This window comes from Nitrospirota bacterium (genome assembly GCA_030645475.1).
Classification (GTDB): Bacteria; Nitrospirota; Nitrospiria; order Nitrospirales; family Nitrospiraceae; genus Palsa-1315.
On sequence record JAUSMA010000069.1, the window covers coordinates 228,987 to 284,631 of the forward strand.

Annotated in this window: 61 protein-coding genes, 1 tRNA gene and 1 pseudogene (2 of these 63 only partly in view); 49 read left to right on the forward strand and 14 right to left on the reverse strand. The window is 56.5% G+C overall.

The window, feature by feature from the left end:
- The 20 genes from Q7U76_16150 to Q7U76_16245 all read left to right on the forward strand — a co-directional run.
- Positions 1-1,836, forward strand: the 3' portion of a protein-coding gene (locus Q7U76_16150; GenBank protein ID MDO8357909.1) for a GTP-binding protein. 9 nt of this gene lie to the left of the window's left edge; the window shows 1,836 of its 1,845 coding nt (coding positions 10-1,845); its start codon lies off the left edge, out of view; it ends in the stop codon at positions 1,834-1,836.
- A 526-nt stretch (positions 1,837-2,362) separates the two neighbouring features.
- On the forward strand, positions 2,363-4,102 hold the full coding sequence (locus Q7U76_16155) for an AIPR family protein (protein MDO8357910.1): 1,740 nt from the start codon (positions 2,363-2,365) through the stop codon (positions 4,100-4,102).
- A 256-nt stretch (positions 4,103-4,358) separates the two neighbouring features.
- Positions 4,359-5,279, forward strand: a complete 921-nt coding sequence (locus Q7U76_16160; GenBank protein ID MDO8357911.1) for an Mrp/NBP35 family ATP-binding protein — start codon at positions 4,359-4,361, stop codon at positions 5,277-5,279.
- Between the two features lie 227 nt (positions 5,280-5,506).
- Entirely contained in the window at positions 5,507-6,265 is a 759-nt protein-coding gene (locus Q7U76_16165; protein MDO8357912.1) for a PCP reductase family protein, read from the forward strand.
- An 11-nt stretch (positions 6,266-6,276) separates the two neighbouring features.
- Positions 6,277-7,098, forward strand: a complete 822-nt coding sequence (locus Q7U76_16170) for a hypothetical protein (GenBank protein ID MDO8357913.1) — start codon at positions 6,277-6,279, stop codon at positions 7,096-7,098.
- A gap of 132 nt (positions 7,099-7,230) precedes the next feature.
- A complete protein-coding gene (locus Q7U76_16175) occupies positions 7,231-7,983 on the forward strand; it encodes a YebC/PmpR family DNA-binding transcriptional regulator (protein ID MDO8357914.1) in 753 nt (250 codons plus the stop codon).
- A 115-nt stretch (positions 7,984-8,098) separates the two neighbouring features.
- A complete protein-coding gene (gene ruvA, locus Q7U76_16180) occupies positions 8,099-8,707 on the forward strand; it encodes a Holliday junction branch migration protein RuvA (protein ID MDO8357915.1) in 609 nt (202 codons plus the stop codon).
- 5 nt (positions 8,708-8,712) lie between these two features.
- Positions 8,713-9,198, forward strand: coding sequence for a hypothetical protein (locus tag Q7U76_16185; protein ID MDO8357916.1), 486 nt, complete (start codon positions 8,713-8,715; stop codon positions 9,196-9,198).
- 28 nt (positions 9,199-9,226) lie between these two features.
- A complete protein-coding gene (gene ruvB, locus Q7U76_16190) occupies positions 9,227-10,234 on the forward strand; it encodes a Holliday junction branch migration DNA helicase RuvB (GenBank protein ID MDO8357917.1) in 1,008 nt (335 codons plus the stop codon).
- 191 nt (positions 10,235-10,425) lie between these two features.
- On the forward strand, positions 10,426-11,502 hold the full coding sequence (pheA, locus tag Q7U76_16195; protein ID MDO8357918.1) for a prephenate dehydratase: 1,077 nt from the start codon (positions 10,426-10,428) through the stop codon (positions 11,500-11,502).
- Positions 11,503-11,506: 4 nt separating this feature from the next.
- Positions 11,507-12,589 carry a histidinol-phosphate transaminase gene (gene hisC, locus Q7U76_16200; GenBank protein MDO8357919.1) on the forward strand — a complete coding sequence of 361 codons (1,083 nt, stop codon included), beginning with the start codon at positions 11,507-11,509 and terminating at the stop codon, positions 12,587-12,589.
- Between the two features lie 18 nt (positions 12,590-12,607).
- Positions 12,608-13,621 (forward strand): 3-deoxy-7-phosphoheptulonate synthase, encoded by a 1,014-nt coding sequence (gene aroF / locus Q7U76_16205; protein ID MDO8357920.1) that lies wholly within the window; start codon positions 12,608-12,610, stop codon positions 13,619-13,621.
- A 60-nt stretch (positions 13,622-13,681) separates the two neighbouring features.
- Positions 13,682-14,575 (forward strand): prephenate dehydrogenase/arogenate dehydrogenase family protein, encoded by an 894-nt coding sequence (locus Q7U76_16210; protein ID MDO8357921.1) that lies wholly within the window; start codon positions 13,682-13,684, stop codon positions 14,573-14,575.
- 7 nt (positions 14,576-14,582) lie between these two features.
- Entirely contained in the window at positions 14,583-15,905 is a 1,323-nt protein-coding gene (gene aroA, locus Q7U76_16215; protein ID MDO8357922.1) for a 3-phosphoshikimate 1-carboxyvinyltransferase, read from the forward strand.
- Positions 15,905-16,624, forward strand: coding sequence for a (d)CMP kinase (gene cmk / locus Q7U76_16220; GenBank protein ID MDO8357923.1), 720 nt, complete (start codon positions 15,905-15,907; stop codon positions 16,622-16,624). The genes aroA and cmk overlap by 1 nt, the downstream gene beginning before the upstream one ends.
- Positions 16,621-17,277: a lysophospholipid acyltransferase family protein gene (locus Q7U76_16225; GenBank protein ID MDO8357924.1), complete on the forward strand. Its 657-nt coding sequence runs from the start codon at positions 16,621-16,623 to the stop codon at positions 17,275-17,277. The genes cmk and Q7U76_16225 overlap by 4 nt, the downstream gene beginning before the upstream one ends.
- Before the next feature lie 57 nt (positions 17,278-17,334).
- Complete coding sequence (locus Q7U76_16230; protein ID MDO8357925.1) at positions 17,335-19,050, forward strand: 30S ribosomal protein S1; 1,716 nt, start codon at positions 17,335-17,337, stop codon at positions 19,048-19,050.
- Between the two features lie 73 nt (positions 19,051-19,123).
- Positions 19,124-20,020: a signal peptide peptidase SppA gene (sppA, locus tag Q7U76_16235; protein MDO8357926.1), complete on the forward strand. Its 897-nt coding sequence runs from the start codon at positions 19,124-19,126 to the stop codon at positions 20,018-20,020.
- Between the two features lie 53 nt (positions 20,021-20,073).
- Positions 20,074-20,355, forward strand: coding sequence for an HU family DNA-binding protein (locus Q7U76_16240; protein MDO8357927.1), 282 nt, complete (start codon positions 20,074-20,076; stop codon positions 20,353-20,355).
- 13 nt (positions 20,356-20,368) lie between these two features.
- Positions 20,369-21,370: a hypothetical protein gene (locus Q7U76_16245; protein ID MDO8357928.1), complete on the forward strand. Its 1,002-nt coding sequence runs from the start codon at positions 20,369-20,371 to the stop codon at positions 21,368-21,370.
- Positions 21,371-21,671: 301 nt separating this feature from the next.
- Here Q7U76_16245 and Q7U76_16250 read toward each other — a convergent pair whose 3' ends face one another.
- Positions 21,672-21,992, reverse strand: a complete 321-nt coding sequence (locus Q7U76_16250) for a hypothetical protein (GenBank protein MDO8357929.1) — start codon at positions 21,990-21,992, stop codon at positions 21,672-21,674.
- A gap of 254 nt (positions 21,993-22,246) precedes the next feature.
- Here Q7U76_16250 and Q7U76_16255 point away from each other — a divergent pair, with 254 nt between their 5' ends.
- The 4 genes from Q7U76_16255 (at position 22,247) to Q7U76_16270 (ending at position 24,924) form a co-directional block, all read left to right on the forward strand.
- The gene (locus tag Q7U76_16255) at positions 22,247-23,437 is read left to right on the forward strand and encodes a VCBS repeat-containing protein (protein ID MDO8357930.1); all 1,191 of its coding nucleotides are present in this window, start codon (positions 22,247-22,249) and stop codon (positions 23,435-23,437) included.
- A 129-nt stretch (positions 23,438-23,566) separates the two neighbouring features.
- Entirely contained in the window at positions 23,567-23,767 is a 201-nt protein-coding gene (locus Q7U76_16260; protein ID MDO8357931.1) for a hypothetical protein, read from the forward strand.
- A gap of 54 nt (positions 23,768-23,821) precedes the next feature.
- Entirely contained in the window at positions 23,822-23,983 is a 162-nt protein-coding gene (locus tag Q7U76_16265; GenBank protein ID MDO8357932.1) for a hypothetical protein, read from the forward strand.
- A 17-nt stretch (positions 23,984-24,000) separates the two neighbouring features.
- Positions 24,001-24,924: a D-alanyl-D-alanine carboxypeptidase family protein gene (locus Q7U76_16270; GenBank protein ID MDO8357933.1), complete on the forward strand. Its 924-nt coding sequence runs from the start codon at positions 24,001-24,003 to the stop codon at positions 24,922-24,924.
- Between the two features lie 190 nt (positions 24,925-25,114).
- Here Q7U76_16270 and Q7U76_16275 read toward each other — a convergent pair whose 3' ends face one another.
- Positions 25,115-25,648: a hypothetical protein gene (locus Q7U76_16275; GenBank protein ID MDO8357934.1), complete on the reverse strand. Its 534-nt coding sequence runs from the start codon at positions 25,646-25,648 to the stop codon at positions 25,115-25,117.
- 140 nt (positions 25,649-25,788) lie between these two features.
- Between Q7U76_16275 and Q7U76_16280 the strand changes: the two genes are divergently transcribed.
- The gene (locus tag Q7U76_16280; protein ID MDO8357935.1) at positions 25,789-26,241 is read left to right on the forward strand and encodes a group 1 truncated hemoglobin; all 453 of its coding nucleotides are present in this window, start codon (positions 25,789-25,791) and stop codon (positions 26,239-26,241) included.
- A gap of 56 nt (positions 26,242-26,297) precedes the next feature.
- Here Q7U76_16280 and Q7U76_16285 read toward each other — a convergent pair whose 3' ends face one another.
- From Q7U76_16285 to Q7U76_16310, 6 genes are all read right to left on the reverse strand, one after another.
- A complete protein-coding gene (locus tag Q7U76_16285; GenBank protein MDO8357936.1) occupies positions 26,298-26,591 on the reverse strand; it encodes a hypothetical protein in 294 nt (97 codons plus the stop codon).
- 28 nt (positions 26,592-26,619) lie between these two features.
- Positions 26,620-26,994: a hypothetical protein gene (locus Q7U76_16290; protein ID MDO8357937.1), complete on the reverse strand. Its 375-nt coding sequence runs from the start codon at positions 26,992-26,994 to the stop codon at positions 26,620-26,622.
- A gap of 64 nt (positions 26,995-27,058) precedes the next feature.
- Positions 27,059-28,315 carry a Glu/Leu/Phe/Val dehydrogenase gene (locus Q7U76_16295; GenBank protein ID MDO8357938.1) on the reverse strand — a complete coding sequence of 419 codons (1,257 nt, stop codon included), beginning with the start codon at positions 28,313-28,315 and terminating at the stop codon, positions 27,059-27,061.
- Between the two features lie 15 nt (positions 28,316-28,330).
- A complete protein-coding gene (gene lipB, locus Q7U76_16300; GenBank protein MDO8357939.1) occupies positions 28,331-29,125 on the reverse strand; it encodes a lipoyl(octanoyl) transferase LipB in 795 nt (264 codons plus the stop codon).
- Positions 29,122-30,198 carry a trypsin-like peptidase domain-containing protein gene (locus Q7U76_16305; protein ID MDO8357940.1) on the reverse strand — a complete coding sequence of 359 codons (1,077 nt, stop codon included), beginning with the start codon at positions 30,196-30,198 and terminating at the stop codon, positions 29,122-29,124. Before Q7U76_16305 ends, lipB begins: the two co-directional genes overlap by 4 nt.
- A gap of 117 nt (positions 30,199-30,315) precedes the next feature.
- A complete protein-coding gene (locus tag Q7U76_16310; protein ID MDO8357941.1) occupies positions 30,316-31,572 on the reverse strand; it encodes a sigma-70 family RNA polymerase sigma factor in 1,257 nt (418 codons plus the stop codon).
- 548 nt (positions 31,573-32,120) lie between these two features.
- On the opposite strand from Q7U76_16310, the gene Q7U76_16315 reads away from it, so the two are divergent.
- From Q7U76_16315 to msrA, 9 genes are all read left to right on the forward strand, one after another.
- Positions 32,121-32,990 (forward strand): tRNA (adenine-N1)-methyltransferase, encoded by an 870-nt coding sequence (locus Q7U76_16315; GenBank protein ID MDO8357942.1) that lies wholly within the window; start codon positions 32,121-32,123, stop codon positions 32,988-32,990.
- Entirely contained in the window at positions 32,987-33,742 is a 756-nt protein-coding gene (locus Q7U76_16320) for an SDR family oxidoreductase (protein ID MDO8357943.1), read from the forward strand. Before Q7U76_16315 ends, Q7U76_16320 begins: the two co-directional genes overlap by 4 nt.
- 93 nt (positions 33,743-33,835) lie before the next feature.
- On the forward strand, positions 33,836-34,690 hold the full coding sequence (locus Q7U76_16325; GenBank protein ID MDO8357944.1) for a shikimate dehydrogenase: 855 nt from the start codon (positions 33,836-33,838) through the stop codon (positions 34,688-34,690).
- On the forward strand, positions 34,687-35,187 hold the full coding sequence (locus tag Q7U76_16330; GenBank protein ID MDO8357945.1) for a shikimate kinase: 501 nt from the start codon (positions 34,687-34,689) through the stop codon (positions 35,185-35,187). Before Q7U76_16325 ends, Q7U76_16330 begins: the two co-directional genes overlap by 4 nt.
- Positions 35,188-35,244: 57 nt before the next feature.
- Positions 35,245-35,321: transfer RNA gene (locus tag Q7U76_16335), tRNA-Arg, on the forward strand.
- Between the two features lie 360 nt (positions 35,322-35,681).
- Positions 35,682-35,828 (forward strand): hypothetical protein, encoded by a 147-nt coding sequence (locus tag Q7U76_16340; GenBank protein MDO8357946.1) that lies wholly within the window; start codon positions 35,682-35,684, stop codon positions 35,826-35,828.
- Positions 35,829-36,048: 220 nt separating this feature from the next.
- Positions 36,049-36,696: an OmpA family protein gene (locus Q7U76_16345; protein ID MDO8357947.1), complete on the forward strand. Its 648-nt coding sequence runs from the start codon at positions 36,049-36,051 to the stop codon at positions 36,694-36,696.
- A 158-nt stretch (positions 36,697-36,854) separates the two neighbouring features.
- Complete coding sequence (locus Q7U76_16350) at positions 36,855-37,175, forward strand: PilZ domain-containing protein (protein ID MDO8357948.1); 321 nt, start codon at positions 36,855-36,857, stop codon at positions 37,173-37,175.
- A 199-nt stretch (positions 37,176-37,374) separates the two neighbouring features.
- Positions 37,375-37,935 carry a peptide-methionine (S)-S-oxide reductase MsrA gene (msrA, locus tag Q7U76_16355; GenBank protein ID MDO8357949.1) on the forward strand — a complete coding sequence of 187 codons (561 nt, stop codon included), beginning with the start codon at positions 37,375-37,377 and terminating at the stop codon, positions 37,933-37,935.
- A 190-nt stretch (positions 37,936-38,125) separates the two neighbouring features.
- Here the strand turns inward: msrA and ttcA are convergent.
- A pseudogene (gene ttcA / locus Q7U76_16360) lies at positions 38,126-38,905 on the reverse strand (tRNA 2-thiocytidine(32) synthetase TtcA).
- A 101-nt stretch (positions 38,906-39,006) separates the two neighbouring features.
- Between ttcA and Q7U76_16365 the strand changes: the two are divergent.
- The 3 genes from Q7U76_16365 (at position 39,007) to Q7U76_16375 (ending at position 41,760) form a co-directional block, all read left to right on the forward strand.
- On the forward strand, positions 39,007-39,501 hold the full coding sequence (locus Q7U76_16365) for a hypothetical protein (GenBank protein MDO8357950.1): 495 nt from the start codon (positions 39,007-39,009) through the stop codon (positions 39,499-39,501).
- A gap of 277 nt (positions 39,502-39,778) precedes the next feature.
- Entirely contained in the window at positions 39,779-40,741 is a 963-nt protein-coding gene (locus tag Q7U76_16370) for a putative zinc-binding metallopeptidase (protein MDO8357951.1), read from the forward strand.
- Positions 40,738-41,760: an ATP-grasp domain-containing protein gene (locus tag Q7U76_16375; GenBank protein MDO8357952.1), complete on the forward strand. Its 1,023-nt coding sequence runs from the start codon at positions 40,738-40,740 to the stop codon at positions 41,758-41,760. The genes Q7U76_16370 and Q7U76_16375 overlap by 4 nt, the downstream gene beginning before the upstream one ends.
- A 97-nt stretch (positions 41,761-41,857) precedes the next feature.
- Here Q7U76_16375 and Q7U76_16380 read toward each other — a convergent pair whose 3' ends face one another.
- Complete coding sequence (locus tag Q7U76_16380; protein ID MDO8357953.1) at positions 41,858-42,427, reverse strand: hypothetical protein; 570 nt, start codon at positions 42,425-42,427, stop codon at positions 41,858-41,860.
- Positions 42,428-42,529: 102 nt separating this feature from the next.
- Between Q7U76_16380 and Q7U76_16385 the strand changes: the two genes are divergently transcribed.
- Positions 42,530-43,024: a hypothetical protein gene (locus Q7U76_16385; protein ID MDO8357954.1), complete on the forward strand. Its 495-nt coding sequence runs from the start codon at positions 42,530-42,532 to the stop codon at positions 43,022-43,024.
- Between the two features lie 21 nt (positions 43,025-43,045).
- On the opposite strand, the gene Q7U76_16390 is transcribed toward Q7U76_16385, so the two are convergent.
- A complete protein-coding gene (locus Q7U76_16390) occupies positions 43,046-43,651 on the reverse strand; it encodes a 2,3-bisphosphoglycerate-dependent phosphoglycerate mutase (GenBank protein MDO8357955.1) in 606 nt (201 codons plus the stop codon).
- 140 nt (positions 43,652-43,791) lie between these two features.
- On the opposite strand from Q7U76_16390, the gene Q7U76_16395 reads away from it, so the two are divergent.
- Positions 43,792-44,631 (forward strand): hypothetical protein, encoded by an 840-nt coding sequence (locus tag Q7U76_16395; GenBank protein ID MDO8357956.1) that lies wholly within the window; start codon positions 43,792-43,794, stop codon positions 44,629-44,631.
- Between the two features lie 31 nt (positions 44,632-44,662).
- Here Q7U76_16395 and Q7U76_16400 read toward each other — a convergent pair whose 3' ends face one another.
- Positions 44,663-45,325 (reverse strand): DUF2628 domain-containing protein, encoded by a 663-nt coding sequence (locus Q7U76_16400; GenBank protein ID MDO8357957.1) that lies wholly within the window; start codon positions 45,323-45,325, stop codon positions 44,663-44,665.
- A gap of 113 nt (positions 45,326-45,438) precedes the next feature.
- Between Q7U76_16400 and Q7U76_16405 the strand changes: the two genes are divergently transcribed.
- The 8 genes from Q7U76_16405 (at position 45,439) to dapB (ending at position 53,663) form a co-directional block, all read left to right on the forward strand.
- Positions 45,439-46,635 carry an acetylornithine transaminase gene (locus tag Q7U76_16405; protein ID MDO8357958.1) on the forward strand — a complete coding sequence of 399 codons (1,197 nt, stop codon included), beginning with the start codon at positions 45,439-45,441 and terminating at the stop codon, positions 46,633-46,635.
- Between the two features lie 31 nt (positions 46,636-46,666).
- Complete coding sequence (argF, locus tag Q7U76_16410) at positions 46,667-47,638, forward strand: ornithine carbamoyltransferase (protein MDO8357959.1); 972 nt, start codon at positions 46,667-46,669, stop codon at positions 47,636-47,638.
- Positions 47,635-48,846 (forward strand): argininosuccinate synthase, encoded by a 1,212-nt coding sequence (locus Q7U76_16415; protein ID MDO8357960.1) that lies wholly within the window; start codon positions 47,635-47,637, stop codon positions 48,844-48,846. Before argF ends, Q7U76_16415 begins: the two co-directional genes overlap by 4 nt.
- Complete coding sequence (argH, locus tag Q7U76_16420) at positions 48,846-50,258, forward strand: argininosuccinate lyase (protein ID MDO8357961.1); 1,413 nt, start codon at positions 48,846-48,848, stop codon at positions 50,256-50,258. The genes Q7U76_16415 and argH overlap by 1 nt, the downstream gene beginning before the upstream one ends.
- Positions 50,255-50,521 (forward strand): hypothetical protein, encoded by a 267-nt coding sequence (locus tag Q7U76_16425; protein MDO8357962.1) that lies wholly within the window; start codon positions 50,255-50,257, stop codon positions 50,519-50,521. Before argH ends, Q7U76_16425 begins: the two co-directional genes overlap by 4 nt.
- A 130-nt stretch (positions 50,522-50,651) precedes the next feature.
- Positions 50,652-51,914 carry a diaminopimelate decarboxylase gene (gene lysA / locus Q7U76_16430; protein MDO8357963.1) on the forward strand — a complete coding sequence of 421 codons (1,263 nt, stop codon included), beginning with the start codon at positions 50,652-50,654 and terminating at the stop codon, positions 51,912-51,914.
- Positions 51,915-51,955: 41 nt separating this feature from the next.
- Positions 51,956-52,828, forward strand: a complete 873-nt coding sequence (dapA, locus tag Q7U76_16435; protein ID MDO8357964.1) for a 4-hydroxy-tetrahydrodipicolinate synthase — start codon at positions 51,956-51,958, stop codon at positions 52,826-52,828.
- Between the two features lie 31 nt (positions 52,829-52,859).
- The gene (dapB, locus tag Q7U76_16440; GenBank protein MDO8357965.1) at positions 52,860-53,663 is read left to right on the forward strand and encodes a 4-hydroxy-tetrahydrodipicolinate reductase; all 804 of its coding nucleotides are present in this window, start codon (positions 52,860-52,862) and stop codon (positions 53,661-53,663) included.
- 163 nt (positions 53,664-53,826) lie between these two features.
- Here the strand turns inward: dapB and Q7U76_16445 are convergent, their stop codons facing one another.
- The gene (locus tag Q7U76_16445; GenBank protein MDO8357966.1) at positions 53,827-54,096 is read right to left on the reverse strand and encodes a hypothetical protein; all 270 of its coding nucleotides are present in this window, start codon (positions 54,094-54,096) and stop codon (positions 53,827-53,829) included.
- 300 nt (positions 54,097-54,396) lie between these two features.
- On the opposite strand from Q7U76_16445, the gene Q7U76_16450 reads away from it, so the two are divergent.
- On the forward strand, positions 54,397-54,648 hold the full coding sequence (locus Q7U76_16450; protein ID MDO8357967.1) for a YHS domain-containing protein: 252 nt from the start codon (positions 54,397-54,399) through the stop codon (positions 54,646-54,648).
- Here the strand turns inward: Q7U76_16450 and Q7U76_16455 are convergent.
- Entirely contained in the window at positions 54,645-54,956 is a 312-nt protein-coding gene (locus Q7U76_16455; protein ID MDO8357968.1) for a hypothetical protein, read from the reverse strand. The two genes, Q7U76_16450 and Q7U76_16455, sit on opposite strands and share 4 nt — an antisense overlap.
- Positions 54,957-55,154: 198 nt before the next feature.
- Here Q7U76_16455 and fsa point away from each other — a divergent pair, with 198 nt between their 5' ends.
- Positions 55,155-55,645 carry the 5' portion of a fructose-6-phosphate aldolase gene (fsa, locus tag Q7U76_16460; protein ID MDO8357969.1) on the forward strand. Its footprint extends 157 nt past the window's final position, so the window shows 491 of its 648 coding nt (coding positions 1-491); the start codon lies at positions 55,155-55,157; the stop codon falls past the right edge of the window.

Genomic DNA, 55,645 nt, shown 5'->3' on the forward strand with positions numbered 1-55,645 from the left:
ATAATTTCGAAATCATCGGACAATCTCAACATCGTCATCGTCGGGCATGTGGACCATGGCAAATCTACCTTGCTGGGGCGGCTCTATGCCGATACGGGATCGTTGCCGGACGGCAAGCTCGAAAAAGTTCAAGCCATCTGTCAGCAGCAGGGGAAGGAATTCGAGTACGCATTCCTGTTCGATGCCTTCCTGGAAGAGCAGGAGCAGGGGATCACGATCGATACGGCGCGGACGTTCTTCGGCTGGAAGGGCCGGCAATACATCATCATCGATGCGCCGGGGCATAAGGAGTTCCTCAAAAACATGATTTCCGGGGCGGCCCGTGCTGAAGGGGCGTTGTTGCTGATCGATGCCTTGGAGGGCGTGAAGGAGCAGTCCAAGAAGCATGGCTATCTCTTGTCGCTGTTGGGCGTTCGCCAATTTGCCGTCGTGGTGAACAAGATGGATCTGGTCGGCTATCGGCAGGATGTATTCGACGGGATCGAAAAGGAATACCGCGAGTTTCTCGGGCAATTCAAGGCGGTTCCGCAGCAGGTTATTCCGGTCAGTGCCAAGCTCGGCGATAATATCGCCAACCGGAGCGAGCAGATGCCCTGGTACAGCGGTCCGACCGTGCTGGATGCGCTCAGTGCGTTCAGAAAGGAGCCCGGACGTTCCGAGCAGCCGCTTCGCCTGCCGGTTCAGGACGTGTACAAGTTCGACGCCCGCCGCATCATCGCCGGACGTGTGACGGCAGGCCAATTGAAGGTCGGCGATTCACTGGTGTTCTCGCCCTCGAATAAGCGGGCGACGGTCAAATCGATTGAAGCGTTCAATGTGGATCCTCTGCCGGTTGAAGGCCATGCAGGCCAGTCCGTTGGTGTCACACTCGATGAGCAGATCTTTGTCGAGCGGGGAGAGGTGGCGTCGCATCAGGAGCAGCTTCCACTCGTGTCGACCGCCTTTCGAGCGAATGTGTTCTGGCTGGGCCGGAAGCCGTTGGAGCGAGGACGGCGGTATCAGCTCAGAGTGGCGACGAAGGAAGTGGATTGTGAAGTTGCCACCATTCACCGGATCATCGACACGATGGATCTGGCTCAACAGCAGGGTAGCAGTGTGGTGAATAAGAATCAGGTTGCAGAGATTACCATTCGAGCCAAAGCGCCGGTGGCGTTCGATCTCTCGGCTTCGTTCGAGGCGACTGGCCGGTTCGTTCTCGTGGATGAGTACGACATTGCCGGTGGCGGCATCGTGACAGAACTGGTCCATGACGATCAGGAGTTCCTCCGGGAAGAGGCTCGGCAGCGCGACTTTGCCTGGGTGAAGGGGGAGGTCGGGGTCGAGGATCGCGCGCAACAATATGGTCATCGCGCCGCGATTGTGTTGGTGACCGGGGGGCGGCATACGGGGAAGTCGTTCTTGGCCAGGACTATCGAGGCCCGGCTTGTGGCAGATGGCCGGCATGCCTACTTGCTCGACGGAGGCAATCTCCGACGCGGGCTTGACGCAGACCTCTCGGAAGGAGAACGAGGACAGGCGACCGAGATGGCTCGCCGTTATGGCGAAGTGGCGAGGTTGCTGGTGGATACCGGGTTGATCGTGGTCTCGACGACCAATCCCTTCGGGCTGGCCTATGTCGAAGCGGCACAGGCTATTCGAACGCTCGTCCACCCGGTCCCAGTCATCGCGATTCACATGAGCAAGGCGCCAGAAGAGGCTCCGCCAAATACGGATATCGTGTTGTCAGGCCCGACAGACTTTGATGCAGCTACTCGACGAATTCTTGAGGAGTTGAAACGGCGTGGAGTTCTGGCTCAGGCGATCGGGGCGAAGCCGACCTTTCAATATTCGATCTGACAGGATGCTGAAAAAGCCCGTCAGCTTCGTTCTTGTCTCATCGAAATCCTCAACATACCCGTGAGGGTACGCCTCCGGTTTCGATTCGCCTGCGGCCTCGCTGGACGAACTTTTTGAGCATCCTATGTCACCTTCTCTATCTGACTCGCAATCGGTTCTCTCTCTTACTTGACGAAGCCTATGAATCGGCTGAGAATGTGCCGCGCCATTCATGCGCCTCTGGGTCGGAGGCAGGTGTTGTGGGAGACGAAGAAGCGGTGGTGTGGTCCTGGGAATGCATTAGGACGCACAGGATGACAGCTAACGCGCGAGCGGGCACTCCTGGTCGTCCCGCGGAAAGCCATGTAGATTCAGAAGCTTGCGCAATTGCCTGTCCTCCGCATGGCCTGGGATTAGCAGGCAGTTTCTGCCGGTATTGCCGAAATGATTTGGACGTCGAATTATAGTTAGAGCGACGACAATCGATCGGGCACACCGAAAGCACACCAAACACGCCGTCAGCGCTTTAATAGGGAGACCATTGCCGATGATTGCTCAGATCCAGCGAGAAATTGCCGAGGACCCGTACTACCGAAACAACTTCGACAACGATGGGCAGCGCTTCATCGCCTGGTACCTCCGACGCGTGCTCCTGCGTGACGACGCGCAGACCCGCGATGACATCACGGACGGACCGAACGACAAGGAGATCGACGCCGTGATCGTGGATGAAGAGGAACAGCGCATCGTTGTGATTCAGGGCAAGTTCATCACGGCTGGCCAAGTGGATGGTGGGCCGATTCAGGAAGTCCTGACCGCATGGCTGAGGATCCAGAAGTTGGACTCGCTACAGAAGGACTGCAACGAGCGACTCAAGAAGAAGATCGAAGCGATCCGCACCGCGCTGGATGAGGACTACCGGGTGGAGTTTGAGTTACTGACCACGGGGACGCTCACGCAGGCCGCGCAGGCCGACCTCAAGGCATTCGCCGAGCAAGTATCGGAGTTCGAAGACTTCTCGGCGAGTCTGCACCTTATCGACACCGAGATGTTGACCGCGCGTCTTGCCGAGGCAGAAAACACAGTGCTTCCATCGCTGGAGCACACAGTCACGCTCGATCCCGCCAAGATTGTCCACACGCCATTTCCGAGCGCAAACACTATCATCGCCATGCTCCCGCTTACGGAATGCCTCAAGTTTCCCGGCATTACCGACGGGCGGCTGTTCGCAAAGAACGTGCGGCAATCACTCGGCAGCAACAACAAGGTCAATCGCGCATTGAAACGGACCATCCACGGCGAGCGCGTCCGCGACTTTATGTTCTACCACAACGGAATCACTGCGATCTGCGACTCCATGACTATGAGCGCCGACCGAACCAAACTAACGCTCAAGGGCGTGAGCGTGGTCAACGGCTGCCAATCGCTGAGCACGATCTACACATGTTCCGAGCGAGTCCGTGCTCCGGAAGCCAAAGACGCCCACATCCTTTTTCGGTTTTACGAGATCAAGGATCGCGCCTTTGGCGACCACATCAGCATCAATACCAACTCGCAAAGTGCCGTTAAGCAGCGTGATCTACGCAGTAATGATCGCGTGATGGTGGGCCTGAAGAAGGCGTTCGAGACACGATACCCGACCGGAGCATTTCTTACCAAACGTGGCGAAATGGCACCCGAGGACAAGGTCAAGACGCCCGAGCTCGTGATGGATGCCTCCTCATTCGGTAAATGCGTGATGGCGTGGCACTGTCAACGCCCGAATATCTCGCACAATGAGAACAAAGTTTTTGACGAATACTACAAGACGCTGTTCCGCACTGCCTATCCGCCAGAGAACATCGCCGCGTTGAACGGCTGGATTCAGGCTATCGAGAAGGCGTGGCCGAATCTAAATATGAACAACGAGTTGCGGGCGGGACGGTCTCACGTCAAGTACCACATCCTATTCGCGGTGTCGTCTCTCATCGCTGCCATCAATAAGCAGCCCCAGGCCGTCGTGGCACCGGGGGCCACGACGAAGGCGCTGGAACAGGCCAGTGATATTCTTTCAATGGCCGCTACCTGCGTCGAGAACGCCATGCAGAATGCGCTTATTCAGACTCAGACCGCCGGTAAAATATTTAGTCCGCAAAACTGGCTCAAGAGCAACTCCAGTTGGCAGGGGGAAACGCTCGTCGCAGGAACACAAGCGGGCATGTTGTCGGGTTTCCCCACGGGTCCAGGACTCATCGAGCGGATGAAAGCTCCACCGACGGCATTCAGCCCTCGATGGTCGGCGGAATAGGCGCAGTCGGTACGTTAGCAAGATCGTGCACGGCATTGAGACATCTTCAACCGGGCTCTGCCCACCCGCGCTCTACAAGCCATTCGAGACGGACCTTCGCAAGCGGGCTTCGCCCGCCTGCTCGGTCGCTCAATGAGACGTTAGCCTTGGAATGTGTGCCATCTGCGGGCTGGATGTATGGAGTTTGACTCTCCAGAAACCCCTATGGTACCGTTCCATCTCGCTGTATTTGCACAGTTAACAAGGGGTATTTCCCATGGCGGTCGAGAAAGATTTGAAAGCCATTCTTGGTAAACTGAAGTTCTCGGACGACGCCAAGGTCCTCGCGCAGCTTTCTGAAAATACTAAATTAGTCCATGCCCGCATGGCCGGCATCAAGCACAAGCTGGTGGTCATGAGCGGCAAAGGCGGCGTGGGCAAGAGCATGACGACCGTGAACCTGGCGTTGGCCTTTGCGCGACAGGGAGGGAAGGTCGGATTGCTCGACGTGGATCTGAATGGACCCTGTGTGCCTCGCATGCTGGGTATGCATGGTCAGTCATTGACCATGAGGCCAGAGGGAGCGATCCCCCCGGTTGGGCCGCTTGGCGTGAAAGTCGCGTCGATGGACTTCTTTCTGGACGATGCCTCGCCGGTTCGCTGGAAGGGGCCGATGGATGTCAGCCCGGTGTGGCTGGGTCTGATGGAAATGAACGTTATCCGTGAGTTTTTAGCCGATGTCGTGTGGGGCGAACTCGACTACCTCCTCGTTGATTTACCTCCAGGAGCCGCGGCGGACAAGCCACCCGTCATCGCTGGCTTCATTCCGGATTTGGCGGGAGCGATCGTCGTCACGACCCCGTCGGAAGTGGCGTCAGACGTGGTGCAAAAGTCTGTCACCTATGCGCGGGATATGGGGATCAAGGTCCTGGGCATGGTCGAGAACATGAGTGAGTATCGTTGTCCCTCTTGCGGGGAGGTCAACGAGTTATTCGAAGGCAACACCGAGGCCATGTGTGAAGCGCTGGATCTGCCGTTGCTCGGACGAATTCCTTTCGACCGGAAGCTCGCGCGCACCTTCGACAAGGGTGAGCCGTTGCTCGATGACACGTACCCGACAATTCAACGGTACCAAGAAATTGCCGGGCGCATTAGAACGTTGCTCGATTATAAGAAGGTGCTGGCCGATAAACTGTGATGTTACGCCCTAACAGAATGCTGAAAAAGTCCACCAGCACCGTTCTCGCATCGCTCAGAGACTCAACGTACCGAAGCGTACGCCTCGCCTCTTCGCTCGCTGCGGCCTTGCTGGATGGCCTTTTTGAGCATTCTGTGCGATATGCTCCTGTTGTCCTAGATGTGCGGGCCATTGAGTTTCCACTGTACCACAATAGTTTTTCCGCAGCCTGCTAAAGAGGAGACGCCATGAAATTCGTGTGCCTCAATTGTGAAACCTACATGAACTTTGAGAAGGTGGAGAAGCCCGGAGAGGGCACGCTCGGCGTGTTCTTCGGCTGCCCGTCTTGCAGTGCCAAGTTTTCTATGGTGACCAACCCCGGCGAAACCCAGATGGTCAGTTCTCTCGGAGTGCAGTTGGGTGGACGAACCGTGGCGGCCGAGCCCTTTGAGATGACGCGTGGCACGTTGAAGGACGAAGCCACCGCCGGATCCGGTCAAATGGCGGCCTATCTGAACGAGAAGATTCAGGGTGGCCAACCGGCTGCAGCAGCAGCGACAGCGGCGCCGGCCGGCAAGCCTGGAGAAAAGCCCAGTGGCGGTTGTCCCTTCTCCGCGATGGTGGCGGAAATGGGGCTGACGTCTGGCGGCAAGCCTGCTACCGGTGGCGCAGCGGCCTCGGAGTTTACCTGGTCGGCCGATGCAAAAGAGAAGCTCGACCGTCTTCCGTCATTTGTGAAGCCGATGGTACAGAGTAGCGTGGAGGCCTTTGCCCGCAAGCAGGGATATCAGACGATCACGTTGCAAGTGATGGACGATTCCAAGAGTGACTCGAGCAACGGGATGACCTGGACGCCTGAGGCTGAGAAGCGGCTTGAGAATATCCCGGACTTCATCCGTCCGATGGCTCGCAAAGAGGTCGAGCGGGTGGCGAAGGAGCGCGGGCTGGCGACCATTACGGCTCAAGTGATGGATGAGACGAAAGATAAGTTTATGAAGTTCATGTAAGGAATAGATTCGTGCGAGCGTGGGAACAGAGGCCCATCCAGTTTTCTGGATGGGCCTTTCCATTGCAGCGAGGGAGTCCGTTGTCTGTCGCGTTCCGATTGGCGAGCCTGTGGATGGGGATTGCCATCGCCGTGATGGTTGTAGCCCTGTCCATTGACGCCGGCTGGCTCTATGCTGAGGCTGCTGGCGGCGGACATGCTTCCGGTCATGATCACCATGGCATCATCGTCAGTGGGTGGGAGGGCTCGGCTCGGGGCATCGCCTATTCGGAGTTCAATCACCATCTCGCCGGGCTCATTGTTCTGCTGATGGGTTGTGCCGAGTTGAGCCAGTCCTTACGTCTGACGTCTCTGTTGTGGCTTAGACTGTTGTTGCCCATCGCCATGTTATCGGGCAGCCTCGTCCTCCTGGTTTGGAGCGATCATGAAGCCTGGCCAATCGGATCTCTTGGTTTTCTACAGACATTTTCCGGGGAAGATCCGGAAATCCTCCAACATAAAATCTATGGATTCTTGCTGTTCCTTGTAGGGGCCATTGAAGCCTTACGGCGGCTTGGCCGTATCTCCGATGGCCTATGGAGTTTGCCCCTGCCCCTATTTGCCATCACCGGTGGGCTTATGCTCTTTGGCCATTCGCACGGAGCCCATCCCTCCGCGTACAACATCGCAATGGATCATGCGCTGATGGGAACCCTTGCCGTGACAGCTGGTTCGTCCAAGCTGTTCTTCGAACGGTTTCGCTCCCCGTCGCATACAGTTGGTTCCAAATGGGAGTTGCTCTGGGCTGGTCTGATCGTCCTCATCGGGATACAGTTGCTGATGTATTCTGAGTAATTGGTTCCGTCGCGGGTGCCCCCTGGTCTAATTGACACCATTTCAGCCCTGTGCTACGTGTACCAGCTCTAATCGATCGACATCATGTTCTTGCGCGGTCGGCTCTCCTTGAGCCGGTTGCATGGAGTACATATGGGTGGACATAGCCATTGGGCAACGGTTAAGCGGCACAAGGGGGCCATGGATGTTAAACGCGGGAAGATTTTCACGAGAATCATCCGCGAAGTGACGATTGCCGCTCGGTCAGGCTCTGACCCGGACGGAAATCCGCGTCTCCGGCTGGCCATCTTAAAGGCCAAAGAAGCCAATATGCCTGGTGATACGCTGAAGAAAGCCATTCAGCGCGGCACGGGGGAATTGCCCGGCGTCATCTATGAAGAGTTTCATTTGGAAGCATATGGGCCAGGAGGGACCGGCGTATTGATGGAGATCACGAGTGACAATCGTAATCGTACCGTTGCCGAGCTACGGAACCTCCTCACGAAAAATCACGGCAACATGGCGGAGGCCGGCGCCGTTTCCTGGCAGTTTCACAAGAAGGGCTTGCTCACGATCGAGAAGGGCAAAGTCGACGAAGATACGTTGCTTTCCCTTGCGCTCGACGCGGGAGCGGAGGACGTCAAGGTGGGCGATTCAAGCTTTGAAGTGCTCACGGACCCGCACCACTTTGAGGCCGTGAAGAAAGCTGTCCTCGATGCCAAGATTGAGACCCTGCTGGCGGAAGTGACTTTTGTCCCGCAGAATACGATCAAGTTGGAGGAAAAGGCCGCCGAGCAAATGCTCAAGTTGATGGAGGTCTTGGACGAGCATGAGGATGTCCAGAAAGTGCATGCGAACTTTGACATTTCCGACGAGGTGATGGAGAAGGTGGCCGCCGCTGGATGAACAACAACGGTAACAATTCAGGTATCCAGGCTGAAGATGTTCAGGCTGAAGGTCGGAGTTCCGAACACTTCAGTCTTCAGCCTGAACACCTTCAGCCTATGTTGCCTCATAGAGTATGATCGCCTCACTGACGGGCCGATTGGCCTTCAAGGCGCCAACCTATCTGGTTCTCGACGTCCACGGCGTCGGCTACGAAGTATTCATCCCGCTCAGTACCTACTATGGATTGCCCAATCTCAGCGAAAGCACCTTTCTGAGCGTACATACCCATGTCCGTGAAGACGCGATTCAGCTCTTCGGCTTTTTGACATCGCAGGAAAAAGAAGCGTTCGTGCTCTTGACCAGTGTCTCCGGCGTCGGTCCTAAACTGGCGCTCAGTGTCTTGTCGGCTCTTCCGGTATCTGACCTCGTTGTGGCGATTCAGTCGGCAGATGTCGAGAAGCTGACAACGGTTCCAGGGATCGGGAACAAATCGGCCAGCCGTCTCGTGTTGGAACTCAAGGATAAGGTCGCAAAGCTTCATCCTGGGCTCGTCGCAGCATATGATTCACTCGGGCAGGGGCAGGATGTGACCTTCGATGACGCGTTGTCCGCGCTTGTGAATTTAGGGTATCGCCCGCAAGATGCCAAAGAGGCATTGAAACAGGTGAAGAAGTCCAACCCTGAGTCCATCGTGCTGAAAGACATGATTCGTGAATGTTTAAAAGAGCTGGCAAGGGGGTAAGGACGATGGCGAGATCGACCCAACGAAGAGCCTGGATTCACCTATCGATCGGACTTGTCGTGCTGCTATTGGGGTTGTGGGCCATGCCCGTGCAAGCCGAAGAAACGAGCGAACCGAAAAGCATCCGGAAGACCTGCGGCCAGTGCCCCGACGGTTATGCGACGACCGGCGTGACTGAGTCCAAGGAGATCTGCAAGGACGGCGATCCCACTCTCGTTCAATGTGTTCCGCTCGGGGCGAATCTCTTGTCCGTCTGCGGATCCTGTCCTGAGGGCTACCGCGAAATCGGCAGCTCGTCTCTGCCGGGCCGCTGTGGGAGGCAGGACGGGGGGCGGCTCGCGCAATGTCAATTGGAGAAGATGGAGCAGAACCTTCCCGATCCGACCCAGGGCGGTAAGACGTGCCCCCCAGACTGCGGGAGTACGGCAACGCCTGGGCAGGGGGCCTTGCCTCCTCCACCCAAGTACCTCCCAACGCCTGAAAAGAAATAAGCGCACAACGAGAGAGGCTCCCTCAACGATGGCCGAGCGAGTGGTCAGCACACAGATTACGGACGAAGAGCGCAGTACCGAGAATGTGCTGCGTCCGCAGACCTTGGATGAGTACATCGGCCAAGAGCGGATGAAAGAGTCCTTGCGGGTCTGTATCGAGGCGGCAAAGCAGCGGAACGAAGCGCTCGATCATACGATTTTCTACGGTCCACCTGGATTAGGGAAAACCACGATTGCGCATATCATTGCTCGTGAAATGGGGGCCTCCCTCCGGTCGACCTCCGGCCTTGTCTTGGCCCATGCGGGTGATTTGGCCGCAATTTTGACCAATCTCCAAGAGCACGATGTCCTGTTTATTGACGAGATTCACCGGCTTCCCGCCTCCGTCGAAGAGGCACTGTATCCGGCCATGGAGGATTATCAGCTCGATCTCGTGATCGGCCAAGGGCCTGCCGCCCGAACGGTAAAATTGGATCTCCCGCGTTTTACGTTAGTTGGCGCCACGACGAGGGCCGGTGCTCTGACGTCCCCGCTTCGGGACCGGTTTGGCCTCGTCCATCGCCTGGAGTTCTACTCTCCCGCGGAGTTGGAGACCATTGTGACCCGTTCAGCGGGGGTGCTCGGGATTCCGATCGATTCCAACGGCGCGCGGGAAATTGCCTGTCGGGCTCGCGGGACTCCTCGCATCGTCAACCGGCTCATCAAACGAGTGCGCGACTATGCTCAGGTCAAGGCGGAGGGGCGCATTACCCAGCCAGTAGCCCAGGATGCGCTCGCCTGGCTGGGCGTCGATACGGCGGGATTTGATGAGATGGATCGTCAGATTCTGCTCACCATTATCGATAAATTTGCCGGGGGACCGGTCGGAGTCGAATCTCTGGCGGCGGCGGTCCAGGAGGATAAGGGTACCCTCGAGGATGTCCATGAGCCCTATTTGATTCAGGCCGGCTTTCTCGAACGAACCGGCCGCGGGCGCCAAGTCACGAAACTGGCCTTCGATCATTTCAAAAGACCCAGCTCCCTCCTCTTCTCGTGAAAATTCTGGCCCCTGTCAGACTCTTCTGAATATAGGTTCAAACAGCTGGAGCGCCTCACGCAAGTCCCTGAAACGGCGAAGGTCTCCTTGCATTGCCTGGAATGATTCCTGTATCATTTCCCACTTAGCTTGTGCCATTCCAGCCGACGGACGGGTGACCGCCTCACTGGGCTGGGAAGAGGAGGTTGGCTATGTCCGGAGACCTTTCCGACTACCGGAAAGAAATCGATCGCATCGATGACGAGATCTTGCGTCTGCTCAATGAGCGGTCCAAAAGCGTCATAGAGATTGGCAAGCTCAAGAAGCAGCAGGACGCTGATGCCAATCTCCATACCCCGGCGCGTGAGGCGGCCATCATTGAGCGTCTCATACAGCAAAACTCCGGGCCCTTCCCTTCCGAGGCTATTCGGCCGGTCTATCGAGAAATCATGTCCGCGTCTCTCTCACTCGAAGGTCCGCAGAAGGTGGCCTATCTCGGTCCCCGAGCGACCTTTACGCATATGGCCTGCATGCAGAAGTTTGGGTCGTCGGCACAATATATCCCGGTCAATAGCATTAAGGACGTATTCAGCGAAGTTGAGCGTGGGCGCGCCAACTTTGGTGTAGTCCCGATCGAGAACACGACAGAAGGCGTGGTCAATCACACGCTCGACATGTTCATTGATTCCAATCTCCTGATCTATGGAGAGATTCATCAGGACGTATCCCACCATTTGATGTCGAAGTCTGGCTTGATGGAAGAGGTGAAGAAGATTCAGTCTCATCCCCAGCCCATTGCGCAATGCCGAAATTGGCTGGAAACGAACTTGCCCAATGTGCCTTTGGCGGAAGTGGCGAGTACCGCACGCGCTGCGGAGCTCTGCGTGGAGAATCCTTCTCTTGCCGCCATTGCATCGGAGCTCGCGGCTCAACTGTACGGCTTGAAGGTCATCAAGTCCCGCATCGAAGATAATATGAACAATATGACCCGCTTCCTCATCTTGTCTCAGAAGCCGCCTCAGCGGACGGGGAAAGACAAGACTTCATTGATGCTTTCGGTAAAAGACAAAGTCGGCGCACTGTACGATCTTCTCCGTCCTTTCGCTTCGCATGGCCTGAGCATGACCAAGATTGAATCGCGTCCCTCTAGACGAAAAGCCTGGGAGTACATCTTCTTTGTCGATATCGAAGGCCACATTGAGGACGATCGGGTTAAGAAAGCCATCGAAGAAGTCTCCGGTAGATGTTTGTTCATGAAAATCCTCGGGTCCTATCCGGCCCATAGCTAACGCCATGCCACTGAAGGTCCATCCAGATATTGCCTCGCTGAGTCCCTATGTTCCGGGGAAGCCGATTGAGGAACTTCAACGGGAGCTCGGGCTCGCACGTGTCATTAAGCTGGCGTCCAACGAAAATCCGCTGGGCCCTTCCCCAAAGGCGCTCGCTGCATTGAGCGATGGGTCCTCGACGCTGCATCGCTATCCCGACGGTGGCGCGTTTCGTCTCCGCGAAGCCTTGGCAGATCGCTGGAAGGTGACGCTGGATCAGGTCATCCTTGGGAATGGATCGGATGAAATTTTGGGCCTACTCGCCCGTACGTTTTTGGCGCCGGGCGATGAAGCGATCATGGCCGATCAGACCTTCGTCATTTACAAGATGGAAGTGACGGCTGCTCACGGAACGCCTGTCATCGTTCCGTTGAAGCAGTGGAGGCACGATCTTCCGGCAATGGCCGATGCGATTACCGACCGGACGCGGCTGCTGTTCCTCTGTAACCCCAATAACCCGACCGGAACGATGGTGTCGGCTGATGAGGTCGAACAGCTGCTCGCGCATGTCCCTGCGCATGTCGTCGTGGTATTGGACGAGGCCTATTTCGAATATGTCCGAAGCCGGCAGTTCCCGGATTCCATGGCCTATGTGCAGCAGGGGCGGAATGTGATCGTGCTGCGGACGTTTTCGAAGATCTATGGCCTTGCTGGATTGCGAATTGGATACGGCGTGACGACCGCAGAGATCGCCAATTTCCTGAACCGCCTCCGCCCTCCCTTCAACGCCAACAGTCTCGCCCAGCGTGCCGCGCTCGCCGCCCTCGGCGACGACGAACATGTGGCGCGGAGCCGGGCGGTGAATGAGGCCGGAATGGGGCAAGTGGTCAAGGGGTTGACCGATCTTGGCTTTGCACCGATCCCGAGCGAAGCAAACTTCGTGTATGTCGATATTCGACGAGATGGCCGCAAGGTATTTGATGCCATGTTGAGAGAGGGTATTATTATTCGTCATATCGAGGGGTCCATGGTTCGAGTAACCATCGGCCTGGAAGAAGAAAACAGGGAATTCTTGGCTGTGTTCAAGCGGGTAATCCACTCGCAGTGAGTGGAAGGTGAGGGCAACATGATCATTGTATTAAAACCAGAAGCCAGTGAACGGGAAGTCGACCACATTATCGATCGTCTTCGTGAGTTGGGGCTGAAGTCGCAACTGACGACCGGTCAGGAACGGACGATCATCGGCGTGATCGGTGACGATCGGGTCTTGCACAATCAACCCCTCACGGCTTTGCCGGGCGTTGAAAGTGTGCTGCCGATTCTCGCACCGTGGAAACTTGTCAGCCGCGAGTTTAAGCGTGAAGGCACGATCATCGATGTGGGTGGCGTCAAGATCGGCGGCAACAAACTGGTGATCATGGCGGGCCCTTGTGCGGTGGAGCGGCTCGAACTCACGGTCGGTATTGCCCACGAGGTCAAGGCGGCGGGAGCGAGTATTTTACGCGGCGGCGCCTACAAGCCTCGCACCTCCCCCTATTCCTTTCAGGGGCTCGGACGCGAAGGGTTGGATTATCTCGTTGAGGCCAAGAAGCAAACCGGGTTGCCGGTGGTCAGTGAGATTTTGGATACTCGCGACATCGAATTGTTTCTCGAGAAAGCCGACATTATCCAGATTGGCGCACGTAATATGCAGAACTTCGAGCTTCTCAAGGAAGTTGGAGCGTACGACAAGCCGGTGCTGTTGAAGCGGGGACTTTCGGCGACGATCAAGGAGTTCCTCCTCTCTGCGGAATACATCATGTCCCGGGGGAATCAGAACGTCATGTTGTGCGAGCGGGGGATCAGGACCTTCGAGACGCAATATCGCAATACGCTCGACCTCGCGGCGGTTCCGACACTAAAAGAATTGTCTCATTTGCCCGTCATCGTCGATCCTAGCCATGCCACAGGCAAGTGGAACTTGGTGGCGCCGATGTCAAAGGCAGCTGTGGCCGCTGGGGCTGATGGTATTTTGATCGAAGTTCATTCGAATCCGGAATGTGCGTTGTGTGATGGCGAAGAGTCCATTAAGCCGAGCAAGTTTAAAGAATTGATGCATGACATGCGAAAAATCGCGGTCGCCGTCGGTCGGGAATTGTAAACAGAAGAACTGCGGTTGAAGGACGTAGGATTGAGGTTCGGCCTTGGTCCAGTTTGAAGAATGGCGCTGCATTTTACTCAGGTCACGATCATCGGAGTCGGGCTGATCGGCGGATCGCTCGGCATGATCCTCCGCCGAAAGGGTTTGGCGACAAGAATCGTCGGGGTTGGGCGACGTGTCGAAAACTTAAAAACCGCGGTTGAGTTGGGTGCGATTGACCGCTATGTCGTCGACCCAAAAGACGGGGTGAGGGATGCCGATCTGGTCGTGCTGGCCACGCCGGTCGATACCTATGATCGACATTTGACAGAGTGGGCCTCCTGTTTGAAGCCGGGGGCAATTGTGACCGATGTTGGAAGCGTGAAGGGGCTGTTGGTGGAAGAGGCTGAACGGGCCATGCCGACCGGTGTTCATTTTGTGGGAGCCCATCCTATCGCCGGCAAGGAAAAGACGGGTGTGGCGGCCGGATCGGACCAGCTCTTTATGGGAGCGCGCTGCATCATCACGCCGACGAACAGGACAGACCCGCAAGCGCTTGAGCAGGTTCAAGCGATGTGGCGGGAGACCGGCTCTGTCGTGCTGACGATGGATGCCCACTTGCATGACAAGATTCTCGGTGCGGTAAGCCATTTGCCCCATGTGGCGGCCTTTGCCTTGATCAATGCCCTGGCTGAAATTCGCGATCAACAGATTCCCTCCCTCGATCTGGCGAGCCACTCGGGCGGCGGGTTACGGGATACGACGAGGATTGCCGCGAGTTCTCCTGAAATGTGGCGCGACATTTTTCTCTGGAACCGCGACAATGTGGTCACGTTTATAGAAGCCTATGAGCGCTCACTGGGCCAATTGAAACAGCTTATTCGAACGGGCGATGCCGCAGGCATCGAGAAGGCATTGGAACGGGCCAGGCAGGAACGGGAAAAAATTTCCACTCAACCGGCTGTGTCGGCGTAGGATACCTATGGCGTCGTTGACGATTACCCCAGGCCGACCGTTACAGGGAACGATTTCTGTCCCCGGCGATAAATCGATTACCCATCGCGCGATCATCCTGACTGCGTTGGCGAGCGGAGTGAGTCGGGTTTTGCGCTATTGCCGGGGTGAAGATTGTCTCAACACGATGCGTGCGTTCCAGGCTCTTGGTGTACACATCGATGAATCGGCAGATGAACTCTCTGTGCATGGCAAGGGGCTTTGGGGTCTGACCAAGCCGAACGGGCCGATCGATTGCGGGAATTCAGGAACGGGCATTCGCCTTCTAGCCGGTTTGCTGGCGGGGCAGGACTTTTTTACGGTATTGACCGGCGACGAATCGATTCGGCGTCGTCCAATGGGGCGGATCGTCAAACCATTGCGGGAAATGGGGGCGACTATTACCGGCCGCAAGGGCGGTGAGCTTGCGCCGTTAGCGGTGCAGGGAAGCCGTCTCCACGCCATCAGCTATGTTTCGCCGGTGGCGAGCGCACAGATCAAATCCGCACTGTTACTTGCGGCCTTGTTTGCCGAAGGGACGACTCGCTTTACGGAGCCTCGTCTCTCACGGGACCATACGGAGCGGATGTTTCAGTTTTTCGGTATCGGGTTGCGACGAGAAGGGACCAGCGTGCTGGTCGATGGACGGCCCTCGGTCGGGTGGAATGCGGTGCCTCAACTCGTCGTGCCTGGTGATTTTTCTGCCGCCGCGTTCTTCATCGTGGGTGCGACGATTGTTCCTGGCTCGGATGTGACGATTCGTCACATTGGCATCAACCCGACAAGAACAGGCTTGTTGGACGTGATGACGAGAATGGGCGCAGATATTCAATTGCTCAATCAGCGGGAAGAGGCCGGAGAACCGGTCGCAGACATTCGTGTGAAGTCGGCCAGGCTGCATGGGGTGGCGATCGGGCCAGACTTGATCCCGCAGACGATCGATGAGTTTCCCATCTTGTGTGTCGCAGCCGCAGTGGCAGAGGGTGAGACGATCATCTCCGGGGCCGAAGAATTACGTGTGAAAGAGAGCGATCGGATTGCGACGGTATCGGCAGAGTTGGGAGCCATGGGGGCGCAAATTACGGAAAAGCCTGATGGGATGGTTCTGCAAGGGCTTGGCGCGGCAGCGAAGAATGGTCGGTTGCGGGCTGCGCATGGCCGTAGCCACGGGGATCACCGGGTGGCGATGTCGTTGGCGATTGCAGGCTTGACGGCTTCGGGGCCCACCCTGATTGACGAGACCGCCTGTATTGAGACATCATTCCCGGACTTTCATCAGACATTGTTGAATTTATTGGGCGATCGCCGGTGATGGTTATGATGCGGGGGCACGACGTGGGGTCAGCTGCGAAAGAACAACCTGCGAGCCGGCTCATTATCGTCATCGATGGTCCGGCAGGGGTCGGGAAGAGTACGGTGGCGAAGTTGCTGGCCTCTCGAATGGATTATTTGTATCTCGATACGGGAGCCCTCTATCGGGCAACGGCTTGGGCCGTGATCGAGTCGAGACGGGATCCGGCTGATGCAGCGGCGGTCGCCGCTCTCTTGCCGAGCCTATCGATCCAAATGCAGCTCCATCACGGAGCCGCGACGGTGTTGGTCAATAACAGAGATGTGACTGGTGGACTCCGAACGCCTGAGGTATCGTCCGCAGCGTCGGTGATCTCAGCAATTCCCGCGGTTCGGGCCTGGCTATTGCCTATCCAGCGACAGATTGGACAGGGCGGTGCAGTGGTGGCTGAAGGGAGAGACATGGGAACAACGGTCTTCCCTTCCGCAGACGTGAAGTTTTTCCTCGAAGCAGATCCGAATGTCCGGGCGCAGCGCCGGCACCGGGAGCTTGTGACGGCAGGACATTCCGGGGCACTTGAGGAAACGAGTGCGGATTTATCGAGCCGTGATACAAGGGATCGTTCCCGTTCGATCGCCCCGCTGGCTCCCGCTGAAGATGCTCGGCATATCGATACTTCGAACGTGTCTGCCGCAGAGGTGGTAGACCAGATGATGGCTGTGATTGCGGCGAAGTTGTGAGTTCGGCGATCTACGGGGTCTTATGGGCCTTCTTCCGGACCATCGGGCTGATCTGTTTTCGTTACCGAGTCGTGGGGGCGGTTCCCAAGACCGGCGGGTTCATCGTGGCGGCGAACCACGCCAGTTATCTGGATATTCCGTTTCTCGGTTGTGGGATTTGGCGGCGGGCCTGGTATTTAGGCCGTAGCGATCTCTTTCCCGTGCCAGGTTTCAAGGCGATCTGCCAATGGTTGGGATGGATTCCCTTGCGGACCGGCCGGTTGGATCGTGATGCATTTGGCAAGGCGGTCAGTCTCGTCAAGGCTGGAAAGATTGTGGTGATCTTTCCTGAGGGTGGCCGTAGCGCGGACGGACGGTTACAATCTCCTAAACCGGGGATTGGTGTGATAGTGGCGCAAACCGGTTGTGCTGTGATTCCGGCCTATCTCAAGGGCACCTATGAGGTGTTGCCGACAGGAACCATGTGGCCGCGCTTTCGCCCCGTGACCGTTCTCTATGGGGAGCCCATCACGTTTTCCCGGAATGGGGAGAACGGAGAAGCCAAGCAGTTTTATCAGGAGGTGACTCGCACCGTGATGGATCGCATTGCCTCCTTAGGTGACATCGAGTCTCCGGTTCAGCAGTCCCGTGCCGGCATTCGCAAGGCTGAGTGAATGTCGGTTATATAACCATCAGCACCCGACTCCAGTCGGAAGGGTAGGATTTACATCATGAGTACGGTTTCGCCATCGAGTGATCAGCAATTAGACCGCGCGGCCTTAGCGGCCCTCTACGAGGAGACTTTCAAGAACCTCGAAGAGGGTACGATTACAGAGGGTCGAGTCGTTGCCGTCAGCAAAGACAAAGTGGTCGTCGATATCGGATACAAGTCCGAGGGCATGATCTCCAACGATCAGTTCTCCACCGAGGAGCTCCAGAACCTTAAGGTAGGCGATCCGCTCAAAGTCTATATTGAGGAATGTGAAGACGCCGACGGCAATCTGGTTCTCTCCAAAGAAAAAGCCGACAAGATGAAGATTTGGGAGGAGCTGGAAAAGCTCTTCAACGAAGAAAAAAGCATCGACGGCAAGATTGTGGCACGGATCAAGGGCGGCATGATGGTGGATATCGGGGTGAAGGCATTTTTGCCTGGCTCGCAGATCGACCTGCATCCGGTGCGAGATCTCGACGGGTTGGTTGGGCGCACCTTCCCACTCAAGATCATCAAGATCAATCATCGGCGCGGCAATGTGGTCGTGTCCCGACGCGTGCTCTTGGAGGAGACGAGGGATTCGAAACGGAAGAATACCCTCTCCACGCTGAAGGAAGGCCAATTGATCCAAGGCGTGGTGAAGAACATCACGGACTACGGAGCCTTCATCGATCTCGGTGGCATCGACGGGTTGCTCCACATTACGGACATGTCCTGGGGCCGTGTTGGCCATCCATCTGAGATGTTCAACATCGGTGACAAAGTGGAAGTCAGTGTTCTCAAGTACGATCGAGAGACCGGGCGTATTTCGCTGGGCTTAAAGCAGAAGAGCGCCGATCCCTGGAGCGGCGTTGCCGGCAAATACACGATTGGCACCCGCGTTCGAGGTCGTGTGGTGAGCCTGACCGACTACGGGGCCTTCATCGAGCTCGAGCCCGGTGTCGAGGGACTGGTGCATGTCTCTGAAATGTCCTGGACACATGAAGTCCGCCATCCGTCACGCGTCGTCTCCATCGGAGATCAGGTCGAAGCGGCGGTACTGAACGTGGATCCTGGCAGCAGGAAGATTTCGCTCGGCATGAAGCAGACTGCGCCGAATCCCTGGGATATGGTGGAAGGGAAGTACGCCATCGGTACACGCATTGAAGGAAAAGTGAAGAGCCTCACAGACTTCGGCGCGTTCGTCGGACTTGAAGAGGGCATCGATGGATTGATCCATATTTCCGACATGTCATGGACGAAGCACATCAAGCACCCCTCTGAACTCTTCAAGAAGGGCCAGAAGGTCGAAGCGGTGGTGTTGCGGATCGACAAAGAGAAGGAACGGCTGTCACTTGGGTATAAGCAGCTCGGGAGCGATCCCTGGGATGCCGAGATCCCGAATAAATATGGCGTCGGGGATGTGGCGGTCGGGAAGGTCAGCAAGATCGCCGATTTCGGCATTTTCGTCGAATTGGACGGAGGCGTCGAAGGGTTGATTCACATCAGCGAGGCGGGTCTCGACCAACAGGCCAAGCTGGAAGAGAAGTTCAAGTTGGGGGATGAAGTCACGGCCAAGATCATCAAGGTCGATCGCGAAGAGCGGAAGATCGCGCTCAGCCTGCGCGATCACCAGTCGGACAACGATCGCCGGCAGGTCGATGAATACCATTCCACGCAAGGCACGTTAGACCAAAGCTTGGGTCGCGCGGTCAAGCAGAGCCGGAAGCGGAACCAAGCTGAAGACGAGAAGTAGGTTCGAGCCAGCAGACATCAGCGTCAGCCGGGGGCGCGTATGCGCCCCCGGCACTGTGAGCAGATAATACAATATGAGTAATGAAGCAACAGAAAAGCCGGCCAAGCGCGGGATCGTGCGCAGAGTGTTTTGGGCGCTCGGCATCGGGCTAGGCCTGCTCTTTCTGATGAACCTATTTTTCCCCGATCTTGACCTTTCGATGGAGGATCGGGTTGGGCTGATCCGTATTGAAGGTGTTATTCTGGATGCCCAGTCCACGATCGGTGAATTGAAGCGATTTGCCGACAATCCTTCCGTGAAAGCCATTGTTCTGAGAATTGACAGCCCCGGGGGCGGAGTTGTGCCGTCGCAAGAAATCCATGATGCGGTCCAGCGCATTCGGAACAAGAGCAATAAGCCTGTGATCGCCTCGATGGGATCTGTGGCGGCGTCAGGGGGCTATTACATTGCCGTGGCGACTGATCGCATCATGGCCAACTCCGGGACGCTGACGGGGAGTATCGGCGTGATCATGGAGACGGCCAACGTCGAAGGGCTGCTCAAGAAGATCGGGGTCGAAGGTGTGGTGATCAAGAGCGGCCGATTCAAAGACGTGGGGTCGCCCCTCCGGAAGATGAGTGACGAAGAACATGCGCTGCTCCAATCCGTCATGGACGATGTCCATAAGCAGTTCATCGAGGCCGTAGCGGAAGGGCGCGGGCTTGCGTTGGTTGATGTGCAGGCTTTGGCGGATGGGCGAATTTTCACGGGCAGGCAAGCCAAAGAGTCGAAGCTGGTGGATGAGCTTGGCGATCTCGAGGATGCGATTCAGCTGGCTGCGGATTCGGCCGGCATCGAAGGTGAGCCGAAAATCATCGAGCCTCGCCGGAGATTTTCATTTAGAGAGTTGATCGAATCTCGAATCTCGATGCTCTTTCCCCGACTGGACTTTTACCATGGGCTCGGGTTCAAGTATCTCATGGCATTCTAGTGCGGTCGGATCGACGAGCGGGTTGATTCATCAACACGAAAGGGGAGTCCGATATGACGAAGGCCCAGATCATCGAGCGCGTCTCAGAGCAGATCACGACGTTGACGAAGCGGCAGGCGGAAGTCGTCGTCAATACGATTTTCGATTGTGTGCGTGATTCGCTGAAGAACGGGGATAAGACGGAGATTCGAGGATTCGGCAGTTTTCGCCTGCGGGCACGCCGGATGAAAGAAGGACGAAACCCTAAGACCGGTGCGACCGTCGCGGTCCCTGCCAAGAAAGTTCCCTTCTTTAAGGCCGGCAAAGAATTAAAGGAACTTCTGAACCAGTCATAACAGGAAGCGTACCATGAATTCACCAGATTCCCACAATACAGCCGAGGTTGAGGTCCGGTGGACGGACGAGGCGTCCAAGCGTCTGGAGCGGGCACCGATATTTTTGCGCGGCATGGTCCGCCGGCTGGCCGAGAAAAAAGCTCGAGAGCTTGGCTATGCAGAGATCACGGGGGAAACTCTCGATCAGTTCAAGAACCAAATGATGGGCGGGATGGGTGGCGAATCCGGCATGGCGGACGCTGCGGAGCAAATGGCGCAAGGCCATCTGCCCTGGACTGCCGCGGCGAAGGAACGGCTGAATTCCGTTCCTGAGTTTATGCGCAACATGACCAAGCAGATTGCCGAGGAGATCGCCAAGGAACGGGGCCATCTCGAGGTGAACGTCGACCTGTTTGAAAAGGTTGAAGCACTGGGGGATCTCCGGGAGGCCTCTGCTCCTCCGCTTGAATGGAGTGAGGGCGCGTTGGCTCAACTTCATGAGAAGCTGAAGCAATCGCCCCCGATCGCCATCGAATTTGTCACGGACATGCTGCGGCGGGACACTGAAGATTTGGCAAGAGAGAAGGGCCTGACGCGGATCGACGAGTCGGTGCTGCTTCAGTTATGGGATGCGCCACAGGAGCGAGTGACGTGGACCGATGAAGCGTGGAAGCGCCTACAGACGTCTCCGGATTTTGTCCGGAGCGGAATTCGTAAGGCCGCTGAGCGACGGGCTCGAAAGCTTGGGCTCAAAGAAGTGGATTCGGAGCATCTGACGACCTTTCGGAACCAGGCCATGATGAAAGCCGTCAAACGGATTCGCTCATTCGGCTACAACGAACTGACGTTTGAAGCCTTCGATACGGCGCTGGAGAAGACCAAGCGGCTTCAGGGCAATGACCAGGCGGAGAAGCGTCTGCAGGAAATTCGTGGGCATTTTGCCGATCCAGATGTGAAGAAGCCGGACGGTGGGACGCTTGGTGCCGATTTGATGGGCCGTTTTCGCCGGTATCTCAAAGGAGAAGGAACGCTCTAGGGGCAGGATGCCGAAAAAGGCCGCCAGCCAGAAAACGCTGAGCGGTAAGTGATGAACGGTGAACGAAAAATGATGTTCACGTCAGCGTTCATCGTTCAGAGATCAAAGTTTAGTTGCTTACTCGCTGCGGCCTTGCTGGACGGAATGTTTGAGCATTCTGCAAGGGCAGTTTTTCTTCCCGCCAGCTCGCATCAAGACGCTACTGGTTCTTCGCGCGGCTCTCGGACCCGTCTTGGACGAGTAGTCTGGGGCTATTCTATGAGGTAGAGGCAGGGGCCGTTTGAGGACGGCCCCTGCTGTATTAGAGGGCGGCTGCCTGTTGCGGCCAAAACTTATGACGGATTTGCGGGAGAGGCTCGCTATCGAAATTAGGGATATCGTAGAGGCAACGATCGATCGTCGTGACCTCGTCTTCTGTCAAGTCCAAGGTCACTCTCTTTTTCCAGAACTGATCGAGAGTGAAATAATCTCCCGACTGGGGCTTTTCCGCCAGCAACGCCTTCATCTTCTCGAAGCCAGCCGTGTCTACTCCTGGAACGCGTCCCTTATTACGGTCGTGGCACCAGTGCAATACTTCAGCGATTCCGTACATCGATAATTCGATCTGCATCATCTTGCTCATGATTCCTCCTTGCCAAACTAAGAGGGGCATTCTACCTCAAACCCCGTTCCATTTTCAAAGCCGTTGGTAAGCGCTCCAGGATTGGGAAAATACGCTTTGGTAGGGATTGTTGTGCCGTTGGATTGATTGCCAGGAGAAAGCGGTGGTCTGTATACTGGCGCGGCTTGCCTCGACCGGAAGGCCCAGTAAAAAGGCATCTCTATGCGGGCTATTATCCTATCGCCAGTTTTCTGCTCAAGGAGTCGCGTGTGATCATGCAAGGCGACGGCCGTTATGGCTGCAGGCTATGGTGTCTTATGGCCTTGGCGACAAGTCTGTGCCTTCTTGTGGCAAGCGGCTGTACCAAACAAGATCCCTATACCCCGCCGGATCTCTTCTACTATTTTGCCAGTTATCAGGTTGGTAAGAGCCCGACGACTGTCACCCCTGCAGATGTGAATCAAGACGGGTTGACCGATTTGTTGACGACCAACATCGGCAGTAATACGCTTTCGATTCTTTTGGGGAACGGCGACGGCACTTTTCGCGAGCAAGTCCAACTCAATACCTGTAAAGAGCCCCGCTCGCTCGCTCTCGGGATGTTCAATCATGATCCATACTCCGATGTGGCCTTGGCTTGCTCAGGGGGAGACGAGGTAGCCGTACTCTTCGGTCGGAACGACGGGAAATTCGAAGAAGGTCCGCGCTACCCGGTACATCGGACTCCCATTGCCATTGCCAGCGGCGATCTCAACAGTGATGGTGCCTCAGACCTCGTGGTTGCATTGCGAAACGACAAGATCAAAGTATTTTTGGGGACCGGCACCGGTGAATTCTCCCATGGGGTGCAGTACGAATATGGCGATACGCCTACGTCTGTGGCGTTGGCCGACTTGAATGGCGACGGGAAGGTCGATTTGGTTGTAACCAACGGGGGGCCAATGTCGAACGCGGTCTCCATCTGGGTTGGAAATGGGGATGGCACGTTTCGTCCTCCCGTCGACTATAAGACGGGGAAGCGCCCACTCGGGGTGAGTTTCGCAGATTTCAATAATGACCGGAACAGTGATTTGCTCGTGATCAATGGCGAACGAGATAGCTTTACGACGTATCTCGGGAACGGGAATGGGACCTTTCAGGCAGGACATGACTCCGGCGCCGATGCAGGGCCCAATTTCGGGCTCGCACGAGATTTCAACGGCGACCGACGTACCGACGTAGCTATCGTCAATCTTCAGTCGAGCGATCTCTCTATTCTCTTCGGACGGGGTGACGGAACCTTCGAATATCCGCCGAGAAATTACCGGACGAAGCCAGGCCCCTTCGCGCTCGCGATTTTCAGAGTTACGACGAAGGAGGCTGAAGAGCCTGGGCTTGTCACTGTAGATAACGGTAGTGGAACGGTCTCCATCTTTCTTCATAAAGGTTTGAAAGGGGCGACCGCTCCGGCGGTGAATGTGCCATGAGGCCATGCGTCGGCTTCCGGTATGCAGGGGTGACGGTAAAGAGCCGTCTGCTTGACAGCCTACTGACCCTCGGATAGAGTGGCCCACAGTGCGTTTCAGGCCTGTTGATGCTCTGTTTCGAGGATACCAGTGAGATCTTTTGGGTGGTGGTTTGCTGTCGGCGCGCTGCTCACCCTGTCTGTGCTGATGGTACAGGGTGGCGTCCGAGACTTGCTCGATGGAGCCCCTCCCGGCAGCGGAGCGAGCCCTTACCTCTCGTTTGGCACGACGATTTTCGGCGGAGGGTTGTTGGCCGGTTGCTTAGCCTTAGTCATGAATCGACTACGATAGCTACAGAATCTGAAGACAGGCGCCTCGATGCACTGTTTGAAATGCAAGGGATGTATGATGATCGAGCGTCACTATACGTTAGAGAATCGGCGTCTCTATGCCCGTTGTTTGAATTGCGGCTTCTGGATTGACCTCGCCGATCTGCTTCGATTTTTCCATAAAGTGATCGATAGTGGATTTCGTGGAGGGAAGGTGCGGGAGTCCTTTACGCTGTGAGTAGGAGTCACGAATTCATGATGACAAGAGACCGCGAGATGCTCTCTCGTGGAACATTTCTGGCCCGCGCTACGGGGTTGCTCACTGGGCTGATGTTGATCACTGCCGTGACGGGCACATCCTCGATCGCAGCTGCGAAGAATGCAACCGCACAACCAGCTCATGCCCGTACGGCGATCGCTTCGCACCAGTTTCCGCCCTGGCGAGTCGCTCCAGCCCATGGCATTCTTCTCAAGGACCTCAAAACTGGGCGCGTCTTGTATGAACACGATGCCGGGAAGCGCATGTCTCCAGCCAGTCTCACGAAAATCATGTCAGCCCTGGTCATTCTCGAAAAAGGTCACTTAGATGATCTCGTTACGATTAGCCCCAATGCCGCACGGGCCCATAAGACGCATTTGCGAGTGAAAGCAGGACAGGTTTTTAGGCTGGAAGATCTGTTGAAGGCTATGTTGATCATGTCCGCGAACGATGCCTGCCTTGCAGCGGTGGAGCATGTCGGTGGCGATGAAGCACAGTTCGTGACGCTCATGAATGCCAAGGCTGCAGCCTTGGGCTTGGCTGATACGCATTTCAGTAATGGCTGTGGGTTCGATAATCCGGACCATTATTCGACGGCCGAAGACCTCGCCGCGTTGAGCCTTATTGCCCTTGATCAGCCGATCTTCCGGCAGTTGGTTCGTGAGGAGCGCGCGATCATCACGGCTGTCAACGGTCACCATGCGTATATTTTGCACACGACGAACAAATTGCTGGGACGCATTCCCGGTGTTGAAGGGATTAAGACAGGCTTTACATCCAAAGCCGGCCGATGTCTTATTGCCAAAGTCTCGCAGAATGGGAGTGATCTTCTCCTGGTGATCCTCAACTCGAACCGCCGCTGGAATACCGCGACGAACCTCATTACCTACGGGCTGCAGGTCGCCGACGCTCCACACTGAATTCTCTGTTTGATCAAGTCGACAGGCACATGGATGAGTTGAGTCGGCTGCCATCGGTGGCCCGCTTGTGCAGCCATTCGCGGGTAGCTGTAGCGAGTCTTGCTGTGGGAGAGACCGATAGACGGCAAAAGGGCTAGGGGGGGGTCTCCGGCGCGATGAGCGCGCAGAGTGGTCAATCGTATCGGGCCTGCTACCGAGTTGGGGAAAACTCCACGTTGACATCTTTCCCGAGATAATTGATGACGAATCCCTGTTTGTCGTACGCCAGGATGGCGCCCATCACGTTTTCGTCTCCATACTCTTCCTGCCCCAGAAGCTTCCGCACGTCATCAGGGCTTTCGCTGTTCAATACGTTGCGAAAGATGCCGCGAGTCTTATAAGAAAATCGGTTATTGATAAAGATCAGGTCGACTTTGCCATCCTGGATACGGACGCCAGCCATTGGACCAGTCGGTTTGCGTTGGTCGAGCAAGAAAATAAACGAAGCTTCCTGCTCCACTTTAACTCCAGGAATCTTTTCATTTACCAGCGAATCCACGGCGGTGGATTCAGGATCTCCCAACTTGACTCCAAACAGCGAAATGTCGACACTCTTCAAGGTCTTAGGGTCCATCACGTCGTGCTTGCTCAATTCGTAGGGCTCTCCGTAGCCAGGGGCCGCCCATGCACCGACTCCGGTCATCACTATGCAGATTAGCGTGACGACTCGTAGTAAATCCTTCATCGACTCCTCCTTAGCCATGGGTTCCTGGAGATGTAGGGTGTTGAAAATTTAATAACGAAATTGGTGGGACCATGCAGTATGGATACATTTTATCGAACAGCCTGAGAACTTGCAAGGAATGGCTGAATGCGAGGGGGCAGATGCTGGCGAAATATGTGTTGTGGCGAACGGTTGCCGGGCTCGGTCTGTTGACGGTCTTTGTAGGCTGTGTGGCAACGGAGCAGATGCCTACCGGCAAGTCTCTCTATGCGCGGATTGGTGGAAAACCTGTCATTTCCGTGGTTGTCGAACAATGTGTGGCCAATGTGCTTGCTGATACCAGGATCAATGGCCGGTTTGCGACCACTGATATACGGAAACTGAAAGGCCACCTCGTCGATCACGTCTGCATGGCGACAGGAGGTCCCTGTACCTACAGCGGGCGCGACATGAAGATGGCTCATGCCGGGATGCGGATTTCCACGAGAGACGTTGGCGCATTCCTAGAGGATCTGGTGAAAGCTATGGACATGGCGAAGGTGCCAGCGCAAGAAAAGGGAGAACTTCTAGGTCTATTGGGGGCAATGAAGAAGGATATTATTGAAGCATCGTAACGGCTGTGGAGCAATGGCGCGCTGAACCATCCCTACTCGTATCTCGACGTGAGAGATTAGTTACGGTGATGGGTGCTCATGAGGACGGCACCGAGGTGCCGGAGTCGTTGGAAATAGGGCCGGCAATCTTCGTCAAGCTCGTTGGTCAGGCCATCGAGATCTGCAACGCAATCTTCAAGAATCACGAGGCGTTGGGCATCAAGGCCTTCTGGACTATCGAGGAAATACACCACACATCCACTGATCACCGTATCCAGCGTCATCAACGGCCCCTCATGTTGGCCCTCCACGTGAGGCCATTGTGCCTCCTTGTGGGCTTCCCAGAGGGATAACAGGGCATCCCGATCCATTCTACGGGTCTCCAACCATTCACAGGACTCAGCTTCGACCGATCCACCCTAGCGCATGGAATAACAGGACCGCAAGCATACAGAGACCCAGACCCCAGAACCGGTAGTCGATGTCCTCTCGTCCAAGGCACCACTCAATGGCTGGCTTACACCATGAAAGTGGTCTGATCGACAGGAAGGCGCCTTTTGCGATCATGCCCACAGCCGTGACCGTCCAGAGCCATGGGTAGGGCAGGTCGTTCGCGGCAACGAGCAAGAGGGCGCCTCCGAAGATCGCAAGAAGTTCCCATCGCAATATCCCGGGGGATTGCTGCAGTACTTGGCGGACCTGCGCGATGATGTAGCGTGGAGACAGCAAGAGTACGACCCCGTCAGCCAGCCAAATCCCAGCGAGTGCGGCCAACGCATAGTCCCTCAATCGAGAGTCCCAGACTGTTGGTGGCCCTTGCCTTCGTGCTTTGTGCCGCTCACGGATACAGACCGCGATGGAGATGGGCTTGCGCCACTTTGTCGATTCCGCTCATCAATGCGGCCATACGCATGGACGTATTCTTGGAAAGGGAAAACTGTAACGTCCGATGGAAGGCGTTGATCAGAATGTCTTGCAGCCGTTCTTGAATGTCCTTGGCCTTCCAGAAAAAGCGCTGCCCATCCTGCACCCATTCGAAGTAGGACACGATGACGCCACCGGAGTTGGCCAGGATGTCTGGGATGATAAAGACCCCCTGATCTTGCAGGATGCGATCGGCCTCCAGGGTCGTCGGACCGTTTGCTCCTTCAGCGAGAATCCTGCAGCGGAGCTTCCCGGCATTTCGCTCGGTGATCTGTTCAGATAACGCGGCGGGGACCAGCACAGTGCAGTCAAGCTGCAGTAGTTCGTCGTTGGAGAGCCAATCTCCCAGCTTGGTGTCACGGAGGGATTGTCCGTGAGTTTTGCAGCGTGTGAGGAGTTCCGGAATGTCCAGACCGTTTGCGTTGTGAATGCCTCCGTGTACGTCGCTCACGGCGATGACGCGAGCCCCACATTCCTGCATGATGCGGGCAGTGTGGGCCCCCACATTGCCGAACCCCTGGATCACCACAGTGCTGTTCCAGATATCGAGCTTGAGATGACGAAGCGCTTCAATGGTGACATAGACCACTCCGCGGCCGGTGGCTTCTTCGCGCCCAAGGCTGCCTCCAATCGAAAGGGGCTTGCCGGTTACAACGCCCGGCACCGAATACCCCACTTGCTGACTGTAGGTGTCCATGATCCAGGCCATCACCTGAGCATCTGTCCCGACGTCCGGCGCCGGCACGTCTTTCTCCGGGCCGATCAAGGGGAAGATTTCCGCTGCATAGCGTCTGGTCAATCGTTGTAGTTCTGCCCGCGACAATTGTTTCGGATCGACCGCGACCCCACCCTTCGCTCCGCCATAGGGCAGGTCGGCCAATGCGCATTTCCAGGTCATCCACATGGCGAGTGCCGCGACTTCCCCAAGATTCACGTCCGGGTGATAGCGAATGCCGCCCTTGGTGGGGCCGCGAGAGGAATCATGCTGCACACGATAGCCGGTATAGACCTCGACCCGGCCGTCATCCATTCGGATGGGTACGCTGACGATCAGGGACCGCTGTGGAAGTTTCAGCCGCTCGCGTAAATTGGGATCCAGTTCCATGGCCTCGGCTGCTTGATCAAATTGCGCCATCGCCAGTCGGAAGGTCGGTGTGTCGAGTTCGTGCATAGGCGGTTCCTCTCGTCAACTGTGCGTGAGCGTCGTCGCGGCGAGGGTATTGTGATGGTCTCCCTGTCCCATGATCTCGGGCGGGAGGTTCATCCATTGTACGTTGAACGTTCGCGCGAATTCCTGCGCCACCTGTTGCGCGACGGTCGAAATGGACAAGGGAGACCGTTGGATCTCGGCCATGGACGTGATAGGGCACGCGGTCAGGCCGCAGGGCATGATATGGGAAAAGGGGGAGAGGTCCAGATCGACGTTGAGCGCGAATCCGTGAAGAGTCACGCCATGATCGATCCGGACTCCGATTGCGGCAATCTTTGCATCCGCATCATGCCAGCGGACCCAGACGCCAGGTGTCTTCTCGACACGATAACCTTCAATCCCCCATCGTGCGAGCGCATGGATCAAGACCTCTTCCAATTTCCGCACATACTGTTTCGGGCCTGAACAATAACGCGACAGCTTGAGGATCGGATAGCCCACGATCTGTCCCGGTCCATGATAGGTAATGGAGCCGCCACGATCGACGGATTGGAAGTTGGCGCCTGTTTGGCGGAGGATCTCTTCTCCGCAAGCCCAATGTGTGGGTTTGGTACTTCGACCCAGCGTATAGACCGGCTGATGCTCAAGGAGTAACAACGTATCCTCTTGTCGCTCCGCAATCCGTTCTTCCCGTAATTGTTGCTGCAGTATCCAGGCTTCGGCATAGGGGACCGGCTTGGGAAACTGGACGAGCCTGCCTTCTTGCGGACTAGGCCTGCTCTCGTGCCCTGTGACGTCGTGACTCTGCTGGGATTCGTCTGCGTGATTCATGGGAAAGCCTTCTGTAGCGAAGGCTTCTGAATCGAGATGGTGGACTGGACGTTTTTTCTCTGCACGGTTAGTTGCAGGCTGGGGAGGTCTCCCGAACGTCGGATGGAGTGCCAGAAGTCTCCGAGATTATAGATCTGATGTTGATCGACAGCGGTCACGATATCGCCGTTCTGAAGGCCTCCCGTGACGGCTGCTCCTCCCGGTTCGACATTCAGCGCCAGGACCCCACGATCACCGTCCAGACCGAAACTCGCCATGATACTTGCGGTGATGGTCACAGGGGTAAATCCGATGTCCGGGCGAAGGACCGATCCACGGACGATCATCGATTGAATGTGGGGGTAGATGGCCTCCATCGAAATCGCATAACTAATGGCTTGAGCGGATGGCGCGATGGCCACATTAATGCCGATCACATGACCGGCCAGATCCACGAGTGGACCTCCGCTATTGCCAGGGTTGATGGCCGCATCGGTTTGGATCAGATCGTAGAGCGTTTCGCCATCCGGAGTGAGCACTGAGCGATCGACGGCACTGACGACACCGACGGTGACGGTCGAGCCCCCCTTGAGCGCGAGGGGGTTGCCGATGGCAACGACCGACTCGCCAATCTCAAGCATCGGCACAGGACTGAGCGTCGCGGGCACCAAGTCCGTTGCCGTGATCTTGACGAGGGCCAGGTCCAGTAGGAAATCTCGCGCAACAACACGGCCTGGGGTGAGCCGACCCGTTGAGAGTCCGACAACCAGGCTCTTGATACCCGCTACCAGATGATTGTTTGTCAGGATATAGCCGTTCTCGTCGATAATCACGCCGGACCCAGACCCCGATTGGGCCTGCGTGGGAGTGGCCGGCATGCCGCGAGTGAGAATGGTGACAACCGAGGGACGTACCTTCGCCACGACTGCAGGGACCGACAGGGACTTTTCGTGGATGGGGACCGATCCAATTAGGGGCTCAGCCTGGGCAATTCGGCCGTCTGGGACTATGGCGATGACTAGAGGGAGAAGGAGCGAAATTGTGAGGGAGTGAAAGGGGCTGGATATCGTTTCTGCTGTGCGAACTGTGGTCATGGGGCCTCACATACTAAGTCGGCCTCATTGTGGCATAAGTGCCCTCAGTGTGAAAGCTGCCTGACAGAAAAGGGGCGAGGATAACCCTCGCCCCTTTCTGCTCCAGACTTCTGCGGTTTACTGGATGGCGGCAAACATTTCCTTAATCTGGGGAGTCTTCAGTTTCTTGAGCGCTTTCGCCTCGATCTGGCGAATCCGCTCCCTCGTGACCGACAGGCTCTGTCCGACCTGCTCCAACGTGCAGGACTGATCGTGGCCGATCCCGAAACGCAGGCGGATGACGGTTTGCTCTCGGGGCGTGAGTGTGTCGAGAATACGTTCAAGCTGCTGCGCCATTTCCGCCTGGTGCACATTGGCATCCGGCGGGACGGCTTGCAGGTCGGGAAGTAGTTCCCCGAGTTCCGTGCTCCCATCGCCCACTAGCTTCTCTAGGGCAACCGGCTCTTGAAATGCCTGCACGGTTTCATGGAGCCGTTCCGGTCTCATCCGCAGCACGTCCGCCACTTCTTCGATTCGGGCCGGCCGGCCCAACTGTTGCCCGAGGCGTCTGGTGACGCGGAGGATTCGGTGCGAGGCTTCAGTCTGGTGCACCGGAATGCGAATGGTTCGCGATTGATCTGCGAGCGCACGGGTGATGCCTTGGCGGATCCACCAGGTCGCATAGGTGCTGAATTTGAACCCCTTGCGGTATTGATAACGTTCGGCCGCTTTCATCAATCCGATATTGCCTTCTTGCACGAGGTCCAGCAGCGTCAGTCCTCGTCCAGTGTAATGTTTTGCGACATCCACGACGAGCCGTAGGTTGCAGCGCACCAATTCGTCCTTGGCCTGTTCGAGCAGGACCCGAGCGGAGCGGAGGGTGGCTAACCCTTCCTTGAGTTGTTTGGCGATGGTCACCGGAAGCTTCTGTTTCCCCGTTTCCAGGCTGATCATGTCAGCGAGCCTCTGCTCGGCCTTATCGATCGCGCTGGCTGAGAGTCCACTTAACCCTTTGACCATCTGGAGTGTGTGTTGCGCCTCAAGCACCGAGGCGGTTCTCGTGAGTTTAGAGAAGACTCGGAGAGTCTGGCGTAAGGTCTTCCGAATCGTGCTCGTTCCGGAATCGATCTTCTTCGCCAGTTCGACTTCTTCTTCTCTGGTCAAGAGGGCTCGTTCGCCGAAGGAGCGAAAGTACAGTGACTCCAACATGAACGGGCCGCCGCTCACTGCGGCACGCGTGGCCGGCTTCACTGGCTCCTCTGATGGCTCTTCTTCAGAGGTGTCTTTGCCGATCACATCTAGCAGGTCGCTCGCTTCGGGATCGTCCGCATCAACGTCCTTTGTCATCGTGACAAGCTCTTCCGGCTCAGGGGTTGGGAAAAGATTCTTTTTCATGTCGTCGCCCCTCCTCTGATTGTCTGATCTGTTGCTCCGCATGGTCGTGACCTCAACTGGTTCCGGTTCTTGTGTTCTATTCTATGAGAGACAGCGTTCCGTCAAACGATTCATGCTCAGTCTGTGCGGACGGGCTGCTCTCTTGTCTTACTACGGAGCAAATCCTGTGCTGGATTGTTCATGAGAATGGCGGATCGCAATCTTATGGAAAAGGCTGCTCTATTAGAGTGGCTTAATGAGGATCTCGGAGAGGGAGTGAGGCAACCTTGCTGCAAGTGTGTAGTGGTGGCAATCGAGCAACAGGCTGAATCGCCACATTTTCTCCCTGGGGCAGCCCTTTCAGAATCCGGGCGATCGTACGGATGGAAGGTGAAAAAGTTGTGGCGGGATTGTTCGCCGCTACGCGCTCAACGAGCCTCAGAGTCTCGCTCTCTTGTCATACGTGCGATCAGTTTTTCAAGAAGACTCATGGCGGAGGTCGAGAAATCCCTCCTGTTGGCCGTTTGTTTGGTTGAAAACCCGGCACAGCGCTTCTAGAATGAGCCCCCATGTCACAACTTCAATCAGGCGAACGTATTCATTTGGTCGATAAAAAAGGGCGGCAGTATGCCCTGACCCTCAAGGCCGGAGATCGCTATCAACTGAGCGGTCATAAAATTGCGCACGACGATCTCATCGGGAAGCCCGATGGTTCTCTCGTCACGCTCTCCGGCAACAAGACGATGTTGGCGCTGAAGCCGACGTTCGGCGACTATGTGCTGAAGATGCCACGGGGTGCGCAGGTGTTGTACCCGAAGGATCTGGCGCTCATTCCCATGTGGGCGGATGTCTATCCAGGGGCGCGCGTTTTCGAAGCGGGGACTGGTTCAGGGGCCTTGACGATGGCCCTCTTGCGCGCCGTGGGACCGCGGGGCGTCGTCGTGACGTACGAAGCCCGCGAGGATTTCGCGAAAACGGCGATGACGAACATCGAACGGTATATGGGTCCGATGCCCAACCTTATCTCGCTTCGCCGGAACGTGTATGAGGGAATCAGCTTGCTCGGCGATGGCTTGCCGTTCGATCGTCTCGTCCTCGACCTTCCTGAGCCCTGGCAGGTGGTCCCGCATGCCGCGCAGGTCCTTCGTTCCGGCGGCATGTATCTGAGTTTTGTTCCCACCGTTCCTCAAGTGGTGCAGACGGTTGAGGCCCTTGAGAAAGCGATGGTCTTTGGCATGATTGAAACGTTTGAGTCGCTGTTGAGGACTTGGTCGATTCAGGGGCGTAGCGTGCGGCCGGATCACCGGATGGTCGCCCATTCAGGCTTCATTACAGTGGCGAGGAAAATCGAGTCGGGCTTATGGCCGACGGCTCAATCGGTTGAAGCTATGGACGAGGCCAGTGATGCTCATGAAGAGCGAGAGGACGACGCGCGATGAACCGGTTACAAGGGAAAGTGGCGGTCGTCACCGGGGGCAACGCGGGTATCGGTGAAGCGATCGCGAAAGCCTTTGCGCGCGAAGGGGCATCGGTCATGATTACGGGGAGACGGCAAGGAGAGCTCGACCGGGTCGTGAGCGACATTGTGAAGGCGCAGGGTAAGGCCGTCGCCGTTGCCGGATCGGTCACAGACGAACGCCATGTCCAGGAGGCAGTGCTGGCGACGGTGCAGCAGTTTGGACGGCTCGATATCCTCGTCAACAATGCCGGAGTCGGGGATTTCGGGAAGCGCCTGCATGAGATCGATGATGCAACCTGGACGCAGGTCCTCGACGTCAATTTGACCGGGGTGTTTCGAATGACGCGAGCGGCACTGCCGCAGATGTTGAAGCAGGGGAACGGCGCCATCGTCAATATCTCCTCCATCGCGAGCCTCGTCGGACTTCCTACATTGCCGGCCTATGCCGCGTCCAAGGGGGCGCTCGATGCCATGACCAGAGCTATCGCGGTTGACTATGCCAAGGAGGGCATCCGCTGTAACGTGGTGAACCCCGGACTTGTCGATACGCCGATGGCCGCTCCGCTGATGAGCAACCTCGAGCAACTGGCCCCGATTCTCGCGCACTATCCTATCCGTCGAGCTGGTAAGCCGGAAGAGGTGGCCAATATGGTTCTCTATCTGGTTTCCGACGAGGCAGCCTGGGTTACGGGCGGGACCTTTCCGATCGATGGAGGGATGACGATCTCGTGAGTCGGCGTCCCTTGCGAATGGTCAACTCCACCGTCGTCGCGATGGGTGCTTATCTGCTCTTCTGAATCAGCAGCAGTCGTGAGTTCTCGGCCTATGGACATTAACGCACATACGCAGTTCTGCGGTGTCATCGGTAATCCCGTCGAGCATTCGCTTTCGCCGGCGATTCATAATGCCGCGTTTCAGAAACTCGGGCTGAACTTTGTGTATCTGGCCTTTCGCGTGGAAGCGATCGGCGATGCGATTCGGGGGCTGCGCGCGTTGGGTAACTTTCGCGGTGCCAGCGTGACCATCCCTCACAAGGTGGCAGCCGTTCCATTTCTTGACGCAGTTGAACCGACCGCGCGTCATATTGGTGCGATCAATACCATTGTGGCTGAAGGCGGGACTCTTACAGGCTATAACACCGATGCGACCGGCGCGTTGCGTGCGCTTCGTGAGGGCGGGGTTGCCTTGAAAGGGCGTCAGGTCGTCATGCTTGGATCCGGAGGCGCGGCTCGCGCGATTGCCTTTGCGCTTGGAACTGAAGCCGGGATCGCTGGCTTGAGCCTACTAGGAATCGATGACTGGGAACGCACCGCCTTGGCCGGAGACCTCCAGTCGAAGACTGGGATGACCGTGCAGGCATTGCCTCTGGATGAGGGAACGTTGCGAAAGCTTCTGCCGGACACACATGTGCTGATCCATTGTACCCCGATGGGCATGTCGCCCAATGTGCAGGGAACTGCTGTGCCTGCGACGTTGCTGCATGCGGGATTGACGGTCATGGATATCGTCTACAATCCTCGGGATACCCAGTTGCTGAAGGATGCAAAGGCGATTGGTTGTCGTACGATTCCAGGGCTTGAGATGTTTCTTCATCAAGCCGCCGCGCAGTTTGAGCTCTGGACCAATCACACTGCCCCAACTGACGTGATGCGCGCCGTCCTGGAGTCCCGTTTCTCATGAACATCGTGCTGATTGGCTATCGAGGGACCGGCAAGAGCACGGTGGGCCGACTCTTGGCGGCGCGGTTGGGACGAATGCTCGTGTCAACCGATGCGGAGATCGTCGCTCGTGCGAAACGCGCGATTTCAGAGATCGTTGCCCAAGAGGGATGGGATTACTTTCGCGACCTGGAGTCCGATATCTGCAGGGAACTGGCCAGCCGGGACCAGTTGGTGATCGATACCGGCGGAGGGGCCATCCTTCGCCCGCAAAACGTAGAGGCATTGAAGCAGAGCGGCAGGTTGTTTTGGCTGACGGCCTCCGTCGAGACGATCGCAACACGAATCGGCGGCGATAATCAGCGTCCCTCATTGACGGGGACCAAATCGTTTGTCGATGAAATTGCGGATGTCTTGCGGGAGCGGACGCCGAAGTATCAAGCGGCCGCCGATCATGTCGTTGCGACGGATGATCGATCAATCGATCAACTGGTTGAGACGCTCCTCACGTTGGTGTGAGGAAGCGCGACTCCTGTCCTTGACAAGGTCTCCTTCGAAGTGTTTGAAATAGCACATGCGCCCGTAGCTCAATTGGATAGAGCATCGGACTTCGGATCCGGGGGTTGGGGGTTCAATTCCCTCCGGGCGCACCACATCTTCCAGTGAAGCCTCACTACATAATTATCGAAGTATCAGAGGTTTGCGAGTGCCTTCCCGGTCTTTTTGAGCTGGTTATCCCCCACCAAAGCTGCATAGATTTCTCTGCTCCTCAGCAGTATCTTTACATCAAGAAGCGAGATCCATGGGGAGCAGAATATGGTGCTATGCTATAAGCGTAGTTGTGCCGGGCCTCTTCACAGGAGGCTCGCAGGTTGTCAGCCCCGACAGGCTTGGACGAGGCATTGTCCCTGCTGTGGACGTTGGTTGACGAAGCAGGAGCCTGCAGCACCATGGGCCTGTTCGTGCGGATGGTGGAGTGGATAGCGCATCGTCACCGAGAGGAAAGGCGTATCATGAACCATATAGTCCTCCATGACGTCCGGGCTAGTTTTTTTCTGATGGTGGGTTTGGCGATGCTGGCATTTATTTGTGCCGTGGCGGCGTTGAGTACGGTGATGCGTCCGGCTCGGTGGGCGGATCGTAAGTCGTCACAACTATAGGCGATTTTTACTCTGGCCCCTTCTTTCATGTGCGGAATTGCGGACTGCCTGAGGTGCCGCCCTAATCCTCAAGAGTCCTCCTCTCTCCCTCAACAGGCTGACATTTAAGGGGAAATACTCCCCGGCTGCCTCTCAATCTCACTTTTTCATTCAGGTGCTATATTTGATTGGCACAGGTTGAGTTGTGTTTCCGTGTCATTCCAACGATGGGGGAAGAATCATGGTCGGAAGTTCAATGAAAATGAGTACGGTGGCTGCTTTGGGGCTTGCCCTGTTTGTCAGTCAAGGCTGTAGCATGAAATGGTTGCAGTCCGATGGAGAGACGGGGGCGGGGGCGTCGCAAAACGGTTCGAATCAGGGCTTCCCCGGTATGTCTCAGGGTGGTTCAGGCGGAGGGCTCAGCGGTTTTTCTCGAAATCCTTCAGAAGAACGATTGGGAAAGGGTGGCGATATTGCCTCGCTGTCCTCTAATGGGATGAGTGCCCGTCAGCGTGCGGAATTAACCAGAGAAGAAAAAGCGGCCATCGAAGCGGGCTTGCAGGACGTATTCTTTGGGTATGACCAATGGATGTTGTCAGATGCTGGAATGGAAGCATTGAACCGCGACGCAGAGTGGTTGAAGGCCCATCCTGGTGCGGTGATGAAGGTCGAGGGGCATTGTGACGAACGGGGGACGGCTGATTACAACGTGGTGTTGGGAGATAAACGAGCCAAGTCTGCGCGCAGTTATCTGGTCGAATCGGGTGTGAGCCCTAAGCAGGTGGCGATCGTGTCGTACGGCAAGGAGCGTCCTTTCTGCTCGGAACCGGCCGAATCTTGTTATCAGCAGAACCGTCGCGGGCATGTGCTCTTGAAAGTACAGCAGTAACGAAGCGGGTCACGATCTCTACGGAACCCCGGCGCCCCTGTAGGTGAGCCCGGGGTTTCGTGTTTGTGGTTGGATGAAGCAGGCATGGCACTGTCACGATTCAGCCTGATTCACGTCCGAGGCCTCCTCAGCCTCGTATGATCAAAGAGGAGCATTATATGGAAAAACGACAACAGCCACGTTTTACCTCGCAGTTCAGAAGCACATTTTCTGGCGGACAACGGGAAGGTCAGGGCCGGACGTTGGACCTCTCCTCAGGCGGTTGTATGATCGAAACGGATTTGCCCGTTGTCGTGGGGGCGTCGTTTGAGTGCCGTATTTATATCCCTGGGCTCGACTGGCCCTTGCGGATCGATGAGGCCCAGGTACGTTGGGTCAAGGCCAAGACATTTGGAATTCAGTTCACGAAGATTCAGCCCGATGAGGAGGCAAAGCTCAAGCAAGTCATTGCCAACCTCAACGCGGAGTGTGCGGCGTAACTGTTCTCCCTCCCCTTTCAGCGTGATACCCGGACAGGTTAGTCGTGGTCCCTTGATCGTACGAACGAGGCTTCCTGCCTGCGTCCTCCGGTCTGTTCGCGACCTCATCGCCTCCTATGGTATAAGGCCTTGGGGGAGTCAGAAACAGAGATGCCCTCGTGCAATACATTTTCAGGTCAGGGAGTGAGCGATCTATACGATGGGACAATCACCACCGACAGAGACTGGATACGACATGGCCACCGTCGCCGGCGGTTGCTTTTGGTGCCTCGAAGCGGTGTATGACCAGATGAAGGGTGTGGTGTCTGTCGAGTCCGGTTACCTCGGCGGCCAGATGGATCATCCGACGTATGAAGCGGTTTGTAGCGGCAGAACTGGACATGCAGAAGCCGTTCGTATCACGTTCGATCCCACCGTTGTCAGTTATCGCGAGCTGCTCGAAGTGTTTTTCGTCATTCACGATCCTACGACACTCAATCGCCAGGGGCATGATGTCGGCTCGCAATATCGATCGGCGATTTTCTATCATACGCCCGAACAGAAGCAGATCGCGGAGGATGTCATTGCGTCGATGACGAAAGAGAAAATCTATCCAGGGCCAATTGTGACACAGGTCGAGCCAGCGGGGATGTGGTATGAGGCCGAACCCTACCATCAAGAGTATTTTGCGAGAAATCCCTATCAGGGATACTGTACTGCGATCGTTGCTCCTAAGGTTGTTAAGTTCCGCAAGTTGTTCACCTCAAAACTCAAGGCATAACAGGCTCCGATTCCTTTTCCTTCTCTCTGTCGAGCCAGCAGCGGCATGCGTGGACTCTCTGGCTTGAATGACCCCAACGCCAGCCGGTATCAGTAGAATGAATAGAGGGGAGGGGTTTATGTTGAGACGTGATCGAGGTCGGGGCTTCAGATCACGTGTGGTGTTCGTCTAGCCATGCATCCTCGTGCCCCTCTGTCTGGTCCGATGCGCGCAAAGACTTGAAGTCGAATAGTCGTTGGTCCAGGAGAAGCGGCGGCGCCACGTTCGAGAGTGCGGCAAACATGCTATCGGTGCAGCCAGGTGACCGCTGCTCCCATTCACGCAACAATTCTTTGACCTCTTGCCGTTTGAGATCCTCCTGTGAGCCGCAGAGATTGCAGGGAATAACGGGGAACGCGCGTAGTTCTGCATAGCGAACCAAATCTGCTTCCCGCACGGCGGCCAGCGGGCGAATGACCACATGCCGGCCGTTTTTCGCACGGAGTTTGGGCGGCATCGTCCTGAGCTTTCCGGTATAGAGTAGATTCAGGAACAAGGTTTCCAGAATATCATCACGATGATGCCCGAGTGCGATCTTGGTCGCGCCTAATTCTGTGGCGACACGGTAGAGGATGCCACGACGGAGTCGTGAGCAGAGAGAGCAGGTCGTCTGCCCTTCAGGGATGAGTCGCTTGACGATTGTGTAGGTGTCTTGTTCCTCGATATGGAAGGGGACTCCCACGTTTCTGAGATAGTCGGGGAGCACATGGGCTGGGAAACCCGGTTGTTTTTGATCCAGATTGACCGCGACAAGATCGAAGTGAATCGGTGCGCGCCGTTGTAAGGCCAGCAATAGGTCGAGCAGGGCATAACTGTCTTTTCCTCCCGATAGGCAGACCATGATTTTGTCGCCGTCTTCAATTAAACCATAGGCGCCAATGGTCTCTCCGACGAGGTGCAGCAGTTTGGTTTGCAACTGCTCGGTGGCCTCATCGAGTTTGAGATATGTCCGGGAAGGGTTTGCCGACTGAGACATGGGCTGGTATTTTACGCGGTCAGCCGTGCGACTGTCGATCTTCATAGAGGATATGTATGGGACAGAGTGAGAGACGTTCAGACGAGAAACTTCAGTCGGTTCTCTTCGTCTGTACTGCGAATATATTCCGCAGTGTGACTGCCGAGTACGCGCTCAAAATCAAACTTGGGGCGCAGAGGTCCTGCATCGTCAGCTCAGCCGGGATCGATGCCAAGCCGCAGCCTATGCATGCGTGGGTTCAGGGCCGGTTACGAGAGAAGGGGGCTGATCCCACGACACATGTGCAGCGACAGCTCACTCAGGAACTGGTCGAGGCTGCCGACCTCGTTCTCGCGATGGGGCGAGACCACCAGGCCTATATTCGGGAACAGTTCGGGCGAGATGTTCCGCTCTTTAATCAAGTCTGTCTCGGGCACGACAAGCCGGTCCTTGATCTGCACGAAGTCATGCCGGAGTGGGAACGTGATCCTGAACGGGCGCGCGCCTATGTGTGGTCAGTGATCGATATGATTTGGGCCACGGCACCAGCCCTGCTCCCTCGCCTGCGGTAGTTCCTCGTAAAACACTTAATTGTGCTTGTCCCGGTTCATTCTTGGACTTAATCGGACAATTTTTCTCCACTTCTGGGCGGGAGTGAAGGGCACGGCTTCCTGAACCGGGCAATACCAAAGTACGTGCTATATTTCTCACAGCACCTCTTTCGATTTGACCGCGCGGGATACAGCATCGATGCATCGATCACAGCTTCAGGCTCTGACAACTTCTGACGGCCCCCATCACGAGCCGGAATGGGTCTCGTGGTCGGACGAGAAGATTCTGGCCCTTCCCATGTGCCGCCTAGGAGTCACCCTTGACGGGGCCTTCCTGTCAGAACAGATCACGCAACTCTACGCCGAACTCGAATCCAGACAGCTCACATTCCGACCTCACTTTTGGTTATCAAACGAATGGTTTACCCCCGATGGTGTGCCGGGGATTGCGATCCCGTTTTACCTGGCCCACCCCCGCCTCGCGAAACTTGAAATGGGGCAAATGCTTGAAGTCGAGGGAGGGACCGCAGAATGGTGCATGCGTATCTTGCGGCATGAGGCAGGTCATGCGATCGAGAACGCCTATCGCCTTCGCCGGCTTCGCAGCCGACAACAAGTCTTTGGCCGCTCGTCCGATCCCTACCCCAGATACTACAGCCCAAGGCCCTATAGTCGGAGCTTCGTGCGTCACCTCGACGTGTGGTATGCGCAAAGCCATCCGGATGAAGACTTTGCGGAGACCTTCGCGGTCTGGCTCACGCCCGATTCGACATGGGCCGACCGTTATAAGGGATGGCCGGTTCTCAAGAAGCTTCAGTATGTGAACGGGCTTATGCAAGGGTTGGCTGGTGCCCCTCCCAAGGTGGTGACGAACGAGGAGATCGATCCGTTGCCGGCCTTGAGGAAGACCCTGGGCGAGCATTACGAGCGGAAGCGTAAGCACTATGGGATCGAACGGAAATCGTTTTACGATCCGGACTTGAAGCGACTGTTTTCCGATGCACCTGCCCATGCCGACAAGATGAGCGCCGCGACTTTCTTGAACCGTTTCCGAAAAGAGGTGCGCCGCAAAGTCGCAGCCTGGACCGGCGAGTATCAATACACGATCGATCAGGTGCTCGAGGACATGATCCAGCGCTGTCGGCAGCTTCATTTGCGGCTTCCACTTGCGGAAGAGCAGGCGAAGCTGGACTTCACGATTTTGTTGACCGTCCACACGATGAACTATTTGCGCAGCGGGCGGCATAAGGTAGCGGTATGAGACGGCTTCGAATCCTTGTCCTGATGCACGAAGACCTGGTTCCCCCAGATCCCCTTCATGGGCAGGAGATCACGGGCGCCGCGTGGAAGACGGAATACGATGTGGTTTCCACGCTTCGTAAGCTTGGACATGACGTCAAGCCATTAGGAGTCAAGAGTGATCTCGGGGTGCTTCGTTCGGCTATCGAAGATTGGAAGCCGCACATCGCCTTCAATCTGCTCGAAGAGTTCGACGGGGTGGCCGTGTACGACCAGAATGTCGTCTCGTATCTTGAATTACTGCATGTGCCCTATACCGGATGTAACCCGCGCGGGTTGATGCTTGCACGCGATAAGGTGCTGTCTAAAAAGTTGTTCTCCTTCCATCGAATTCCATTCCCCGATTTTATGGTGGTGCCACAGGGCCGGGCGGTGAAGCGGCCAAAGTGGTTGTCATTCCCGTTGATTGTGAAGTCCGTGACCGAGGAGGCCTCGCTGGGTATCTCCCAGGCATCCATTGTCCAGGACGACGAGAAACTTAAGGAACGTGTGGCCTTTATCCACGCGAGCGTGGGGACCGGCGCGCTCATCGAACAGTATATCGAGGGGCGCGAACTCTATGTCGGGGTGATGGGGAATGGGCATGTCCATGTCTTGCCGGTGTGGGAGCTGCTCATGGATAAGTTGCCCGATGACGCCCGCCGAATTGCGACCGAACGAGTCAAATGGAGCCGGACGTATCAGGAGAAATATGGCATTCGGTCAGGCGGAGCCAAGAATCTTCCTGAAGGGAAAGCGGAAGAGATTCAACATCTCGCCAAGCGTGTCTATCGCGCACTTGGCCTGAGCGGCTATGCGCGTATCGATGTGAGAATGGACGCGGAGGGAAATGTCTACGTGCTTGAAGCCAACCCGAACCCACAAATCGCGCATGACGAAGACTTTGCGGATTCAGCAGAGAAAGCCAGCTATACGTATAAAGATCTGTTGCAAGAGCTGATTAACATCGGTCTTCGCTGGCAGCCAGCCAAGGCAGCGTAGCGACCGCCTCCCCCCGCATCTCAGGCCACATCACCATTCCGTCAGTGAACAGGACTCTGTTGCAGAGCCTGCGCCTCATTGACGTGCGACGTTTGAACTAGGGACCGAAGCGGAAGCCGAACAGCAGGGCCACACTCGTGTGGTCTTTTTCGGGGAGTGATGGTGCAAGGTTGATGTCGTGGAGATTGACGATCAACGTTGAGGAGAGCGCGATGTTGTGGACGGCCTGATATTCGACGGAGAGGCCGATCGGAATATACCAACTCGTGTCGTTGCGGTCGATGCGTCCAGGGCCGGTTCCGCGGTCCAGGTCTGCGTGGATCAATCCGATGCCCGTGAAGGGGACCAGATTGATACCGTTCTTGAGGCGAAAGTGATAACGCGCAACTCCTGCAAAGGAGATCTGGAAGAGGTCTCCCATTGGGGTGATCTGCATCATCGGTCCGATGGAAAAGTTTCGATCGATGTAGTAGTCACCACTAAATGCCATGGTGAACACCGTGCCATTGACCGTTCCGGAGGTGAGCCCCAGGTCGCTGCCGAACCCCCAACGGTTGTCGTCAGCTTGGGCTTGCGGTACGCCTACGGCGGTCCCCATCATCAACAGGGCCAACAGGCCTGCAGCACAGGTTGTTCGTAACGATATGGCGGCGATCCGTAAAATCATGACGGCGGACTGTAGCATAGAGGGTAGGCTTGGACAAGTTGCTTGAGCAGGCCGGCGTAGTCAGGTATTCTCTGGCACCGCGAACAATGGGAGAACTCAGGCATGTCGACTAATTCGATGACCCCGAAACAAGCCGGCGCAGCGTTGGTCGCAGCAATGCCTGTCGGCCTGTCAGTCCAGCAACTGGAAGAGTATGGCATCGAGGCGACGACGGAGCAGGCCCAGGCGATTACCCAAGAAGTGCTCTCGCTGAATTTATTTTGGATCTTTGCCGCCATTGAGGCCCATATCCCTCTGAAGTACCAGGCGGCATTGTCGGAACTCATCCTGGATACCATCGAGGCAGGATGGGGGACGACCGTTCCCATCGGTACGGCTGCCTGGACCGCGTACCTCAACGAATGGCAGGAGCGTCGTCGTCTCTATACCCGTTTGGTGGAAGAAGGTATGAGTCCGCTTGCCGTGAGTGCCGAAGCCGCCGAGTTGATGGAGGAGAAGCACTTGATCACGGAAGGGGAGCGGCGAAATCTTCTCACCCTGTTGATCGATTTTGTGCCGGTCGAGACCTACGGGCGATTACTGCAAGATATCGGATAATCTCCTGGTCTGCTTCAATTGTCAGAGGTAGCGGTGGCTGACAACTTTCCCAGCCCCATCCAACTCGTAGAGCACTGGCGCCCCAGTCGGGATATTCAACTCCAGCACCTGCTCACGGGAGAGCTGCTCCAGTTCCATCGTCAGGGCGCGTAGGCTGTTCCCATGCGCCGCGATGAGGATCGTTTCTCCTTTCAGGAGATACGGTTTGATCGTCTGTTCATAGTAGGGCAACACACGTTCGGCTGTGTCCTTCAGACTTTCCCCGCCCGGCGGAGGTATATCGTAACTCCGCCGCCAGATCTTCACCTGTGCCTCGCCGTATTTTTTGGCAGTCTCAGCCTTGTTCAACCCCTGTAACTCGCCGTACATCCGTTCGTTGAGCGCCTTATCCTTCACGACAGGGATGTCCAATTGCCCGATCGCCTCGAGGGCCAGCCTCAGGGTTTCGTTTGCGCGCGCGAGCACAGAGGTAAAGGCACGATCGAACGTGAAGCCACGGAGTTTGTCTCCTGCGTTCTTGGCTTCCTGTATCCCTCGCGGCGTGAGGGGCACATCGACCCAGCCGGTAAAACGATTTTCCAGGTTCCATTGTGATTCGCCATGACGAAGCAGGACTAATCGAGCCATTGTACGTGCCCCTTGAGGATGAAAGGATATAGCCACGGGGCAAAGCATACTGGAACAGCCGCCTATGTCAAGCGGTTGCTTTCGCTTGGGGCCGGCAGTACCATTCCGCCTGATTTACCTACTCAGGATAGGCTACCGGTATGACGACTTCATCTCCTTCCGATATCAACTGGACAGCGTTTGAGGCCTGGTGGAATGAGATCGGCCAGCGGCTGCATGTGGCTGACCGAGCGCACGATTTTTTTACGGGCCTGCGTACGGGCAGCATGTTCGATCGGATCGCACAAGTCGGCGGGCAGGCGGACTATATTCTCTTTGTCCTCATGCGCTATTGGGTGCCGACGGTGCTCCCGCCCCCGGGGCGAGAGCGACTCACGAAGAACGATCCGGACTATTGGCTGGAGTCGGAACAGATTCTCAAAGCGGCCACCGCCCGCCTTCGAGAATTGAAGCCGCTCATCGAATTGTTGACCACGCCGAACCCGCTTGCAGAGTTGGCCGTAGGCGGGGGGACTGGCTCTTCACCCGTTGCAGAAGTTGAGCTGGGAAAGATGCTGGAAGGCATTGCCGAGGTGGCCGGTAGTTACGGCGGCCCGGACTATACCTCGGTCATCAAGCAATTCGATCCGGTTCCGCTCCGGCAGACGCAACCCTTCAAACATAACAAGAAACACAGTGCCGAGCTCTGGGTGGTCTTTCTGTTGCGCGAACATTTTCGCAGTCTCGGCCTCGGCAAAGATCGCTACTGGCCGCTCATTGCGCCGGTCTGCGCGGCGGCAGGCATTCTCCAACCGAACGGCCAGGCCTATGCACCGGACGAACTCAAATCCTGGTGGCAGAAAAACTGGCCGCGCACCTATACGCAGATCGAGCAAAAGCAGGACGCCTCTGATTCAGGCGGAGCCGCATATGAACAGGATTTCGGGTGGTTTCAGGCCTGGATCGGGTGGCAGCGAAGCCGGCAGAGTATGCCGGAGTAAGTCGCCACGGGTCGTCGTGTCGCGCTCACGGTTACGTGGTACTCGTGGCGGCTGGTCTCGTTGGTTTGGTCGGAATCTTATCTGAATCCGGCAGTCCATCTTGAAACAGCTTGAACATCGTCATTGCAAAGAAGATGTATAGGGCGACTCCGACCCAGATCACGTAGGGTTGAACTCCCCCCGCCTCTTTCAAGGCCTCGTCTTGTTTCGCCGGGTCTGTCCAGGAACTTTTTTTGATCTCGCTAATCTGCTCACGGCAATACCAATAGTAGACATAGTTTGCGGTGGCGCCTGCCATGATGCTCCAGACGAGACCCACGGTGAGATCGCCGGTCACGTAGGTCGAAATCATCGGACCGAGGGCATAGACCAGCGCATAGACGTACATTTTCCGGTAGAGAAACCAGAGGAAGGAAATATACAGAAATGCCGGCCAATTCCACGTCAGCGCGAACTTCGGCTCGTCTCCTAACCCGAATTTCTTAAAATGTTCCAGATAGCGATCGGCATGGGGGCCGATGAGTTGACGCCAGAGGTCTTCATCGGTATGTGGCACGGTGGCGGCGATGGGTGGTGCAGGCTCACTGGCCAGTGTATTTCCGCACTGGTAGCAGAATTTGGCGTCTTCCTGATTCTGCTGCTGGCATTGCGCACAGGACTTCATCTGCCAGAGACTATCACAACGAGGCGTCATCTGGGTAAAGAAGCAGTGCCATACTGTTCGATAGCTTCTCCTGCCCAATGCAGGTTGCTTCCGCCGACAGGGCTATGCTACCTTCCCTTTCTTTACAAGGGGATACGTCTGCCATGCCGACAGAAGAGCTGAAGCAGGACGCTGCGCGGTACTTGATGCAGACCTATACGCGTCAACCGCTCGCGATTGCGCGGGGGCGGGGGACGAAGGTCTACGATTTTGAGGGGCGAGAGTACCTCGATTTCGTCGGCGGGATTGCGGTGAACATTCTCGGGCATGGTCACCCAGACTTGATTCAGGCCATCCAGCGCCAAGCCGCGCAGCTGATCCACACGTCGAATCTCTACTACACTGAGCCTCAAGTCAAACTCGCCCAAGTGCTGGTCGATCACTCGTTTGCCGACAAGGTGTTTTTCTGCAACAGCGGAGCAGAGGCGAACGAGGCCGCGATCAAACTGGCTCGCCGTTATTCCCATGACAAGTATGGAGCCGGGCGGTACGAAATCGTCACGATGAAGAACTCGTTTCATGGACGGACAATGGCGACGATCACCGCAACGGGACAGGAAAAGGTCCAAAAGGGCTACGAGCCGCTGCTCCCGGGCTTTCACTACGTCGCCTTCAATAATTTGGAAGAGCTGGAGCAGGCCGTCACCGACAAGACGGCGGCCATTCTGCTCGAACCGATTCAGGGCGAGGGGGGCGTGCACGTTGCGGATCGTGAATATCTGAAGCAGGTGAGAGCCCTCTGCACGAAAAAAGACGTGCTCTTGATGTTCGATGAAGTGCAGACCGGAATGGGACGAACCGGGACGCTCTTTGCCTATGAGCAGTTAGGGGTACAGCCGGACATCATGACCCTGGCGAAAGGACTGGGCGGCGGCATGCCGATCGGCGCCTGTCTCGCGATCGACTCTGTGGCCCAGGCTTTTTCACCCGGCAGTCATGCCTCGACATTCGGCGGCAATCCGCTGGCCTGTGCGGCGGGCTTGGCCGTCTGTCGTGTGTTGCTGGAGGGCCAGGTACTCGACCATGCGCGCCGAATGGGGGAATATTTCGCAAAGGGACTATCCGATTGTCAGGAGCGACATCGAGTGGTGCGAGAGGTGCGGGGCCTTGGGCTCTTGCAAGGGATTGAGCTCGACATGGATGGGAAAGTCGTCGTGAGCGAATGTTTGGCGCGCGGCATTCTGATCAATGGAACCGGTGAACATGTCCTCCGATTTGTCCCGCCGCTGATCATCACCCAGTTGGAAATCGATCGATTGCTCGATACGCTGACTCAGATTTTCAGTAAGCAGGCGGCGTAAGGCGTACTCGCGCCGATTGGATAAGATGCGCATGATGAAGCAAACGACAAGCAAGCCGGTCGGCAAGAAAGATTTCGTCGATATTGCTGCGATCAGCAAGGCGGAGATCGAGCGTCTGCTGACGTCGGCGGCTCAGTTGAAGGATAAGCAGCGCCGGGGGATTCCCCATCCTCTGCTGTCCGGAAAGACCTTGGGCCTGTTGTTTCAGAAACCCTCGACAAGAACGAGGGTGTCGTTCGAAGCTGGCATGAATCAGTTGGGCGGCCATGCATTGGTCTTGCCGATGGGCGAGATCCAGCTCTCGCGCGGGGAAAGCGTCGCCGATACGGCACGCGTGTTGTCTCGCTATCTCGACGCGATCGTTATTCGCACCTACGACCATTCCATCGTGGAGGAATGGGCGAAGGAAGCGACGATGCCGGTGATCAATGGATTGACCGACCTCAGTCATCCCTGTCAGGCCCTCTCGGATCTCCTGACCATTCGAGAAATGAAGGGCCGGTTGAAGGGCATCAAGATCGCCTATATCGGTGATGGCAACAATGTGGCGAATTCCCTGATCGAAGCGGCGGCAAAGATGGGGATGATCATCACGTTGGGTTGTCCGGTCGGGTATCAGCCGGAGCAACATGTCGTGGATCGGGCCAGGGTAGAGGCAGCCAAAACCGGCGCCGTGATCGAAATCGGGCATGATCCCCATGTCGCAGCGAAGGAAGCGGACGTGATCTACACCGACGTCTGGATCAGTATGGGACGCGAGCGGGAGCATGCGAGACGATTGAAAGTCCTGGCGCCCTATCAAGTGAACAGCCGTCTGTTGCATCGCGCCAAACCGGATGCCATCGTGATGCATTGTTTGCCAGCCCACCGGGGGGAAGAAATCAGCGCCGAGGTGCTGGACGGTCCCCAGTCGGTCATCATCGACCAGGCAGAGAACCGGCTGCACATGCAGAAGGCTATTTTAACGAACCTACTAGGCAAGAGGAGTCGAACGAGACGATGAGTTCTGTCATGAAGAAAGTAGTGCTGGCCTATTCCGGCGGGCTCGATACCTCTGTGATCTTGAAGTGGTTGCAAGAAACCTACGATTGCGAGGTGATCGCGTTTTGCGCCGATCTGGGACAAGGCGAAGATCTGCAAGCGATCAAAGCCAAGGCGCAAAAACTTGGCGTCAAAAAGGTTTATGTCGAGGATCTGCGCGAGACCTTCGTGAAGGATTATGTGTTCCCGATGTTGCGCGGCAATGCCGTCTACGAAGGCTGCTATCTGCTCGGGACCTCGATCGCCCGGCCTCTCATTGCGCGGCGACAGGCGGAGATCGCGCTGAAGGAAGGGGCCGAGGCGGTGTCGCATGGCGCCACGGGAAAGGGCAACGACCAAGTGCGGTTTGAGCTGACCTACACCGCCTTGGCGCCGAATCTCAAGATCATTGCGCCTTGGCGCGAATGGACGATGGGGTCGCGGCGCGAATTGATCGAGTATGCCGATCGACATGGCATTCCGGTCACGGCGACGAAAGCTAAGCCCTACAGCATGGATCTGAATTTGTTTCATGTGAGTTATGAAGGCGGCATCTTGGAGGATCCCTGGAAGTCACCGCCGGATGAAATCTTTCAAATGACCGTGTCGCCGGAGAAGGCGCCGAACAAGCCGCTCGAAGTCGAAATCGGCTATGAGGCGGGGAATCCGGTGTCGGTCGACGGGAAGAAGATGAGCCCGGCGACGTTATTGGCCCACCTCAATAAGCTGGGTGGCGCACATGGAATCGGGCGTGTCGATCTGGTGGAGAACCGCTACGTCGGGATGAAGTCGCGAGGGGTCTATGAAACGCCGGGCGGGACGATCCTCCACGTGGCGCATCGCGGGCTCGAGTCGTTGACGATGGATCGCGAGGTGCTGCACTTCAGAGATAGTTTGATTCCGCGCTTTGCTGACTTGATTTACAACGGCTACTGGTTCAGCCCGGAGCGGGAGATGATCCAGGCCTCGATCGATGTGGCGCAGCAGGATGTGACCGGCACGGCGCGGGTGAAGCTCTACAAGGGGAGCTGCACGCTGGCCGGGCGTAAGTCGAAGAACTCGCTCTACCGGCTCGACATCGCCACGTTTGAAGAAGACCAAGTCTATAATCAGAAAGATGCCGAGGGCTTCATTCGGCTGAACGCGTTGCGGCTGAAGATCAGAGCCCAACGGAAGAAGGCCGGTATCTAATGGCACGAGCAAAGGGCCGCAGCCCAGTTGCATCGAAAGGCGAAAAGGCCTGGGGCGGGCGGTTCACAGAGAAGACGAATCGGCTGGTGGAAGCCTTCACCGTATCGGTGGCGGTCGATCGCCGACTCTATGCTTATGATATTCAGGGCAGCATCGCCCATTGTAAAACATTAGGGAAGGCCCGCGTCCTCACCGGAGCCGAGACCAAGGCGATCGTGAAGGGTCTGGAGTCGGTGAAGCGGGAGCTGGATCGAGGCCGCTTTCGCTTCACGCCGCAGGATGAAGACATCCACATGGCGATTGAGCGCCGGCTGACCGAATTGATCGGTCCACTCGGCGGCAAGGTGCATACGGGCCGCAGCCGCAACGACCAGGTGGCGCTCGATATCCGGCTCTATTTGCGGGATCAGCTGGGCCGGCTCGTGACACAGTTGGAAAACTTTCAGCGGGTCTTGGTGGCAAAGGGGAAGGCCAATCGCACAGTGGCGATGCCAGGCTATACCCATCTGCAGCGGGCGCAGCCGGTCTTGTTCGCCCATCATCTTCTCGCCTATGTGGAAATGATCGAACGGGACAAGGGGCGGGTTCGTGATGCATCGGCGCGGTTGAACGTCATGCCGCTAGGGTCTGGCGCCCTCGCGGGGACCAACTACCCTGTAGATCGCTGGTTCACGGCCGAGTTGCTCGGCTTTCCCGCTGTGACGCAAAACAGCCTGGATGCCGTGTCCGATCGCGACTTTATGATCGAGGTGGCCTCGGCCTTGTCGATCACGATGATGCACCTGTCCCGGCTGAGCGAAGAATTGATTCTCTGGTCATCCCAGGAGTTTCGGTTTGTCGATCTTCCAGATGCCTTCTGTACCGGCAGCAGCATGATGCCGCAGAAGAAGAATCCCGATGTGCCGGAATTGGTGCGGGGTAAGACGGGGCGTGTGTATGGTCACCTCGTGAATCTGTTGACCACCCTCAAGGCGCTGCCCTTGAGTTATAACCGGGACCTCCAAGAGGATAAGCCGGCGCTCTTCGACGCCCTCGATACGGTTGCCGCGTCAGTAGAGATTTTGACGGAGCTGATGCGTCGAATTACGGTGAACCGCGACGCGTTGAATCGGGCGCTCCAGGGTGGAGGCATGCTGGCCACGGAAGTGGCGGACTACCTTGTGACCAGAGGGGTGCCATTTCGTGAAGCACATGCGATTACGGGGCGGTTGGTGCGGGCTTCATTGGATCAAGGCCGTGAGCTGACGGACTTCTCGCTCGAAGAGTTGCGGGAGTTTTCCTCGCGAATCGAAAAGGGTCTATTCGCTCGGTTGACGGTTACGGCCGCGATCGATCAAAAGTCTCAGATCGGTGGAACGGCCCGAGCGCGAGTGGAGCAACGCATTAAAGAACTTGAGCGGATGTTCTCGTGAAGATGCGGTGGCTGAATGCGACGTCCATCGTGGTTGGTGTAACGATGGGATTGTTGGTAGCCTGTGGAACCGTGGGGCCTCCGGTTCCCCCTGAAAATGTCGGGGTGAATGCGACGATTCAGCTACAAAAGAATCGAGAGCTTCTGGAACTCAAACAGCGTGAGGCGGCAGCGGCAGCCGAGTCCGGTGAGCCGTCTCAGGATCCCATGCTACAGGGGCAGGATGTGAATCTTCCCCCGTTGCGACCAGTGGGAACTCGTTAGTGACGATGGTGCGATGAAGGTAGAGATTCCAGCGCGAAGGCTCGTTACCGTCTGTTCGAGGATGCCTTCGAGAACTCATTAGCGAGTTTCTCGTTTGCAAGCCACGAACGGTTGAATAAGGATGGACAGGATGAATAACTTCGAGTATCGACAGGGCGAACTCTACTGTGAACAGGTGCCGGTCAGCCGCATCGCGAAAGAGGTTGGCACGCCTTGTTATATCTACAGCTACACGACCCTCGTTCGCCATTTCCGAGCCTACGATGGGGCCTTCAAGAGCCTGCCCCATGTGATTGCGTTTGCGATGAAGTCCAACTCCAATATCGCGATCCTCCGTCTCATGGCTAAGGAAGGGAGCGGGGTGGATATTGTGTCCGGCGGTGAGCTCTTCCGGGCACTCAAGGCCGGCGTGCCTCCCTCGAAGATTGTGTTCGCGGGAGTCGGTAAAAATCACGAGGAAATTCGCGAGGCCTTGAAGGCCGACATCCTCATGTTCAACGTCGAATCGTCGGCAGAGTTGCAGGCGATCAATGAAGTCGCGACTTCTGTCGGAGTCAAGGCGAGGGTCGCCCTGCGGATCAATCCGGACATCGATCCGAAAACACATCCTTATATTTCGACCGGTCTCAAGAAGAGCAAGTTCGGGATCGCAGCCGATCGGGCGCTCGAAGAGTTCACCCTGGCCTCCTCGCTTGCCAACATCGATGTCGTCGGAGTGCATAAACATATCGGATCGCAGTTGACCGAGGTCACGCCGTTCGTCGAGGCCGTGAAGAAGGTCGTGACGCTGGTCGGAGCCTTGAAGGCTCAGGGCATCAACATCCGGTATGTCAATATCGGCGGTGGTCTCGGCATTACCTACTCGGACGAAACGCCCCCGTTGCCGCAAGATTTGGCGGATGCCGTGTCGCCATTGCTGAAGGACTTGGGCGTGACCCTCATTATGGAGCCGGGCCGCGTCATCGTCGGCAATGCCGGCATTCTCGTGACGAAGGTCCTCTATCGGAAAGACGGCGAGGCGAAACGGTTTATTATCGTCGATGCGGCGATGAACGATTTGATCAGGCCGAGCCTCTACGGGGCCTATCATGAAATTCGTCCCGTCTCGGAGGCGGTACTCAAGCGGCCCAAGCACAATGTGGATGTTGTCGGTCCGGTCTGTGAGTCGGGCGATTTCCTGGCGAAGGACCGGTCTCTGCCGGAGGTCAATCCGGGCGACATGCTGGCGGTGATGAGTGCGGGGGCCTATGGATTTGTGATGGCTTCCAACTACAATTCGCGCCCACGGGTGCCCGAAGTCCTGATCAAAGACGGGGAGATCCACGTCATCAAGACTAGAGAGACCTATGAGGATTTGGTAAAGGGCGAAACGATTCCAGCCTTTCTCGACTGAGGAACGGGCAGGAAAGACGCATTTTTGGCGAAGGAGTCAGCATGTTCACAGGCGCATTGATTGCCATTGTCACCCCGTTCAGGAATGGCAAGGTCGACGAACGGGCCTTCGGCGATCTCATTGAATGGCAAATCGCCAATGGGACGAACGGGATTGTGCCCTGCGGCACCACCGGCGAATCCGCCACCCTGTCGCATCAGGAACATCATCGCGTGGTCGAGTTGACCGTCGAGGTGGTTAATCGCCGGGTTCCCGTGATTGCCGGGACCGGCTCGAATAGCACGGCAGAAGCGGTGTCCCTCACGAAGCACGCCAAAGAGGCAGGGGCCGACGGGGCGCTGATCATTACGCCGTACTACAACAAGCCGACACAAGAGGGGTTGTACCGCCATTACAAGCTCATTGCGGAGTCCGTGGATCTTCCGCAGATTTTGTATAACATTCCAGGACGGACCGGTGTGAACATGCTGCCGGTTACGGTGGCCAGGCTCTGCGGGCTACGGAGCATCGTCGGGATCAAAGAGGGGAGCGGGTCCGTCCAGCAGGCCTCTGAGATCGCGAGTATGTGCGGCGATCGGATGACGGTTTTGGCCGGTGACGATGCCTTGACGTTGCCCATGATGGCAGTCGGAGGCAAAGGCGTCATCAGTGTGACATCGAACGTCGCCCCGCTCCAGATGGCGCAGTTGGTCAAGGCCTTCCTGTGCGGACAGGTTGAGGAGGCAAGAAGGATTCATTTCGCCCTGTCGCCGCTCTTTACTGCGCTCTTCTACGAGACCAATCCGATTCCAGTCAAAACCGCGCTGGGGATGATGGGAAAAATCGATCCTGAGTTACGTTTGCCGCTCTGTGAGATGGCGACTGACACGAAGAGCCAATTGACGCGGGCCTTAAAGGATGCAGGCCTCATTTAGCCGGGATCGCCCCGGTACAGGTAATAACTCTATGACGAACGTGATTGTGGCAGGGGCTGCCGGGCGCATGGGCTGTCGGCTGGTTGCGCTGATTAAAGATTCGAATGTCCTGACGCTTGCCGGTGCGCTTGAGGGGAAGGGCCATGGCGCGTTGGGCGCCGATGCCGGGGAGACGGCAGGCTGCGGCCGCGCCGACGTTCCGATCACCGACGATCTTGCAGCATTGCTGAGTCGAGGCGAAGTGGTCGTTGATTTCTCTTCTCCTGAAGCCACGTTGCATCATTTGCGCACGGTGGCTCAACATCGGCGGGCCATGGTGATCGGCACGACCGGGTTTTCCCCCTCCCAGCTCGTAGAGCTGAAGACGCTCGTCAGTCAGGCTCCCTGCGTGATGTCCCCCAACATGAGTGTGGGCGTCAATCTGATCTATAAGGTCATCAGTGAGATGGCGAAGACGTTGGGGGATGAATACGATATCGAGGTGATCGAGGCCCATCACCGTCTCAAAAAAGATGCGCCGAGCGGCACGGCGCTTAAGATTGCGGAAGTCTTGGCGAACGCGGTGAATCGAGACCTCGATCAGGTCGGCGTCTATGCCAGAAAAGGTCTCATCGGGGAACGGAAAAAAGGCGAGATCGGCATTCAAACGATTCGTGCCGGCGATATCGTCGGCGACCATACGATTCTCTTTGGCGGGATGGGTGAACGCATCGAAGTCACACATCGGGCGAGCAGTCGAGATACCTTTGCAGGGGGCGCCTTGCGGGCCGCGCAGTGGGTGGTTCGGCAGTCTCCAGGCCTCTACGACATGATGGATGTGTTGAGTCTTCGGTAGCCGATCTTCCCTGCCTGGTGTGCTATCTGGAAAACCAGGCGCCTATGGGAGCTGACGCAATATCAGCTTCATGACATCTGAGAAGTCCGATGTCTGGCGTACTGAATTCGTAGGAATCAGGGGCGGATGAATTGGTTCGCGGGCGGAAGGGGGACGTTACGACCTACCGGTAGACCTTTTCACGCTTCCACGTGTTTGTGGGCATGAGGTCAGTGGCTTTTCGTTTGACAAACGCCGCAGATAGACGGGCATAAATTTCCTGGGCTGAGTCCGTCCAATCAGGATTGAGCGGAATCCCACGAAAGGCAGCTTCAGCTGCCTTATGCTCGTCGTACGTGAGCAGTTTCGATTCTGTCATAGCGCGGATTAATGTCGTGCGGTAATAGGCAGAGGTTCCTGGCCCGCTGATTTCCGACGGCCACAGTTCAAACATGCATATACTGTGATCGCAAGTCCTGCGTTCAGATCCACTGCCCGTTCCGGTAACATTGCCCCGCGGCATTTATCGCAAGTCGTCATGTTGACACTCTAGCATTCTATGAAATAGAAGCATATCCATCTGAAGTACTGGGTCTTCTGGGCAAATAGGCCCTTTTGCGCTTGTCAGGCTGGGCCCTTTGAGCGAACGGTTGGAGTGGTAGCCTATTGGTTTCTCAACTAGAACCGGTTATGGAGTCCTTGACAGGGGTGAAGCTGTCCCATAGGATTGTGGCCTCACGAAGAGACCACCACTATGTATAGAATTATCCTCGTTCTCGGACTCCTCACCGTATTATATTTTCTTCTCCGGCGGGCTCTCCGAGAGTTCAAGGGACAGGGCCAGCCAGAGCAGCTTCCTCCCGGCAAGAATCACATGGTGCAGGATCCTGTGTGCCGGGTGTTCGTTCCAAGGGGAGAGGCGATCACCGAAGATATTGGAGGCCAGACCTATTACTTTTGTAGTCGCACCTGTGCGCACAAGTTTCAGGAACAGCTCGCCGGTTAACAGCCTGAATAGTCGTAGTCGGCGAGTTTTTCTTCCTTGTCGAACTTAAGCGTGATCTGGCATTGATTGGGCGAGAAATTAAAGAGGGGGAGGCCCGACTTTCCGCCGGCGATGCGATAGTAGGTCCATGTTTCTCCGCCAAAAAACCTAGGGGCTTTGCCGCTGGGCGCTCCCCAGTTCTTCTCAAACCAGGCCTTATCTTTTCCTTGAAGCTCAGCCGGCTTGAGAGACTGTTCCAGATAGGGATTACTGCCGCCGCAGGCGGTCAGGAGCAGGCACATCGCGAGTAGCCAGGCAGATCGTCTCATAGGAGGTCTCCTTGTCGTATGCTGTGGTCAACGTATAACTTGGCAGGCGGTTGACGATCGAATCTTATCTGTCGGGTAGAAACCTGTCAAACGAGGCGATTGGGCGGGGCGGTTGAGCCACCGTTCGAGTTCTGCATAAAATAACCGATAACGATGTGAGGACATGGTCCTCACATCCTGAGACGAAAGGACGAGCCCATGAAATTCTTTCTTGATACCGCCAACGTCAAAGAAATCCAAGAGGCGGCCAGCCTGGGACTGCTCGACGGAGTGACTACGAACCCCTCGCTCGTAGCTAAGGAAGGTCGCAGCTTCAAGGAAATGTTGATTGAAATCTGCAGCATCGTGGATGGGCCGATCAGCGCAGAGGTCGTCAGCCTCGAAGCCGATGCTATGGTGAAGGAAGGGAAAGAACTCGCAAAAATCCATAAGAATATCGTGGTGAAGGTGCCGTTAATTGCGGAGGGGCTGAAGGCCACCAAACGATTGGCGGCTGAGGGGATCAAGGTGAACGTCACCTTGTGTTTCTCACCAACCCAAGCGCTCCTCGCCGCAAAAGCCGGTGCCTGGTGTGTGTCCCCCTTCATCGGTCGTCTTGACGACATCAGTTCAAACGGGATGGAGCTGATCCGTCAGATTCTGACCATCTATCGCAATTACGATTATAAGACCCAGGTGCTGGTGGCCAG

Coding starts and splice junctions, on each gene's coding strand:
- Q7U76_16295 (MDO8357938.1), bottom strand. CDS start 28,315: ATGCACGAACTCGACACACCGACCTTCCGACTGGCGATGGCGCAATTT.
- Q7U76_16185 (MDO8357916.1), top strand. CDS start 8,713: ATGGCGAGATCGACCCAACGAAGAGCCTGGATTCACCTATCGATCGGA.
- Q7U76_16160 (MDO8357911.1), top strand. CDS start 4,359: ATGGCGGTCGAGAAAGATTTGAAAGCCATTCTTGGTAAACTGAAGTTC.
- Q7U76_16280 (MDO8357935.1), top strand. CDS start 25,789: ATGCTGGCGAAATATGTGTTGTGGCGAACGGTTGCCGGGCTCGGTCTG.
- sppA (MDO8357926.1), top strand. CDS start 19,124: ATGAGTAATGAAGCAACAGAAAAGCCGGCCAAGCGCGGGATCGTGCGC.
- ruvA (MDO8357915.1), top strand. CDS start 8,099: ATGATCGCCTCACTGACGGGCCGATTGGCCTTCAAGGCGCCAACCTAT.
- Q7U76_16365 (MDO8357950.1), top strand. CDS start 39,007: ATGGGACAGAGTGAGAGACGTTCAGACGAGAAACTTCAGTCGGTTCTC.
- argF (MDO8357959.1), top strand. CDS start 46,667: ATGATGAAGCAAACGACAAGCAAGCCGGTCGGCAAGAAAGATTTCGTC.
- Q7U76_16370 (MDO8357951.1), top strand. CDS start 39,779: ATGTGCCGCCTAGGAGTCACCCTTGACGGGGCCTTCCTGTCAGAACAG.
- Q7U76_16255 (MDO8357930.1), top strand. CDS start 22,247: ATGCAAGGCGACGGCCGTTATGGCTGCAGGCTATGGTGTCTTATGGCC.
- Q7U76_16305 (MDO8357940.1), bottom strand. CDS start 30,198: ATGACCACAGTTCGCACAGCAGAAACGATATCCAGCCCCTTTCACTCC.
- Q7U76_16210 (MDO8357921.1), top strand. CDS start 13,682: ATGGCGCTGCATTTTACTCAGGTCACGATCATCGGAGTCGGGCTGATC.
- msrA (MDO8357949.1), top strand. CDS start 37,375: ATGGGACAATCACCACCGACAGAGACTGGATACGACATGGCCACCGTC.
- Q7U76_16340 (MDO8357946.1), top strand. CDS start 35,682: ATGAACCATATAGTCCTCCATGACGTCCGGGCTAGTTTTTTTCTGATG.
- Q7U76_16175 (MDO8357914.1), top strand. CDS start 7,231: ATGGGTGGACATAGCCATTGGGCAACGGTTAAGCGGCACAAGGGGGCC.
- Q7U76_16400 (MDO8357957.1), bottom strand. CDS start 45,325: ATGACGCCTCGTTGTGATAGTCTCTGGCAGATGAAGTCCTGTGCGCAA.
- aroA (MDO8357922.1), top strand. CDS start 14,583: ATGGCGTCGTTGACGATTACCCCAGGCCGACCGTTACAGGGAACGATT.
- Q7U76_16415 (MDO8357960.1), top strand. CDS start 47,635: ATGAGTTCTGTCATGAAGAAAGTAGTGCTGGCCTATTCCGGCGGGCTC.
- Q7U76_16245 (MDO8357928.1), top strand. CDS start 20,369: ATGAATTCACCAGATTCCCACAATACAGCCGAGGTTGAGGTCCGGTGG.
- Q7U76_16270 (MDO8357933.1), top strand. CDS start 24,001: ATGATGACAAGAGACCGCGAGATGCTCTCTCGTGGAACATTTCTGGCC.
- Q7U76_16390 (MDO8357955.1), bottom strand. CDS start 43,651: ATGGCTCGATTAGTCCTGCTTCGTCATGGCGAATCACAATGGAACCTG.
- dapA (MDO8357964.1), top strand. CDS start 51,956: ATGTTCACAGGCGCATTGATTGCCATTGTCACCCCGTTCAGGAATGGC.
- Q7U76_16155 (MDO8357910.1), top strand. CDS start 2,363: ATGATTGCTCAGATCCAGCGAGAAATTGCCGAGGACCCGTACTACCGA.
- lysA (MDO8357963.1), top strand. CDS start 50,652: ATGAATAACTTCGAGTATCGACAGGGCGAACTCTACTGTGAACAGGTG.
- cmk (MDO8357923.1), top strand. CDS start 15,905: ATGGTTATGATGCGGGGGCACGACGTGGGGTCAGCTGCGAAAGAACAA.
- Q7U76_16275 (MDO8357934.1), bottom strand. CDS start 25,648: ATGAAGGATTTACTACGAGTCGTCACGCTAATCTGCATAGTGATGACC.
- ruvB (MDO8357917.1), top strand. CDS start 9,227: ATGGCCGAGCGAGTGGTCAGCACACAGATTACGGACGAAGAGCGCAGT.
- Q7U76_16350 (MDO8357948.1), top strand. CDS start 36,855: ATGGAAAAACGACAACAGCCACGTTTTACCTCGCAGTTCAGAAGCACA.
- Q7U76_16330 (MDO8357945.1), top strand. CDS start 34,687: ATGAACATCGTGCTGATTGGCTATCGAGGGACCGGCAAGAGCACGGTG.
- aroF (MDO8357920.1), top strand. CDS start 12,608: ATGATCATTGTATTAAAACCAGAAGCCAGTGAACGGGAAGTCGACCAC.
- Q7U76_16385 (MDO8357954.1), top strand. CDS start 42,530: ATGTCGACTAATTCGATGACCCCGAAACAAGCCGGCGCAGCGTTGGTC.
- Q7U76_16240 (MDO8357927.1), top strand. CDS start 20,074: ATGACGAAGGCCCAGATCATCGAGCGCGTCTCAGAGCAGATCACGACG.
- Q7U76_16165 (MDO8357912.1), top strand. CDS start 5,507: ATGAAATTCGTGTGCCTCAATTGTGAAACCTACATGAACTTTGAGAAG.
- Q7U76_16285 (MDO8357936.1), bottom strand. CDS start 26,591: ATGGATCGGGATGCCCTGTTATCCCTCTGGGAAGCCCACAAGGAGGCA.
- pheA (MDO8357918.1), top strand. CDS start 10,426: ATGTCCGGAGACCTTTCCGACTACCGGAAAGAAATCGATCGCATCGAT.
- Q7U76_16315 (MDO8357942.1), top strand. CDS start 32,121: ATGTCACAACTTCAATCAGGCGAACGTATTCATTTGGTCGATAAAAAA.
- Q7U76_16405 (MDO8357958.1), top strand. CDS start 45,439: ATGCCGACAGAAGAGCTGAAGCAGGACGCTGCGCGGTACTTGATGCAG.
- lipB (MDO8357939.1), bottom strand. CDS start 29,125: ATGAATCACGCAGACGAATCCCAGCAGAGTCACGACGTCACAGGGCAC.
- Q7U76_16395 (MDO8357956.1), top strand. CDS start 43,792: ATGACGACTTCATCTCCTTCCGATATCAACTGGACAGCGTTTGAGGCC.
- Q7U76_16310 (MDO8357941.1), bottom strand. CDS start 31,572: ATGAAAAAGAATCTTTTCCCAACCCCTGAGCCGGAAGAGCTTGTCACG.
- Q7U76_16375 (MDO8357952.1), top strand. CDS start 40,738: ATGAGACGGCTTCGAATCCTTGTCCTGATGCACGAAGACCTGGTTCCC.
- hisC (MDO8357919.1), top strand. CDS start 11,507: ATGCCACTGAAGGTCCATCCAGATATTGCCTCGCTGAGTCCCTATGTT.
- argH (MDO8357961.1), top strand. CDS start 48,846: ATGGCACGAGCAAAGGGCCGCAGCCCAGTTGCATCGAAAGGCGAAAAG.
- Q7U76_16320 (MDO8357943.1), top strand. CDS start 32,987: ATGAACCGGTTACAAGGGAAAGTGGCGGTCGTCACCGGGGGCAACGCG.
- Q7U76_16445 (MDO8357966.1), bottom strand. CDS start 54,096: ATGTTTGAACTGTGGCCGTCGGAAATCAGCGGGCCAGGAACCTCTGCC.
- Q7U76_16455 (MDO8357968.1), bottom strand. CDS start 54,956: ATGAGACGATCTGCCTGGCTACTCGCGATGTGCCTGCTCCTGACCGCC.
- Q7U76_16265 (MDO8357932.1), top strand. CDS start 23,822: ATGATGATCGAGCGTCACTATACGTTAGAGAATCGGCGTCTCTATGCC.
- Q7U76_16450 (MDO8357967.1), top strand. CDS start 54,397: ATGTATAGAATTATCCTCGTTCTCGGACTCCTCACCGTATTATATTTT.
- Q7U76_16325 (MDO8357944.1), top strand. CDS start 33,836: ATGGACATTAACGCACATACGCAGTTCTGCGGTGTCATCGGTAATCCC.
- Q7U76_16250 (MDO8357929.1), bottom strand. CDS start 21,992: ATGAGCAAGATGATGCAGATCGAATTATCGATGTACGGAATCGCTGAA.
- dapB (MDO8357965.1), top strand. CDS start 52,860: ATGACGAACGTGATTGTGGCAGGGGCTGCCGGGCGCATGGGCTGTCGG.
- Q7U76_16230 (MDO8357925.1), top strand. CDS start 17,335: ATGAGTACGGTTTCGCCATCGAGTGATCAGCAATTAGACCGCGCGGCC.
- Q7U76_16345 (MDO8357947.1), top strand. CDS start 36,049: ATGGTCGGAAGTTCAATGAAAATGAGTACGGTGGCTGCTTTGGGGCTT.
- Q7U76_16380 (MDO8357953.1), bottom strand. CDS start 42,427: ATGATTTTACGGATCGCCGCCATATCGTTACGAACAACCTGTGCTGCA.